The organism is Pseudomonas sp. LBUM1668 (genome assembly GCF_059695715.1).
Map to the genome: position 1 here is coordinate 5,985,619 of NZ_CP166787.1, position 47,351 is coordinate 6,032,969.

A 47,351-nucleotide genomic window follows, 5' to 3' on the forward strand; every position below is an offset into this window, starting at 1 on the left:
CCGTGGTCATGATGATCGTGAGTGTGCGACTGGCTCAATGGGCGACTCCTGGTTGAGCGGTAGAACGTGCGGGCGTCGGATCGGCCGGCAGCGTGAACGTACGCAGATCGATAGTCGGCGCGTTATTGCTACCGCCCAGTCGATGGTCGAGTACCAGCAATTTGGCTTTGCTCAGGCCTTGGCTGAGCTGACTGAGGTATTGCTCAAGGACGAACGCCTGACCCGCGCTGGCGTAGGCTTTTTGTTCAGCACTGAATTTCAGATCCGCTGCCTGCGCGGCGGCGCTGATTTCACGCGCGTTGGCGCTGGCCTGATCGCGAGCGAGGCTGGCCTGCAATTGCGCCTGATTACTCGCTTGCGCTGCGGCACCACGTTCGCGGGAGATCAACGCCTGCGCCCCGATCTGCGCCGCTTGCACGCCGTGATAGGCATTGGCTGCTCCGGCCGGCGGATGAATCGCCTCAACGACCGTGGCGAGAATTTCCACGCCGCTGTCGAGTCGTTGCAGATCGCTTTGCACCGCTCGGCCGATTTCTTCACCCAGCCCTACCCTGTCCGCACCGAGCAAGCCGTCAAGGGTGCGCGAAGCAAAATCGTGGACCAGAATCCGGCTGGCGGTGCTGCGGATCAGCGTCGGCACATCGGCGCTGTTGTAGGTAGCCGCCAGCGCTGCCTGGTCGGTGAGGCCGATGCGATAGACGAAACGCACATCCATGTTGACGATCTGAAAGCTCTGCTGCGCATCACGGCTGCTGGCGATGACTTGAGATTTATCATTCACATGGCTGGCGTCCCACAAGCGGTTGGCCGTGGACGGCGCCGGGCCTTCAGCGGGAACAGCTTGAACCGGCGCCGGATTTTCGCCAACGCTGGTCGCGAGTTCATGCACCACGCCGTTTTCAACGCTCAACACCCGGCCCAGTGGCCAAGGCAATCCTGCGTGCAAACCAGGGCCGAACACCTGCACCGGTTTGCCGAAACGTTCGTAGATGCCTCGACCCTGCAAGGGGATTTCATGCAGACCGGTCAGCAACCAGCCGACTGCCACGACCAACGCCAACACCGGCAAAAACGCCCGGCGCATGTAGCTGAACGCCCAGATCTGGCGTAGATCAATGCCAAAGCGATTGTGTAATTCGTGCTGTAGCGCCAGCAAAGGCTGGGGCGGCCAGCGCAGCATGTCAGCGACAAAACTGCGCGCGAGCAGCGTCGGTTCAAGCTGTTCGCGTTGAGGGCTGAATACCGACAGAACGGCGCGCAATAGCAGCTCGATCGCAACCAAACCCGGCAAGATTCCGATAAGTACCGCCAGACGAACCGGCCAAACGGAAGTTTCTGCGGCGAACAACAAACACAGAGCGCCCAATACCAGACTGATGATCGCTACACGCGTCAGTTGGGCCAGCGAACTCGCTTCAGGCCATTGCGCAGGGTTTTCCTGAGCCAGTTGCCGCTCCAGCACCAACAAGCCGAACGCCAATAACAACGCCAAAGCGGCGCCGACTGTGGCCGGGACACCGACAGCCGCGGACGGTAACGTCAGGTTCCACACCTGCTCGATGCTGAGCACAATCAGCAACGCCCAACCGCCCAGCCACAACGTCGCTGCGCCGATTAGTCCAAGCAGATGCACGCTACGTCGGCTCAAGCGATCGAGCAGGCGTTCATACCAGCCATCCGCCGCGGTCTGCTCATCAACAGTCAATGGCATGGCTGACAGTGGATTCATCACCCGTGCACGCCACTGCGTCACCCACCAGGCCGATTGCAGCCCGGCAACCACCACCAGCAATGCCGCGCTCTGGTTGATCAGCAGCGGCAGCCACAACGACTGCGGCGCAAATAACCCGACAAAAAACGCCAGCACCCATCCCGCCCCGGCCAATGCACCAAGGCCGATCGCCAAACGACGCAACCTTCGGCCCTGCGCGGCCGCCTGCTGAAAGCGCGGCAGTCCGGCAACTTGCGTGCCTTCAACCTCCAGATCGACTTGCATATCACCCCAAAGCCATCGGCTCACTGCTCATATTGTTACGATATAACGAAAGTCGTGAAATATTTGTGCACAAATTGCGCTTATCTAAAGATGCCTGACCTGTCGCCTGCCTGAAGCCTTGACCGAAATATCTGCAAGCGCACATATTACGCTTGTAATTTTGTGCGATGACTACTTTTAACGATCTGCATCCATCCATCAGGAGCAAGCGCATGAGCAACTATGACGTGGTGATTCTGGGCGGCGGCCCCGGTGGCTATAACGCGGCGATCCGCGCCGGCCAGTTGGGTCTCAAGGCTGTCTGCGTCGAAGGCCGGGCAACCCTCGGTGGCACCTGCCTGAACGTCGGTTGCATGCCCTCGAAAGCCTTGCTGCATGCTTCGGAGCTGTACGAGGCGGCCATGGGTGCGGAATTCGCCAACCTCGGCATCGAGGTCAAACCGACCCTCAATCTCACGCAGATGATGAAGCAGAAAGACGAGAGCGTGACCGGCCTGACCAAGGGTATCGAGTTCCTGTTTCGCAAGAACAAGGTCGACTGGATCAAGGGCTGGGGCCACATCGACGGCCCGGGTAGAGTCACCGTCACCGACGATAAGGGCAGCAAGACCGAACTGACCGCCAAGGACATCATCATCGCCACAGGTTCCGAGCCCACTCCCCTGCCCGGTGTCGAGATCGACAACCAGCGCATCCTCGACTCCACCGGCGCGTTGTCGCTGAGCGAAGTGCCCAAACATCTGGTGGTGATTGGTGCTGGCGTGATCGGCCTCGAACTGGGATCGGTGTGGCGGCGTCTCGGCGCGCAGGTCACCGTAGTCGAATACCTCGACCGCATCTGCCCCGGTGTCGATGGCGAGGCCGGCAAAACCCTGCAGCGCTCGCTGAGCAAGCAAGGCATTGCCTTCAAATTGAGTTCGAAAGTCACCAGCGCCACCACTTCGGCAAACGGCGTGCAGCTCAGCGTCGAGCCTGCGGCGGGCGGCAGCGCCGAATTGCTGGAAGCCGATTACGTTCTGGTCGCCATCGGCCGCCGCCCATACACCCAAGGCCTGGGCCTGGAAAACGTCGGGTTGAGCACCGACAAGCGCGGCATGCTCGCCAACCAGCAGCATCGCACCGAAGCCGCGGGGGTCTGGGTGATCGGCGACGTGACGTCCGGGCCGATGCTCGCGCACAAGGCTGAAGACGAAGCCATGGCCTGCGTCGAGCAGATCCACGGCAAGGCAGGTGAGGTCAATTACGACTTGATCCCCAACGTGATCTACACCAGGCCGGAGCTGGCCAGCGTTGGCAAGACCGAAGAGCAGCTCAAGGCCGAGGGACGCGCCTATAAGGTCGGCAAGTTTCCGTTCACCGCCAACAGTCGGGCGAAGATCAATCACGAGACCGAAGGGTTTGCCAAAGTCCTCGCCGATGAGCGCACGGACGAAGTGCTTGGCGTGCACCTGGTCGGGCCGAGCGTGAGTGAGATGATTGGCGAGTTTTGCGTGGCGATGGAGTTCAGCGCTTCGGCCGAGGACATTGCCCTGACGTGCCATCCGCATCCGACGCGCTCCGAGGCATTGCGCCAGGCGGCGATGAATGTGGAGGGGATGGCGACGCAAATGTAGAAGATCAAAAGATCGTCCGAACGCAGCCCGAGCTTCGGCAGCTCCTACCTGAAATGCGTACCCTGTAGGAGTTGCCGAAGGCTGCGATCTTTTCGGTTTTCAGGACGGAAGATGCCCCAACGGCAACGCCCCCGGGGTCTTTACCGTATGAATCGCAAAGTTGCTGCGAATATCACTCACCCCAGGCAGTTTGAGCAGGCAACCGCTGAGAAAACGGTCGTACGCACGAAGGTCTGGCACCACCACTTGCAGCAAGAAATCTGACTCCCCCGATACCAGAAACGCTGAAATCACCTCCGGCAATGCAGTGACCGCTTTGTAAAAGGCTTCAGCCTGTTCATCGTTGTGCCGCTCGACCTTGACCCCGACAAACACCGTCAATCCCAGCCCCACTTCATCGCGATCCAGATTGGCCTGGTATCCACGAATCACCCCGGCCTCCTCCAGCATTCGCACGCGCCGCAAGCACGGCGACGCCGACAGGCCGATCTCGTCCGCCAGCTCGACATTGCTCAGGCGTCCGTCCCGTTGCAGCGCGGCGAGAATCTTGCGATCAAAGGCGTCGAGTTTCATGGTTGGCAGATCCCGATTGTGTCAGCAGAAAAAACAAGCAGGTTATGCCAATCACGTGGAATTTTGAAGCGGACTACGCAAGCACCTGCCCCGCCCTTCGGCCCTAGACTGACTTCACCAAATCGACAACGAAAGGGGTGTGGCATGGCGAGTCTCTGGCTGTTTTTCCTGGCATTGGCCGTGGTTTTTCTTTTGCCTGGGCCGGACATGATCCTGTTGCTGCAAACCGGCGCCCGTGAGGGTCGCGGTGCGGCGCTGGCCACCGCAATCGGTCTTGGGATTGCCCGGGGTTGTCATGTCGCGTTGGCGGCGTTGGGGCTGGCAGCGTTGTTCAAGGCTGCGCCGTGGACGTTCGAAGTGGTGCGGCTGGCCGGGGCGGCGTATCTGCTGTGGATCGGCATTCAATGCCTGCGTAGCACGCTGGTGCCGAACCTGAATGGCGGGGATGTTGCCCAGACTCAGGGCCAATGGCGTGAAGCGGTCCGGCGCGGCTTGCTGACCAATCTGCTTAATCCCAAGGCGCTGCTGTTCTGCTCGGTGCTGTTGCCACAATTCATCGTCGCCGACGGTGCGCCCGTGCTGACCCAGTTCGCCATGCTCGGCGTGCTACTGGTCGGTGTCGGCTTGCTGTTCGACAGCGCCTACGCCTTGACCGGCGCCGCGCTGGGCCGTTGGCTGCAACACAGTCCAACGGCCCAACGGGTTCAACAATGGCTGTTCGGCAGCCTGTTGATCGGCTTTGCGCTGCGCCTGACGTTCATCCAGCAGGCTTAGCTTTTGCGTGCCTTGCGCTGCCGGCGAGTGATCAGCAACAAAGCCGTGCCAACCACCAGCAGGATCGCAGCAATCTGCACCGGCCATTTGTACGGCCGCAGCGTGGCGCGCACCGAATCGGTCACTTGGGTGACATAACGCTTGTCAGCGTTTTCGAAATCCGGATATGGGCATTGATTGCCAAAATCCACCGCCCACGGCACGTAAGGCCCTTCCTTCACGTAGCGTTGATACAGCGCGCTTTGTTCTTCCAGGCTGCTGTTGAAACCAACGGCATTGCACAACACGGCGGCGAATGCCTGACTGGTGTGCGGCAAATTATCGGCAGCGCGACCGGCCAGAGCGGTGGCGACAAACCGATAGTGAAAACGCTGATCCGGCTGAGCCTCACTGGTTTTCTGGCGTTGCAACTCGGCTTCGCTCACCAGCGGTCCGACTTTCAACTCAGTGTTTTCCAGGCTGAAACCGCCACCAAACACCGCGTAATCCGGCGCCATTTCATAACCGAGAATGTCCATGCCCCATTCGCGGGCGGTCCACGCCGCGTTATACAACGCACTGGCGCGTCTGGTTGGCCACCACGCGGCATCAGCCTTGAGCCGCTGCTCGGCATAAAGACGAGCCTTGTGTTGCAGATCGGGGTTGTCGAAATAGCTGATCGCCGCCTCGTAATGCCCTTCGCGCAACAAACGTCGGCCCAACAAATTGCGTAGCTTCGCTGCCACTGAAAGGGGGACGTAGTTGTCACGCTCCTCTTGAGTCAACACCGCAGGAGCCGGAACCGTTTCGTCGACATACTGCTTGAGTTCGGCGACCGTCAGCACCCGCTCGGCGACTGCTGCAGCATCGAACCAGTAGACGTCGTTGCTGCGATACAACTGCACGAAGGCCTGCAGGTATTCACCGCGTTGCAGTGCAAGAATTGCGCTTTCACCCTCGACCCGACATTTCGGCTGGACCGTTTCATAGGCCCAGTCTGTCGTACGTCGGTAACCCCAATCCTCGGTCTGTGGGAAGGCCTGCGCGGCTTTGGCGTAGGCTGCCGCGGCGGCATTTTTATCACCGTCGCGCAGCGCCAGTTTCGCCCGCAACCACCAGGCGAGTCCGCCGTCGCCGGCATTTTCGAGGAAGGCTTTGGCGCTGGCGTAGTCACCCTGTTGATAATTCACAGCGGCCAGCCGATCGGCGTTTTCGAGGCTGCCGCGAGTGCTGTTTTGCAGGAGCTTGACCAGTTTTTTCTCGTTCGGCGGTTCATCGCCGAACGACCAGCCCTGACGACTGAGCAACGATGCGGTGACAAGTTGCTGCACCGGTTTGTGTTCCAGCAACCGTGCCAGCTCAACCTCAGGCAGTTGCGCCAGTTCATTCATCAACTGCTTCAGCGAGGTGTTGCCTACCGCAGAACCGTGCAGGTTCTGCGCCTCATACAGTTCGATCGCGCCGGCCCAGTCGCCAGTGGTGCGCAATATCCGCGCCTCTTCCCCGAGACTGGCGACGCCGAGCTCCAGCGGATCGCTGAAACCGTCGATGCTCAGTTGGCGAGTCTGACGAAATGCTGCGCGAGAGTGCTCCAGCGCCTCGACCGCGTCGGGTGCCTCGGTGCTCATGGCAAACCAGGTGCGCCCCAGGGAGTACGCGGCCCACGTGCTGCGCAAAGAACGCTGATCCGCTGGCAGCGCCAGCAGCTTGTCGAAATATGCCACCGCCAGTTGATGTTCGCCCGTCGCAAACGCTACCGCGCCTGCCACATAAAGACGAATCTCCGCTGGCAGACTGGCACCCTGCACCTCGACCTGACGCGCATCCGTCAAACCGCGCAGCTGTTTTAACAGCGCCTGTTGTTCAGGCGTGAGTCCGGCCTGCTCGGCCTTGTCACGCTGTTCGACCGTTTCAGTCGACTGCGCATAGGATTCGTTCGGGTTATAGGTCGCGGCGGTGACGTTCTTCAGCCCGGCGATGGTTTTACCCAGGCGACTCAGCTCAAAGTTGAAGTTGCCCTCCGGCAGCTCCGCCATCGTCTGCCCGCGATTATCGAGCAGGCGCATCGGGAAGTCCGGGCCGCAGGCCAGCGCCGAACCCAGCGGCAGGCTGAGGCTCAGGCAGAGCAGATGGCGGGGCCAGTTACGGGTCAACATGCGAACCTCCTTGATCAATATTTGCGCAACGCGCCCAACCAATGGCGCGCTGCCCGTTCGCCGGCAATCGGCCGTCGCGAAGGCGGGTGAAGGTAAGCAGATCCGGGCTTTGTTGCAACGAGTAACCGGCGAGCGCGTCAGCGCCTTCGCAATCACGTGCCTTCAGGGTGATCCGCGCGGGCCAGGCGCTGTCGAGGTTGCCGGTGTTGATGAGCTTGATATCGTAGAGGCCGCTCTGCTCGCTGAACGTCACGTCGAGTTGGCTGTGCAGCGTATCGCCCCGCGCTACGGCGCGCAGCGTGGTCAAACTCCAGGCGCGACGGTCGTTGACCAGCGGCAGACGAAACCAGATCAGGCCGGCCAGGTGTTTTGGCGGATCGTCACGCAGCGTTTTACCCAGTCGGCTCAGTTGCAGCGGATCGGCCAGCAATTCGCGGCGCTCACCGCCACGTTCAAGCTGAACCTCGCTTTCCACAACGGGGGCGCCGGCGACATCCGGCAACAGCGCCACGCCATAGGCCGGTAGCGCCAGGTAGAACGGTTTGTCGGTGAGCCGCGCCCAAGCCTTGGCCCACTTCAACGCTTGATCAGGATCAAACAAGCCTCGCCGTGGATCGCTGACCGCATGCACTTGCAGCACGCTGCTGTCGACCGTGGCCAGCAACGCAGGCAGCTGCGAACTGTCGAGCCACGCGGGCAGCGCGGTGATGCTCAACGGCAACGTCGTCGGCAACGCGGAGCGCAGATGAGTAAGGAATTGTGCGTAGGCCGGCAGCCGCGCATTGCCGGCGTCGTGGTCGATCTCCACGCCACTCAGAGTCAGACCTTGCGCCTGCCAATCTGCAACGACCTGAAGAATCTGCGCCGTGACCTGTTGCTGATCCAGCGCCTGGAGTTGGCCGTCGAGGCGAATCACCGCGATCAACGGACGACCATCGTTTTTCAGCAACGGCGCATCGATGCGCGCCCGGCTCCATCCTTCATGGGGGAAGGCCTGCAACGCCAACACGCGCAGAGTGGAAAAATCACTTCGGCTGTCGCGCAATGCCGCCTCATGGGCAGGCGTCCATTGGCGTTGCCAGACGTAGAGCTGCTGATCGAGTGGCGGTGCGGTCTGCTGATCGCAAGCAGACAGCATGATCAAAGCCAATAGACCCAGGAAAAACCGCATACCTTCCAATCCCTGAAAACCACAAGGCTGCAAGGTTACACAAAACCTGTAGGAGTGAGCCTGCTCGCGATGGCGCAATGTCAGTCTATAGAGATGTCAACCGACACACCGCTATCGCGAGCAGGCTCACTCCTACATTAGCTGCAGGCTCAAGGCTTGCGGGCGATGATCACCTGACTCTTCGCCACCACCGTTTCCAGCGCATCTTTGATCTGTGCACCGCGGGGTGACGAGAGCAAGGCTTGCCAGGTATTGGCCCAGTGGTTGAGCAACGGGTGATCGGGATTGCTCAGGTCGACCTTCGCCTCCCAGAACAGCAGCATCCACATCGACCAGTAAAAGCCGTACTGACTGTGGCTGATGACCTCAAGGCCGGCATCACTGACCATGGTCTTGAACTGTTCTTCGCTGATGATGCGAATGTGATTGGGTTTCTCGTAATACGCCGGTGCAGCAATGTCTTTTTGCAGGTCTTCGGAGCTCGGGTGCGGCACGCTCAACAGATACAACGCCCCCGACTGGCCGACGCGCACCAGTTCAGCGAGGAACTGCGCCGGATCGTCGACATGCTCGAGGACTTCGGTGGAGACCACGCGGGTGGCGCTGGCATCGGCAATCGGCAGTGGATTGCCGTCGGTGACGTGGCACTCGACACTGCGCGCCGGGGTCTCGCTCAAGCGCTGGCGGGCCTGTTCGATCTTGTCGCCGTCAATGTCGGCGACAATCAGCCGGGCCCCACGCCTGCCGCAAAACTGCATGTTGCCGCCGTCACCGCAGCCGACATCGATCACGATGTCATCCGCCGATACCGGGAAGCCTTTATATAGCTCTCCCGTCTCCTCGTTGAACCAGCCGCTGAGCTGGGCATCGTGCAGACCGAGCATGAACGGATCGACCTTCTCGGCGACCGGCGTGACCGCAGCGACGGGCGCAGCAACCGGGGCGGGGGTCGCCGCTGTGAGTTTTCTCAAAAAGCTCAGCATGAGGTGGCTCCAAAATTGATATTCATGATCAGTTCGCCGCTCATGGCGTCTGTCCCGCGTCCAGCGGCTTGCGGGCGATGATCACCTGGCTCTTGGGCATGAAACGGTCAAGCGTCTGCTTGATGGCGAGACCTTCGGGTTGATCGAGCAAGTCTTGCCAGGTTCTGGCCCAGCTCTCCATCAATGGCATGAACGGCTCCTGGATTCGATCTCGTACCGCACCGGCAGGATCCCGACCGGCCGCACGCTCGCCGGCCCAGAAAAAGATCATGCCCATCACCCAGAAAAAGCCGTTGGCCTGACGATGCTCGATCACCAGACCTGCGTCCTCTACCAACGCGGCGAAGCGCTCCGCGGTATAAATCTGCACATGATTGGGTGATTGGTAGTAACTGGCCGGAGCAATGCCTTTTTGCAGATGTTCGCCAACCGGCGCCGGCACGCTGAGCAGGTATTGCGCGCCGGGACGGCCCATTCGCACCAGTTCGGCCATGAACGGCTCAGGCTGGTCGATATGCTCCAGCACTTCCATGCACACCACTTTGCTCGCGCAACCATCGGCCAGCGGCAGCGGCAAACTGTTGCTGACCAGTCCGAGATTCAGCTGGCGGCTTTGCGCTTCGACCTGACGAGCGAGTTCGCGCACCTTGTCCAGCTCACTGTCGGTGAAGATCACCGAGGCGCCTTGGCGGACCGCAAACAGTGTCGCGACACCTTCGCCGCAACCCACATCGAGCAACGTATCGTCAGCCGTGATTGCAAAGCCTTTGAGCAGCTCACCGCTGTCACCCAAAAACCAGCCGTCGAGAACGGCGTCACGCAAACCGACGTCGCGCGGCGAAACCGTATCGCGTGGAACAGGCGTCGGCTCTGGTACAGAGGCCGGTACAGGTGCCGGGCGAAAGCGGGCGAGCAGACGCCGGATCATGCGCCCGAGGCTTCCACGGATACCGCCTCGGCGGTGGCTGAGCGCGGGGCAAAAAATGCCCGCAAACGCTGTTCCGCAGTGGCCTGGCTACAAAACCGTTGCAGGCTGCGCACGGCTTCGGTCGACATCGCGGCGTAACGCGGCTGATCGGTTTTCGCCACCTCATAACTGGCGCGATAGGCCACACACAGCGAATCCCAATTGGTCATGTAACGCATCGTGCGGTAGGCGGCGCGTGGGTCATGCGGCCAGGCCGTCAGCTCTTCGGTGAAGTCGACGATGAACGCGTTGTCGCTGTTCACGTAGTCGGCCATCGCCGTGTTCAATGGCGCGATGGCCGGTTTGCCGCAAGACATGAATTCCATCAGCGGCAGGCACTGGCCTTCACCATAGGAACTGTTGACCACGTAGCTGGTGGCTTGCACCAGCCGTTCGTAATCACCGTCCGCCAGATAGCCGTGAATCAGCACGATCCGGCATTGGTAGGACTGGTTCTTGTACAAGTGGTGGAGCATGTCGGTAAGCGCATTGGCGATGTCGTGGTGCGTGAGTTTCAGCACCAGCGTCGCATCGGGAGTGTCGCGGAACGTGGTGCAGAACGCGCTGATCATGTCCTGCCAGTTCTTGCGCCCGTCGTAAGGATTGAACACTGAGGTGTAGACCACGCCTTCGAGCTGCAACGGACAATCCTGCGCCGGCGCGGCAAAGGACATCGGCGTGCCTTCGCAGTGTCCGGGTGGCCCATAAGGCCGCAAGTCGACGGTGCGACTGTCGATCAGCAGCCCACGCAGGTTCAGCGTGACCGGCTCGACCACAGGGCGTCGTTCCAGATGCTCACCGCGTGCGGCGAAGCGATCCCACACCGGCGCGGGGATCGCGCAGACCGGATAGTCGTCGCCCATCACATCGCGCACGGTGTTGACCGTGAATGTCGAATGGGTAATCGCCCGGCCACAGGCTTCAAGCACCACACGCCAGTCGTGGCGCGGTTCGCCCTGCCAGCTCTCGGTGGGAATGGTGCTGAACTCCCAGGCAAACACCGGGATGGTCGGGCAGGCGTAATGAATCGGCGTGCGGTGCGGCGGCGAGAACGACAGGTAGACGCACTCTTCACCCCGGCTCAGACAGTCGAAATACAGGCGATCCACCAGTTCGTCGGGGTTGCTGACTTCGATGACCTGACCAATGCGCTCCAGCACCGGGCGAAACTCCTTGAGCACAAAGTAGTAGCTGTACTCGGGCCGTCCGAGGTTCTGCTGGATGTTGCTCTTGTTGGTTTCCGAATGAATGATGATCAACATGAGGCGGCCCTCGACTCAACCGTCAGCGGCGTGGTTTCGCCCTGCGCCTTGAGCTCGAAAAACTGCATCACGCGCTGCTGAACCGGGGCAAAGCCGCAGTAATCGCGCATGCGTTCATTGGCTGCCGCGGCCATCGCCTGATACCCGTCAGGATGGTTTTTGGCCATGGCGTAACTGTCCTCATAGGCGGCTTTCAGCGAGCCCCAGTCCGGGCGATGGCGCAAGGTGCGGTAGAGGATGCGCACATCCTCCGGCCAGATCGTCGGCTCATGGCTGGACTTGACGACGAATCCGACCTGCTCATCGATATAGTCGCGCATCGCCGTGTGGTTCGGGGCAATCACCGGTTTGGCGCAGGCCATGAATTCCATCAGCGGCAGGCACAAACCTTCGCAGCGCGAAGCGTTGACGTAGAAACTCGCGGCACCGTAAAGCCTGGCGAACTCCTCGTCATCCAGATAGCCATGCATGACCACCACCCGACAGGCAAACGGCGAGAGTTGCGAGAGCAAGGTGATCAAGTGAACGTAGTAGCTCGACAAGTCGTTCTGGGTGATTTTCAACACCAGCGTGGCGTCTTCGTTGTCACGCATGGCCCAGCAGAAGGCGGTGATCAGGTGATGCCAGTTCTTGCGACCGTCCGCGGGATTGAACACGCTGACATAGACCACGCCACTGACGTCGATCTGTACCTGCTCGCTGGTGTCGGGCAACGCCGCTTGCGGATGCGCGTCAGGCTTCATCGCCTCGCTCACGGTGGTGGGCACCGGCAAGGGTGCTGCTGGCGGGGGCGGCGTGCGCAATTTGGTCAGTTGCTGACGGACAGCGTCCGGCACCACATCGCACACGGCTTCGCGATACCACATCAGCAGGTTGTGCTTGAGTAAAAACAACGGCGGGTGTTCGGCAGGCGCCGTCAGCGCCCGGAAGCTTTCGCGCAAGTAGTGTTTGGAAATGAATACGCGTCGGCGCAAGGTCAGTGGCACAGGTGCTTCGGGTTCTGACTCAGGTACAGGTTCGGGTTCGGGCTCGGGTTCCGCCAGGCCGCGAGTTTCCAGCTCCTGCTCATTGAATATCGGCGCGATCAAGCCATCGGCGGACAGCCCCAGCACGCGGCTGTCGATGATGCAGCCCTTGATCTGCAGCGTGCTGCCCGGGTTTACCGGGACACTTGGATAGTCGCTGCGCACGTGCGCAAAGCGCTCCCACAACGGTGTGGGCAGCACCAGCACGGGGAAGTCTTCACCCAGAGTCCGGCGGATCGCCTGCGCGGTATGGGTGGACAAGGTAATCACCCGGCCATGACGTGCCAGGGTCTGGCTCCAGTCCTGACGAGGATCGTCGTCGCAGCACTCGGACGGGATCGAGTCATACTCCCAGGCAATCACGCAGACCATCGGGCACTGCAAATCGATCGGGGTTTTGTGCGGTGGCGAAAACGAAAGGAACAGGCATGCCTGACCGGCTTCACTCAGCTGCCGGTACAGCGGATCGACCTCGTCGACCGACGCCACCACATGCACGCGGCCAAGGCTTTCCAGCACCGGCCGATAAGCCTTGAGCACGAAGTAGTAACTGTATTCGGGACGCCCGAGACTCTGGCTGATGGAGCTGTCGTTGACGTCCGAGTAAAGAATGAAATTCATGGCATCCCACGATGAAGCAGCCATTCCGACCGCTTCATGCTATGACGGCCGGACGTCGGATCAAGTCGGCATCACCGGAGCTTGAACTTCATCTACAGGCACGTCTTCGTTCTTGTTTTAGTGGTTGGTTTCACCCTGTTGCGCAACGCCCAAGGTGAACTTTGGGGAATCGCGACGAGGGGCATTCTAAACACATCCGTCGAGCATTCGTGAACCGCGCGACGAGAAAAATCTGACTACGCTAACGAGAACTGACCAGTCACGGTTTGCCTGTTGAAATTGCCGCGCAATTGGCACAGATTGGCACCAAACAACTACAACAACTGACTTCGCCTGCCGTCCTGCCGATTTTTTCTATCGGTCTGACAGACTTCCTCTCAAAGCATGTGGGAAAGTGGCGCAAGTTCAAGACCAAGGGGTCGCGGTTTGAAAAAGCGTCTGTTCATTACGGGCCTCAGTGGCTTCGTGGGACAACATATTCAGTCACGATTGGCGCTACCCGATTCGTCGTGGGAGCTTCTGCCTGCCGCAACGCCCTACGACCTTACGGACGCGGGCAGTCTCGTCGATCTCTGGCCTCAACTGCCCGACGCGGTCATCCATCTGGCCGGGCAGACGTTCGTCCCCGAAGCCTTTCGCGATCCGGCGCGCACACTCGACATCAATCTCTTCGGCACCCTCAACCTGTTGCAGGCCCTCAAGGCCCGCGGCTTCGCTGGCACCTTCCTGTATGTCAGCTCCGGCGACGTCTACGGCCAAGTGGCCGAAAGCGCTCTGCCGATCACCGAACTGCAACCGCCCTGCCCGCGCAACCCTTATGCGGTGAGCAAACTCTCGGCGGAGTTCCTCAGCCTGCAATGGGGCCTGAGCGAACAGTGGCCGGTGCTGGTAGCGCGGCCGTTCAATCACATCGGCACCGGGCAGAAAGACAGCTTCGTCATCGCCAGTGCCGCCCGCCAGATCAGTCGCATCAAACAAGGCCTGCAAGCGCCCCAACTGGAAGTCGGCGACATCGACGTGACTCGCGACTTCCTTGATGTCGGCGACGTTATTTCGGCCTACTTCGCGCTGCTTGAGAAAGGCCAACCGGGGCAGGTCTACAACATCTGCTCGGGGCGCGAGCAAAGTATCCGCAGCCTGATCGAGCAGTTGGCAGATCTGGCCGAAGTCGAGATGCAACTGGTTCAGGATGCAGCGCGCATGCGGCGTGCCGATCAACGCCGTGTTTGCGGCAGCCATGCAAAACTGTCCACAGCCACCGGATGGTCGCCAGACATCACCACACAACAATCCCTGCGGGCGATCCTGTCCGACTGGGAGAAGCGAGTACGACAAGAATGACAAAAAGTGCACTGATCACAGGGATCACCGGCCAGGACGGCGCGTATCTGGCCAAACTGCTGCTCGACAAGGGCTACAAGGTTTACGGCTTCGTGGCACGGCGCAGCAGCGATTCACGCTGGCGCCTGCGCGAGATGGGCGTCGAGGCCGACATCGTCTACCTGGACGGTGACATGGCCGACGCCTGCTCGGTACAGCGCGCCGTGATCAAGTCGACCCCGGACGAGGTGTACAACCTGGCGGCACAAAGCTTCGTTGCCGCCTCCTGGGATCAACCGGTGACCACTGGCATCGTCGATGGCCTGGGCGTTACTCACTTGCTCGAAGCGATCCGCCAGTTCAGCCCGCACACCCGTTTCTATCAGGCCTCGACCAGCGAAATGTTCGGTCTGATCCAGGCTGAGCAGCAGGACGAGAACACGCCGTTCTACCCGCGCAGCCCGTACGGCGTGGCCAAGTTGTACGGCCACTGGATCACCGTCAACTACCGCGAAAGCTTCAACCTGCACGCCAGCAGCGGCATCCTGTTCAACCATGAATCGCCGCTGCGCGGCATCGAGTTCGTCACGCGCAAGGTGACCGACGCCGCCGCCCGTATCAAGCAAGGCAAACAGCAGGAGCTGAGCCTGGGCAACATCGACGCCAAACGCGACTGGGGTTTTGCCGGCGATTACGTCGAAGCCATGTGGCTGATGCTGCAACAGGACAAGCCCGACGATTTCGTGGTCGCCACCGGCGTCACCACCACGGTGCGCGAAATGTGCCGCATCGCCTTCGATCACGTCGGCCTCAACTACCGTGATTACGTGAAGATCGACCCGGCGTTTTTCCGCCCGGCCGAAGTCGAAGTGCTGCTCGGCAATCCGGCCAAGGCTCAGCGCGTGCTGGGCTGGAAGCCGAAAACCGACCTGGATACCTTGATCCGCATGATGATGGATGCGGACATGAAACGCGTCGCCAAGGAGTAGGCCATGCTGATCCCCGTGATTCTGTCCGGCGGTGCCGGCACCCGTTTGTGGCCGGTGTCCCGCGAGGGCCATCCCAAGCCGTTCATGACCCTGCCCGACGGTGAGTCGCTGCTGGGCAAGACTTACCAGCGTGCGGCAGCGTTGCTCGACGGTTGGGGCGACATCGTCACGGTGACCAACCGCGAGTACTACTTCCAGAGCAAGGATCACTACTGCGCCGCCCACGTGTCGCGCCATCGCGGGCACTTCCTGCTGGAGCCGACCGGGCGTAACACGGCTCCGGCCATCGCTGCGGCGGCGTTGTCGCTGCAAGCCTTGCATGGCGATGACGCGATCATGGTGGTGATGCCGGCCGACCATTTGATCGTCAATCAGGACGCGCTGAAAAGTGCGGTCGAGCACGCCGTCAATCTGGCGAAAGACGGGTATCTGGTGACCTTCGGCGTGATCCCGACAGCCCCGGAAACCGGCTTCGGCTACATCGAAACCGGTGCGCCACTGGACGCCAGAGGCGCGGCCAAAGTGCAGCGCTTCGTGGAAAAACCTGACCTGCAAACGGCCACGCATTATCTGGAGAGCGGCAACTTCCTGTGGAATTCGGGCATGTTCTGCTTCACCACCGCGACGGTGATTGCCGAACTGCAACTGCACGCACCGCAACTGCTGGAGCAGACCCGCGCCTGCATGGCTGCCAGTGCCCCGGTGGAAACCGTTGGCTGCCTGCAGCAGGAATTGTCGCCGGCGCTGTTCGCTGAAATTACCGACATCTCCATCGACTACGCGCTGATGGAGCGCTCGGAAAAAGTCGTGGTGGTGCCCGCCGGTTTCGACTGGAGTGATATCGGTTCGTGGAACGCCGTGGCTGCACTGGTGCCGGCCGATGCCGACAACAACCGCGCCAGCGGCGAAGCGATTTTCATCGACAGCCACAACAACTTCGTCCAGAGCGAAGGTCGGCTGGTGGCCGCCGTGGGTGTGGATAACCTGATCGTGGTCGACACCGCCGATGCCGTGCTGATTGCCCACGCTGACCGCGCGCAGGATGTACGGCGCGTTGCCAAGCAGCTCAAGGACAAATCCCACGAAGCCTATCGCCTGCATCGTACGGTCAGCCGCCCCTGGGGCACCTACACCGTGCTCGAGGAAGGCCCGCGCTTCAAGATCAAGCGCATCGTGGTCAAACCCGGCGCCAAGCTGTCCCTGCAAATGCACCATCACCGCAACGAACACTGGGTGGTGGTCGAAGGCATGGCCAAGGTCACCAACAACGGCAGCGGCACGACGCTGGTGGCCAAGAACGAATCAACCTTCATTGCCGCCGGCCACAAGCATCGCCTGGAAAACCCCGGCGTGATCGACCTGGTGATCATCGAAGTGCAAAGCGGCGAATACTTGGGAGAGGACGACATCGTCCGCTTCGAAGACCAATACGGCAGGACGGTTTGAATGCTGCTTTCCCTGTACCGCTCGCTGCGCAGCTACCGTGGATTCATCCTCGGTAGCGTCAAGCGAGAGTTTCAAGCGCGGTATCGCAACTCGCTGTTTGGTGCGCTGTGGACCGTACTCAATCCGCTGTCGATGATCATCGTCTACACGGTGATCTTTTCCCAGATCATGCGCGCCCGCCTGCCCGGGGTGGACGATGGCCTGGCTTACAGCGTCTACCTCTGCGCCGGCCTGCTGACCTGGGGCCTGTTCGCCGAAATCACTACGCGCAGCCAGAGCATGTTTCTGGAAAACGCCAACCTGCTGAAGAAAATCAGCTTCCCGCGCATTTGCCTGCCAGTCATTGCGCTACTCAATGCCGGCATTAACTTCGCGATTATTCTGGGGCTGTTTTTCGGCTTTCTGCTGATCAGCGGACGCCTGCCCGGCATGGCCTTGCTGGCGCTGATACCGCTGTTGATTCTGCAAGTGGTCTTCGCCGCCGGACTCGGCATGCTGCTGGGCATTCTCAATGTGTTTTTTCGCGATGTCGGGCAAATGTTCGGCATCTGCCTGCAATTCTGGTTCTGGCTGACACCGATCGTGTATCCGCTGTCGATCCTGCCGCCGGGCATCCAGCACGTGATCAGCCTCAACCCGATGACGGCGTTGATGACCAGTTACCAGAATGTATTCCTCTACAACCAATGGCCGGACTGGTCCTCCCTGACGCCGTTGCTGATCATCGGACTCGTGCTCTGCGCCATGGCGCTGCATCTGTTCCGCCAACGGGTTGGTGAAATGGTGGATGAACTCTGATGGGGCACATACGCGTCAGTGGCCTGGCCAAGGCCTACAAACAGTACCCCAATCGCTGGAGCCGGTTGTTTGAATGGCTGGTACCGTTTTCCCGGCCCCGGCATCACTTGCACTGGGTCTTGCAGGACGTTGATTTCGAGATTCAGCCCGGAGAAGCCGTGGGCATTGTCGGCGTCAACGGCGCGGGCAAAAGTACCCTGCTGAAAATGATCACCGGCACCACTCAACCGACCCGCGGACAGATCCAGTTGCAAGGTCGGGTCGCCGCGCTGCTGGAACTGGGCATGGGTTTCCACCCCGACTTTACCGGTCGCCAGAACGCTTTCATGGCCGGCCAGTTGCTGGGGATGCAGGTTGAAGAGATCGACGCGTTAATGCCGCACATCGAAAGTTTTGCCGAAATCGGCGAAGCCATCGATCAGCCGGTGCGCACCTACTCCAGCGGCATGCAGATGCGTCTGGCGTTCAGTGTCGCCACTGCGCGGCGCCCGGACATCCTTATCGTCGACGAAGCGCTGTCGGTCGGCGATGCCTATTTCCAGCACAAAAGCTTCGAGCGCATCCGCAGCTTCCGCAAGGCCGGCACCACGCTGCTGATTGTTTCCCACGACCGCTCGGCCATCCAGTCGATCTGCGATACCGCGATCCTTCTGGAAAACGGGCGCCTTGCCATGCGCGGCAAGCCCGAAGAAGTCATGGACTACTACAACGCCATGCTCGCCCAGCGCGAAGGCCAGATCGTCCGTCAGGAGATGCTCGCCAACGGCCAGGTACAAACCATTTCCGGCACTGGCGAAGCCGCAATCATCAGCGTGCGCCTGCTCGATGCGCAGGGGCGCAGCCTCGAAGTGGCGGAAGTCGGCCAACCCGTGGTGCTGGAAGTTCAGACAGAAGTACGTGAAGACATCGAACGGCTGATTCTCGGCTTCATGATCAAGGATCGCCTGGGCCAGGCGATTTACGGGATCAATACCCATCGCCTCGACAAACCGGTCGTCGAGCTCAGTGCAGGTGATCGCGTAACGTTCCGCTTCGCCTTTGACATGCGCCTGGGCAAGGGCAGTTATTCGGTGGCGCTGAGCCTGTCGCGGCTGGATTCGCACCTGGATCGCAACTTCGAGTGGCGCGACTACGGCTTGATCTTCCATGTGATCAACAACCGTCAGGAAGACTTCGTCGGCTGCGCCTGGCTGCAAGCGCACACCGAAATCACTCGCATCAGTAAAAACCTCACGCCAACGCCTGATACGGAGAGCTCGCGATGACGCGATTGTTGGTGGAATGCACTTACGTCTTCGAACACCCAAACGCCAACTCGGGTATTCAGCGCGTGGTCCGCAACGTCATCCAGCAATTGCCGGCCGCCGACGAGAACGTTGAATGCATTCCGGTGGTGATGATCGGTGGTGGTCTGTATCAGGTTAAGAGCCTGGCGCCACTTAAATCGCCAAAGCTGGATCTGATCGGCCTGCGGGTGAAACTCGAGCAATGGGCCAATGGTTTCTGGTTGCGCCACCGTGCATTGGAGCGCCGCCACCCGTTCAACCAATCGCATTTCGCTCGCCGCGTGTTGTACGTCGGTTGCCGGCTGAGCGCTTTCGCCTGTTTCAGCCTGCCGATGCGCCTGCTGGAGCGAGCCCTCAAGGGCAAGCAAATCCCCGAGCGCTGCGTGCCGTTACAGCATCGGGCCGGCGATCAACTGGTACTGCTCGACTCGTCCTGGCACGCCAATTTTTTCCCTCTGGCCGAGCAACTCAAGCGTGACGGGGTCGGTATCGTTTCGGTGATCTATGACCTGATCCCGCTGACCCATCCGCAGTTCTGCGATGCCGGGCTGGTCAAAGTGTTCAATGACTGGTTCGACTGGATCGCCCGCACAGCGGACGGCTATGTGGCAATTTCGACGACCATCCGCGATCAGGTGCGCGAGGAAATGCTGCGGCGCATCGGTTCGCAACAGGTCGCACAGCGCTGGTTCGATTATTTCCACCTCGGCTCGGAACTGGACTTGAGCGACGCCGATACCAAGGTCGATCAAGGCTTGTTGCACATGTTCAAAACAGCGGAGCCGGTGTTCCTCATGGTCAGCACCATCGAGCCGCGCAAAAACCACGCTTACCTGCTCGATGCCTTCGAGCGCGCCTGGACCACGGGGTCCAAAGCGCGGTTATGCATCGTCGGCAAGATCGGCTGGAAGTGCGAAGCGTTGATCGAACGCATCCGCCGGCATCCCGAGTTGAACCGCCGCCTGTTCATGTACAACACACTCTCGGACAAGAGCCTCGAACACGCCTACTCCCATGCGACGGCGCTGGTTTTCCCGTCCTACGTCGAAGGGTTCGGTCTGCCACTGGTGGAAGCGATGCAACGCGGGTTACCGGCGATGGCCAGTGATATCCCGGTGTTTCGCGAGATCGGCGGCGATTACATGGCGTATTTCGACTTGGCCAACCCGCAGAGCCTGACCCACCTGATCACCGATATGGAACGCAGCCAGGTCTTTCCCGCACCGCTGAGCCTGGAACAGTGGCGCTGGCTGAGCTGGCGCGAAGCGAGTGCGCAACTGGTTGAACGCATCGAGCGCAATTTGCATCCTTCGCCGGCAACCCCGGAGAGCCAGCATGCGCATTGCTCTTAACGCCCGGATTCTGCAGGCACCGCGCACCGGCATCGGCCACTACGTCGCCGAACTGGTCAACGCCTTGCGCAGCGAACCCGACGTTGAAGTGACGCTGTTTCATGGCTGGGGCTGGAGTTCGGCGCTACCGGAAGCGGCAATGCCCGGTTATTCGCGTTTGACGCCACTGCTGCGGCAAATTCCCGGAGCCTATCAGGCACGACGCTGGATGGAGCAAAAGCGCTTCGATCAGGGCCGCGCGCAAGGCATCGACCTGTATCACGAGCCCAGTCTGTGGCCGCTGGCTTTCGACGGCCCGACGGTGATCACCCTGCACGATCTGACGCATCTGCATTTTCCCGAGACTCAGCCGTCGGCACGGCTCAAGGAAATCGAGCGACGGCTGGCCCTTGGCGTCGAGCAAGCGCAGGTGATTCTGACTGACTCACAGGCAATTGCCGACGAGGCGCAAGACTATTTCGGACTGCCCGCCGAGCGTTTTGTGGTGGCGCCACTGGGCGTCGCCGAGCGGTTTCATCCACGCGAAGCCAACGCGATCAGCCCGGTACTCAAGGCTCATGCCGTGCAGGCACGCGAGTATTTCCTGTGTGTCGGCACGCTGGAGCCACGCAAGAACCTGAGCCTGGCGTTGCGCGCCCATGCCCTGCTGCCGGAAGCAGTGCGCGAACGCTTTCCGCTGTTCATCGTCGGCATGGCCGGTTGGCAGCGTGAGCAGTTCAGTGACGAGCTGCGCCTGGCGTTGGCCAGTGGAAATGTTTGCCTGCTCGGCTACCTGCCTGATGAGCAAGTGGCGCAACTACTGGCCGGCGCTCGGGCACTGATTTTTCCTTCGCTGTATGAAGGCTTCGGCCTGCCGGTACTGGAGGCGATGGCCAGCGGCACGCCGGTGGTGATCACTCGCTCTTCGGCAATGCCGGAAGTGGCGGGGGCTGCCGGCAACTATATCGACGCCGACGATGCAGACGGCTTGCGCGATGCGATGAGCCGACTGATCGACGATCAAACACATTGGCAGGCATGCCGGGAAGCCGGCTTGCAGCAGGCCCGGCTTTTTTCCTGGCAGCGTTGCGCACAGGCCACGGCCGGTGCCTACCGCCAGGCCATGGGAGGTTGAATGCGCGTTCTTCATTTCTTCAAGACGTACCTGCCTGATTCGGTCGGCGGCATCGAACAAGTAATCTTCCAACTGTGCGAAAGCGGCGCCCAGCATGGCATCGATGGGCAAGTGTTGACCCTCAGCGCTGACCCGAGTCCCCCCGTGGTGAAGCTGGGTCAACACGAAGTGCATCGGGCAAAACTCGACATTCAGTTCGCCTCCACGGGATTTTCCTGGAGCGTGTTCAAACAGTTTCGCGAGATGGCGGCCGAGGCCGACGTGGTCAACTACCATTTCCCGTGGCCATTCATGGACCTGGTGCATTTTGCCAGCGGCATGAACAAACCGAGCGTGATCACCTACCACTCGGACATCATCCGCCAGAAGCATCTGCTTAAACTCTATCGGCCGCTGATGAACCGCTTTCTCGCCAGCGCCGACCGGATTGTCGCGGCCTCGCCGAACTACCTGCACACCAGTGATGTATTGCAACAGTTTCAAGACAAGACCCGGGTAATTCCCTATGGCTTGAACAAGGCAGGTTATCCACAGCCTGATAACGAACGAATCAACCGCTGGCGCCAGCAGCTTGGGGATAAGTTTTTCCTCTTCGTCGGGGTCATGCGCTATTACAAAGGACTGCACATCCTGCTGGATGCCATGAAGGACGTGGATTATCCGGTGGTCATCGTCGGCGCTGGTCCGCTGGAGCAAGCGCTGCACGCCCAGGCCGCCGCGTTGGGCCTGCGCAACATTCACTTCCTTGGGCGTCTGGGAGATGAAGACAAAGTCGCCCTGCTGCAACTGAGCTACGCCATTGTTTTCCCATCGCATCTGCGCTCGGAAGCGTTCGGCATCTCGCTGCTCGAGGGCGCGATGTACGGCAAACCGATGATCTCCAGCGAAATCGGCACCGGCACCAGCTACATCAATATCCACAACGAGACCGGACTGGTGGTACCGCCAAGTAATCCACAGGCGTTCCGCGAAGCCATGCGCACCTTGTGGGAGAACCCCGATCGCGCAGCAGCAATGGGCGTCAAGGCCGAAGCCCGTTACCGGCAGTTGTTCACAGCCGATGAAATGGGCCGCAAATGGACCGAGTTGTACCAAGAGCTGCTGGAAGAAAAATCTCTGTCCTATGCCTGATCCCTATCGGCCACCAATCCCCTGTAGGAGCTGCCGAAGGCTGCGATCTTTTGATCTTCCATTTATAAAATCTAAACAAGATCAAAAGATCGCAGCCTTCGGCAGCTCCTACACGGGCGCTAGCATTACAAATCCAGCACCAACGGCTGCTGACTTTGTGCCGGCACCGCACAACAAATCAGCACATGCCCCGCCTCCGGCACTTCAGCCGGGGGCTGTGGATAATTCACCGCGCCGCTGACCAGCCGTGTCTTGCAGGTGCCGCACGAACCACCGCGGCAACTGAACTCGGGGCGCAATCCGCGACTTTCCGCCAGCTCCAGCAAACTGCTGCCGTCCGGTTGCCAGCGCGCCTCCTTGGCCGAACGTTCGAACACCACCGGCACGGATGTGGTGGCTGCGGGCGGTTGTTCAATGACAATTGCATCCGGATCGGCGCGACGCTTGAGTGTAGAAGGGCCGAACGTTTCGGCGTGAATCTGCGCGTCGCGCACATCCAGCTCACGCAAGCCGTCGTACAGTCCTTGGGTAAAACCGCCGGGCCCACAGACCACGAAATCGATTTGATCGTAGTCCTCGACCTCCAACAGATCCCTCAATACCGAGCCGTCGATCCGCCCGCGCAGGTCGAAATCCTCGCCCTCGTGTGCGTCCGCTTCCGGCTGGCTGAGCAACCGCAGGACCCGCACTGCATCGCCAGCGCTTTCCAACAAGCGATCCAGTTCCTTGCGAAAAGGTTGATCTGCCAGGCTGCGTGAACTTTGCAGCAACCACGTCGGACGAATCCGCCGCGTGCGCAAGCCTTGATAAACCACCTCGCGCAGCATCGACAGCAGCGGCGTAATGCCGACCCCGGCGGCCAACAACACCAGTGGCCGTCGCTCCAGCGGCGCCACGGTGAAATGCCCCTGAGGCGCCCGCGCCTCCACTACATCACCCACCTGGATCTGCTCGTGCAGATGGGTCGACACGCGACCTTCGCGCTTCACACTGATCCGATAAAAACCATCCGATGGCGCACTCGACAGGCTATACGTGCGGATGTGCACCTCGCCGTCGAGGGTAAATCGAACAGGCAAATGCTGGCCCGCAAGAAACACCGGCAAACCGGCGCCATCGTCTGGCTCCAGATAAATCGAGCGGATGCTGTGGCTTTCCATTTCGATCTTCGCCACGCGCAACGGCCGCCATTGGTTACTCAGGGCTTGCGCCTGCAAACGCGCATCGGCTTGCGCCCAGTTTCCGGTCAACAGACTGGTGGGCGACATGCCGTCGAAGCGCCAGCGCAAGGCCAGCGCCGCCGGACGTCGCACCAGTTTCTCCACCTCGAATGTCCACAACCGTTCGGCGCCCTGAAACGCCTCGATCTGCGGCCCTTCCAGGATAATTTCGGTACGCCCGCTAAGTTGCAGCAGATCGCCTGTGGAAAAGTCGATGAACAGCAAGCCCGCCTGGGGGTTGAGCAGTAGATTGCCGAGGGTGTTGAAGTGCAGATTGCCGGCAAAATCCGGGATGGTCAGACGATTGCCTTCCACCCGGACGAACCCGGGCTGACCGCCGCGATGGGAAACGTCCACCGAACGTCCGCCTTCGGTATCGACATAACTGGCGACAAAGAATGTATCGGCGCCTTCGATCAGGGCCGTGGCGGCATCATCGAGACTGTCGAGATGCTGAGGTGGGCGCGTCTGCGGATCACTCAGTGGCACACGCTGGAACTGGCGCAGTTGAATATATTGCGGACAGTTGCCGAAGGCTTGATCGACGCTCACATCGAAACCGTTAACGCCTAGATCACCGACATGGCCGTTGAGGCGATTGCGCCGCCGCGTATGCAGTTCAATTCCGAGCAAACCGATGGGCTCGCCGTTGCGCAACTGCGCCGGATCATCTCCAGCGGGCAACGTCGTAAAACGCAGATGCTCAGCATCGGGCGAATGGGCAAACCCCGGCGCGCCTTCGAGCACGCTGGCCCACGGACGACCCTCGGCATCGACCGCGCCGTACAGCATGAAGGGAAGTTGCTGATAGAACTCACGGTGCTGGTCCGGCATCCAGGTGCGAATCACCTTACGCCCGAAAGCCTCCATGCGTTCGGCAACGCCGACATGGGCCTGTAACTGTTGCTCGCCAGCGTGCCACGGTGAACGTTCCATCACGACCTCTCCCCTGCGCCCTCGGCGCAACGTGGATTGCGGGAATCAGACTGCGGTTTGCAGACCGGCGACAGTGCGCGGCATGCCGACGAAACCGGGCAGCGCTTCGACCCGGGCCAGCCAGGCGCGAACATTGCCGTAGTCGTCCAGCGAGACATTGCCTTCCGGAGCGTGGGCGATATAGCTGTAGGCCGAAATGTCGGCGATGGTCGGTTCATCACCTGCCAGATACGCGTTTTTCTCCAGCTCAGTGTCCATGACCGTGAGCAGGTTGTGGGCGCGCGTGATCAGTTCCTCAGCGTTGAGTTTGGCCCCGAATACCGTGATCAGTCGCGCTGCCGCCGGGCCAAATGCAATCGGCCCGGCCGCGACCGACAACCAGCGCTGTACCCGCGCAGCACCCACCGGATCGCTCGGCAACCAACGACCGTTGCCGTACTTCTGCGCCAGATACACCAGAATCGCGTTGGAATCCGCCAGTATCACGCCGTTGTCATCAATGGCCGGGACCTGGCCAAAACTGTTGATTGCCAGATACGCAGGCTGCTTGTGCTCGCCCTTCGCCAGATCGACCAGAATGGTCTCGGTCGGCAATTGCAGCAGCGACAGCATCAGTTCCACCCGATGGGCGTGGCCGGAACGCGGGAAGTTGTAAAACTTGATCGGTTGCATGGTCGACTCCACTGGATGATCGCACCACCTGAGGGTTGGCAGCGCTGATGGGAGCCATCTTCCACCTATCTGCAAAGCAACAGAATCACCAGTATTCGCAATCGATTATTTCATCTCATGCAATAACGCTGCGTTCTTCAGCGACGGATGCTCACGCAGCGCGTTCACCGTGAAATCAACAAAGCTGCGCACCCGCGTCGGCGCTTTGCGCCCGCCCTGATACACCACATGAATCGGCAGCGGCGGCAGTTCGAAGTCGGCAAGGACGATCTCAAGTTCACCTGCCGCCACTTTGTTCGCCACCTGATAGGAAAGCACCCGCGTCAGCCCCAGGCCGAGACACGCGGCACTGATCGCCGCCTGATTGGCGGTGACCACCAACCGCGGCTCTGGGCGCACGATCAGCGGTTGACCACCCTCAAGGAATGGCCAGTTGCGCATCTGGCCGGTGGCTGCTGTGGCCACGACGGACAATCCATTCAACGCTTGAGGATGCTGCGGTCGACCATGCTCGGTCAGATATTGCGGCGAACCGCAGACAACGCGTCTGACCTCACCCACCCGAATCGCATGCTGATTACTGTCCGGCAGCTCACAGATGCGCACCGCCACATCGACCCCCTCCTCGACCATGCTCACTACCCGATCGACCAACAACGCGTTGATCGAAACGTCCGGATACTGCGTGAGATAACCGGCCATCACCGGTGTGACAAACAACTCGCCGAACAACACCGGCGCCGTCACCGTCAGTTGCCCACGAGGCTCGGCGTGACTGCCTGCAGCCGAATCCTCGGCTTCCTGCACCTCGGCAAGAATTCTCCGACAGTCCTCCAGGTACCGCTGACCCGCTTCGCTAAGGTGCACGCTGCGCGTGGTACGGATCAGCAACTGCGTGCCGATTCGCTGCTCCAATGCAGCAACGGCACGAGTGACGCTGGCAGCCGACAAACCCAAGCGTCGCGCGGCTGCGGAGAAGCCTTGGTCTTGAGCGACAGCGGCGAAGACCTGCATTTCCTGGAAGCGATCCATGGCGAAGACCTCGATTCAAAAGCAAAAGATCGCAGCCTCCGGCAGCTCCTACAGGTGAAACATGATTCCCCATGTAGGAGCTGCCGAAGGCTGCGATCTTTCCGGCTGCATCAGTTGTGGATAACTTATTCCACCGTCACCGACTTCGCCAGATTACGCGGCTGGTCAACGTCCGTACCCTTCAGCACAGCGACGTAGTAAGAAAGCAACTGCAGCGGAATGGTGTAGAGGATCGGAGAAAGAATGTCGTGGATGTGCGGCATCTGTACCACGTGGGTGCCTTCGCCGTTGGTCATCCCGGCTTTCTCGTCGGCGAAAACGACCAGTTCGCCGCCGCGTGCGCGGACTTCCTGCAGGTTGGACTTGAGCTTTTCCAGCAGTTCGTTGTTCGGCGCGACGGTGACCACGGGCATGTCGTTATCCACAAGCGCGAGCGGGCCGTGTTTGAGTTCGCCGGCCGGGTAGGCTTCAGCGTGGATGTAGGAGATTTCCTTGAGCTTCAAGGCACCTTCCATTGCTACCGGGAATTGCGCGCCGCGACCGAGGAACAGTGTGTGGTTCTTCTCGGCGAACAGCTCGGCGACTTTTTCCACGGTGCTGTCCATCGCCAGCGCTTCGCCTAAACGAGTCGGCAGGCGACGCAATTCTGCCACCAGCGTGGCTTCAACGCCCGGCGCCAGAGTACCGCGCACTTGGCCCAGTGACAGAGTCAGCAATAGCAGACCGACCAGTTGCGTAGTAAACGCTTTGGTCGAGGCGACGCCGATTTCGCGACCGGCCTGGGTCAGCAAAGTCATGTCGGATTCGCGCACCAGCGAGCTGATACCAACGTTGCAGATCGCCAGACTGGCGAGGAAGCCAAGCTCCTTGGCGTTGCGCAATGCGGCCAAGGTGTCGGCAGTTTCGCCGGACTGCGAGATGGTGACGAACAATGTATCCGGCTGCACCACCACTTTGCGGTAGCGGAATTCGCTGGCAACTTCGACCTGGCACGGGATCCCGGCCAGCTCTTCGAGCCAGTAACGGGCAACCATGCCGGCGTGATAACTGGTGCCGCAGGCAACGATCTGTACGTTACGCACCTTGGCAAACAGCTCGGCCGCTTGTGGGCCGAAAGCTTGCACCAGCACTTGGTCGTTGCTCAGCCGACCTTCCAGCGTGCGCTGCACCACGGTCGGTTGCTCGTGGATTTCCTTGAGCATGTAGTGGCGGAATTCGCCCTTGTCGGCCGCTTCGGCGCCGTCGGTGTACTGCACGGTCTGGCGCTCGACGGGTTTACCGTCAACATCCCAGATCTGCACGTTATCGCGCTGAATTTCAGCGATATCGCCTTCTTCCAGATACATGAAGCGATCAGTGACCTGGCGCAAAGCCAGTTGATCGGAGGCGAGGAAGTTCTCACCCAGACCCAAACCAATCACCAATGGACTGCCACTGCGCGCGGCAACCAGACGATCCGGTTGTTTGCCATTGATCACGGCCAGACCGTATGCACCGTGCAGTTCCTTGACGGTAGCCTTGAGGGCGACAGTCAGATCCGGCTGATCCTTGAGTTTGTGATTCAGCAGGTGGGCGATGACTTCGGTATCAGTATCCGAAGTAAACACGTAGCCCAGCGCTTTCAGCTGTTCACGCAACGCTTCGTGGTTTTCGATGATGCCGTTGTGCACCACCGCGATGTCGCCGGAGAAATGCGGGTGAGCATTACGCTCGCACGGGGCACCGTGGGTTGCCCAACGGGTGTGCGCAATGCCGAGACGGCCAACCAGCGGGTGTTCAGCCAGCGCGACTTCCAGTTCGCTGACTTTGCCCGGACGGCGCATGCGCTCGAGGGTTTGCTCATTGGTGTACACCGCCACGCCGGCGCTGTCATAGCCGCGGTATTCGAGGCGTTTGAGACCTTCGAGCAGGATGGCGGTGATATTACGTTCAGCAACTGCGCCGACAATTCCACACATGCTTATTTCTCCTGACTGACAGCCGCGCAAATCACGGTGATACCGCGGGCCTGAATCTGATCGCGTGCATCAACAGGCAGGCGATCATCGGTAATGAGGGTATGGACGCTGCTCCAGGGCAGCTCCAGGTTGGGAATCTTGCGCCCGATCTTGTCGGCCTCGACCATCACGATCACTTCACGCGTCACTTCAGCCATGACCCGGCTCAGGCCGAGCAGCTCGTTGAACGTGGTAGTACCGCGCGCCAGATCGATGCCATCGGCGCCGATAAACAATTGGTCAAAGTCGTAAGAGCGTAGTACTTGCTCGGCCACCTGGCCCTGAAAGGACTCCGAGTGCGGATCCCAGGTGCCGCCGGTCATCAACAACACCGGTTCGTGCTCAAGTTCACTCAAAGCGTTGGCGACGTGCAGGGAGTTGGTCATCACCACCAGACCCGGCTGCTGACCCAGTTCGGGGATCATCGCGGCGGTAGTGCTGCCACTGTCGATGATGATGCGCGCGTGCTCGCGGATGCGTTTCACTGCGGCACGGGCGATTGCCTGTTTGTATTTGGAAACGCTCTGCGCGGTTTCCGCGACGAGTTCCTGAGGCATGGTGATCGCTCCACCGTAGCGGCGCAGCAATAAACCGTGGCTCTCAAGCGCAGCCAAGTCCTTACGAATCGTAACTTCAGAGGTTTCGAAGCGCTTGGCCAATTCGTCCACACTCACCTCACCCTGCTCGTCGAGCAAGGCGAGAATGTTATGGCGGCGTTGGGGTGTATTGCGTTTCGACATGGCGGCGGCTTAAGTTTCGGTTCGAAAGATAACGTAAGCAATCAAAACCTATTGACCACAAATCGTCAACCCGGCAAACAAAAAAAATCGCAGACCTCAGCAGCCTTTTGTAGGAGCTGCCAAAGACTGCGATGTCATGATCTAAAAATGACTGTGGATAACTCAGTCTTTTTTGATCTTCTCCGGCCGCTTCCAGCCATCAATGTTCTTCTGCCGCGCCCGGCCTACTGCCAACTGCGCGTTATCCACATTCTGCGTAATCGTCGAACCCGCCGCAGTGGTCGCGCCATCGGAGATATCCACAGGCGCCACCAATGAGTTGTTGGAGCCGATGAACACGTCCGCGCCCAATACGGTTTTCCACTTGTTGGCGCCGTCATAGTTGCAGGTGATGGTGCCAGCTCCGATGTTGGTGCGTGCGCCGATCTCGGCATCGCCCAGGTATGTCAGATGACCTGCCTTGGCGCCCTCGCCCATGTGGGCGTTTTTCAGTTCGACGAAGTTACCCACATGCGCACGCGCTTCAAGCACAGTGCCCGGGCGCAGACGAGCAAACGGACCGGCATCACTGCCTTCGCCAAGAATTGCGCCCTCGATGTGGCTGTTGGCTTTGATCACCACGCCTTTACGCAGGGTACTGTCCTTGATCACACAGTTGGGACCGATGACCACGTCGTCTTCGATAACCACATTGCCTTCGAGGATCACGTTGATGTCGATCAGCACATCGCGACCAACCGTGACTTCTCCACGTACGTCGAACCGGGCCGGATCACGCAGGGTCACGCCTTGAGCCATCAGACGACGACCGGCGCGCAGCTGGTAATGACGCTCAAGTTCGGCGAGTTGCTTACGGTCGTTGGCGCCCTGCACTTCCATCGGATCCAGCGGTTGCTCAGTGGCGACCACAAGACCATCGCTGACAGCCATTTCGATCACGTCGGTCAGGTAATACTCGCCCTGTGCGTTGTTGTTCGACAGTCGGCTCATCCAGTCAGCCAACCGATTGGCCGGCACTGCAAGAATGCCAGTGTTGCCTTCGGTGATTGCGCGCTGCGCTTCGCTGGCATCTTTGTGCTCGACGATGGCGGCAACTTTGCCGTCAGCGTTGCGAACAATGCGGCCATAGCCCGTAGGGTCGTCGAGCTCGACGGTCAGCAAACCCATCTGTCCGGGAACGACATGCTTGAGCAGGCGTTGCAGGGTTTCGACTTCGATCAACGGCACGTCACCGTAAAGAATCAGCACAGTGTCGGCAGTAATGAATGGCACGGCTTGGGCAGTCGCGTGACCGGTGCCCAGTTGCTTGTCCTGCAACACGAAGTTCAGATCGTCGGCCGCCAGACGCTCGCGCACCACGTCGGCACCATGGCCAATCACCACGTGGATGCGCTGCGGGTCGAGTTGCCGCGCGCTGTGGATAACATGGCCCAACATGGAATTGCCGGCAATCGGGTGCAGCACTTTCGGCAAAGCCGAGCGCATGCGAGTGCCTTGACCGGCCGCGAGGATGACGATTTCGAGAGACATGACTGGCTACCAATCCTGGAGGTCAGCAACTGCGACCGGGGTTCTGGAATTCGGAAAAGAAAAAAGGGTAGCCGAAGCTACCCTTTTTTATCAATCGCACAACAAGCGGATGACGGATTAACCGCCAAACTTCTTGCGGATCTGCTGGACGGTGCGCAGCTGAGCTGCAGCCTCGGCCAGACGTACGGACGCAGCGCCGTAATCGAACTCTGCGCCACGCTCATGCAAGGCAGCCTCGGCAGCCTTGAGAGCTGCTTGAGCCTGAGCTTCATCCAGGTCGGCGGCACGTTGCACGGTATCGGCAAGCACCTTGACCATGTTCGGCTGAACCTCGAGGAAACCACCGGAGATGTAGAACACCTCGGCTTCCCCGCCTTGCTTGATCAGGCGGATCGGACCTGGCTTCAGATTAGTGATCAGCGGCGCGTGACCCAGAGCGATACCAAGATCACCCAGTGCACCGTGCGCAATCACCATCTCGACCAGGCCGGAAAAGATTTCTCCTTCCGCGCTGACGATATCGCAATGGACTGTCATAGCCATCTGATTGCCTCAACCTAAATTAGCGCCCGTTGCCGGGCGCCGGGATTACAGTTTCTTGGCTTTCTCGATCGCTTCTTCGATGCCGCCAACCATGTAGAACGCTTGTTCTGGCAGGTGGTCGTAGTCACCGTTGAGGATGCCTTTGAAGCCAGCAATGGTGTCTTTCAGGGAAACGTATTTACCCGAAGCACCGGTGAAGACTTCAGCCACGAAGAACGGCTGGGACAAGAAGCGCTGGATCTTACGAGCACGGTTAACCAACTGTTTGTCGGCTTCCGAGAGTTCGTCCATACCCAGGATCGCGATGATGTCTTTCAGCTCTTTGTAACGTTGCAGAACGTACTGAACGCCGCGAGCGGTGTCGTAGTGGTCCTGGCCGATTACGTTCGGGTCCAGCTGGCGCGAAGTCGAATCCAGTGGATCTACCGCTGGGTAGATACCCAGGGAGGCGATGTCACGGGACAGAACGACGGTGGCGTCCAAGTGGGCGAAGGTGGTCGCTGGCGATGGGTCGGTCAAGTCATCCGCAGGTACGTATACCGCTTGGATCGAAGTGATCGAACCTTCCTTGGTCGAAGTGATACGTTCTTGCAGAACGCCCATCTCTTCAGCCAGGGTCGGCTGGTAACCTACTGCCGAAGGCATACGGCCCAGCAGTGCGGATACTTCAGTACCGGCCAGGGTGTAACGATAGATGTTGTCGACGAACAGCAGAACGTCGTTACCTTCGTCACGGAACTTCTCGGCCATGGTCAGGCCGGTCAGTGCTACGCGCAGACGGTTACCCGGCGGCTCGTTCATCTGACCGTAAACCAGTGCCACTTTGTCCAGAACGTTGGAATCCTTCATCTCGTGGTAGAAGTCGTTACCCTCACGAGTACGCTCACCCACACCGGCGAACACGGAATAACCGCTGTGCTCGATGGCGATGTTACGGATCAGTTCCATCATGTTTACGGTTTTGCCTACACCGGCACCACCGAACAGACCGACTTTACCGCCTTTGGCAAACGGGCAAACCAGGTCGATAACCTTGATGCCGGTTTCCAGCAGGTCGTTGCCGCCTGCCTGTTCAGCGAACGAAGGTGCTGGACGGTGAATGCCCCAGCGCTCTTCGGTGTCGATTGGACCGGCTTCGTCGATCGGGTTGCCGAGGACGTCCATGATCCGGCCCAGGGTCGCTTTACCGACCGGTACGGAGATGGCTGCGCCAGAGTCGGTAACTTCCAGACCGCGCTTCAAGCCCTCGGTGGAACCCATCGCAATGGTACGAACCACGCCGTCGCCCAGCTGCTGCTGAACTTCCAGAGTGGTGCCGGCATCGCTTTGTACTTTCAAAGCGTTGTAGATGCTCGGTACGCTGTCGCGTGGAAATTCCACGTCGATAACGGCGCCGATGATTTGAACGATACGTCCGCTACTCATAGCTGGATCCTCTGAATATTTGAACCGTTAAACCGCGGCAGCGCCGCCGACGATTTCCGAGATCTCTTGGGTGATCGCAGCCTGACGCGCCTTGTTGTAGATCAGCTGCAAATCGCTGATCAAATCACCGGCGTTGTCGGTAGCGTTCTTCATCGCGATCATCCGCGCAGCTTGCTCAGCCGCGTTGTTCTCGACCACCGCCTGGTAGACCTGCGACTCGACGTAACGGACCATCAAGCCATCAAGCAGCTCTTTGGCGTCCGGTTCGTAGAGATAGTCCCAGTGGTGCTTGAGACCCTGATCCGGGGTTGCCACCAGTGGAATCAACTGCTCCACGGTAGGCTGCTGCGTCATGGTGTTGATGAACTTGTTGGACACCACGGACAGGCGATCAATACGGCCATCCAGGTAGGCATCCAGCATCACCTTGACGCTGCCGATCAGATCATTGATCGACGGCTCTTCACCCAGGTGGCTGATAGCTGCAACGACGTTACCGCCGAAGTTACGGAAAAAGGCCGCACCCTTGCTACCAACGACACACAGATCAATCTCGACGCCGTTTTCGCGGTTTACCGCCATGTCCTTGACCAGGGCCTTGAACAGGTTGGTGTTCAAGCCGCCGCACAAACCACGGTCACTGCTCACCACAACATAACCAACACGCTTGATTTCGCGGTCGATCATGAACGGGTGGCGGTATTCCGGGTTGGCGTTGGCCAGATGCCCAATTACCTGGCGGATACGCTCCGCATAAGGACGGCTAGCAGCCATGCGCATTTGTGCCTTGCGCATTTTGCTGACCGCCACTTTTTCCATGGCGCTGGTAATCTTTTGCGTGCTTTTGATGCTCGCAATCTTACTGCGAATCTCTTTTGCGCCTGCCATGTAACACCTATCAGGTTAGCAAGCGGGAGCCTCGCGGCTCCCGCTGCGGCTTACCAGGTTTGGGTGGCCTTGAACTTCTCGATACCGGCTTTCATGCCAGCGTCGATTTCGTCATTGAAGTCACCTTTAACGTTGATCTTGGCCATCAAATCGGCGTGATCGCGGTTGAAGTAAGCAATCAGCGCTTGTTCGAAGCTGCCGATCTTGGCGATTTCAATGTCAGTCAGGAACCCACGCTCAGCGGCATACAGCGACAGCGCCATGTCAGCGATCGACATTGGTGCGTATTGCTTCTGCTTCATCAGCTCGGTAACGCGCTGACCATGCTCAAGTTGCTTACGGGTCGCTTCGTCCAGGTCAGAAGCGAACTGGGCGAATGCCGCCAGTTCACGGTACTGAGCCAGAGCGGTACGGATACCACCGGAGAGCTTCTTGATGATCTTGGTCTGAGCGGCACCACCCACACGGGATACCGAAACACCGGCGTTCACTGCAGGGCGGATGCCCGAGTTGAACATGGCCGATTCCAGGAAGATCTGACCGTCGGTGATCGAGATCACGTTGGTCGGAACGAACGCGGAAACGTCGCCAGCCTGGGTTTCGATGATCGGCAGTGCGGTCAGGGAACCGGTTTTGCCGGTCACTGCGCCGTTGGTGAACTTCTCTACGTATTCTTCCGAAACGCGGGATGCGCGCTCCAGCAGACGGGAGTGGAGATAGAACACGTCGCCTGGGTAAGCTTCACGGCCTGGTGGACGGCGCAGCAGCAGGGAAATCTGGCGGTAAGCCACTGCTTGCTTGGACAGATCGTCATAAACGATCAGCGCGTCTTCACCGCGGTCGCGGAAGAATTCACCCATGGTGCAACCGGAGTACGGTGCCAGGAACTGCAGCGCAGGAGATTCCGAAGCACTGGCAGCCACGATGATCGTGTTGGCCAGGGCGCCGTTCTCTTCCAGCTTGCGAACCACGTTGGCGATGGTCGATTGTTTCTGACCGATCGCTACGTAGACGCAGAAAATGCCGCTGTCTTTCTGATTGATGATCGCGTCAATCGCCAGAGCGGTTTTACCGATCTGACGGTCACCGATGATCAGCTCACGCTGGCCACGGCCGACAGGAATCATGGCATCGACAGCCTTGTAGCCAGTCTGTACAGGCTGGTCTACCGACTTACGCCAGATCACGCCTGGAGCAACTTTCTCGACCGCGTCGGTCTGAGTGTTGCCCAGTGGACCCTTGCCATCAACAGGGTTACCCAGTGCGTCGACTACGCGACCCAGCAGTTCCTTACCAACAGGAACCTCGAGGATGCGGCCGGTGCACTTGGCGCTCATGCCTTCGGCAAGAGACTGGTAAGCGCCCAATACAACGGCACCTACGGAGTCTTGCTCCAGGTTGAGGGCCATACCGTAGACGCCGCCCGGAAACTCGATCATCTCGCCGTACATTACGTCGGCCAGACCGTGAATCCGCACGATGCCGTCAGATACGCTGACGACAGTGCCTTCGTTACGGGCTTGGGAGGTCACATCGAGCTTGTCGATGCGGCCCTTGATAATTTCACTTATTTCGGAAGGATTGAGTTGCTGCATTGCTCTGCTGCCCCTTCAAACTCAAGATTTCAATGCTTCGGCAAGTTTCGCGATTTTGCCGCGAATCGAGCCATCGATAACCAGGTCGCCGGCGCGGATGACAACACCCCCAATAAGGGCTTTATCTTCCTCGACTTGCAGGCGCACTTCCCGGTTGAGTCGTGCACTGAGAACCTTGGCGAGTTTGTCTTGCTGTTCTTGGTTCAATGCAAAAGCACTGGTCACTTCAACGTCTACCGACTTCTCTTGCTCGGCCTTGTACAGGTCGAAAAGAGCGGCTATCTCCGGCAGAAGCGGGAGACGGTCGTTTTCGGCAACGACATTGATGAAGTTCTGTGCCTTTGCATCAAACTTGTCGCCGCACACGTCAATAAACGTGGCGGCCTTTTCTGCGCTCGTCAGTCGCGGGGCCTTGAGCACGCGCTGCATGGTGTCGTCTTGCGACACCGCTGCAGCCAGGCCGAGCATGGCTGACCAATTGGCCAGTTGCTGGTGGGCCTGAGCGTGCTCGAAGGCCGCCTTAGCGTAAGGTCGGGCCAACGTGGTCAGTTCTGCCATGATCGCCCTCGCTTAGATTTCAGCAGCCAGTTGGTTAACCAGCTCTGCGTGCGCGTTTTGATCGATTGTGGCACCCAGGATCTTCTCGGCGCCGCCGACAGCCAGCAAACCCACTTGGGCGCGCAGCTTGTCTTTGACACTGTTCAGTTCCTGTTCGATCTCGGCTTGAGCCTGAACCTTCACACGGTCAGCGTCGACACGGGCCTTTTCAACGGCCTCTTCGACAATCTGGTTACCGCGTTTCTTGGCTTGCTCGATGATTTCAGCTGCCTGAGCTTTCGCTTCGCGCAGTTGCTGACCCGCTTTTTCTTGGGCCAACTCCAGGTCGCGAGCTGCACGGCTGGCAGCGTCCAGACCATCAGCGATCTTCTTTTGACGTTCGTGCAGAGCAGCAATGACCGGAGGCCAAACATACTTCATGCAGAACAGTACAAAAATCAGGAACGCAACGGACTGGCCAATCAGGGTCGCATTAATGTTCACGCCAACACCTCGCAGTTACGTTGTCCATCACATCAAATTACTCGGAAGAATCCGGGTAATTAGCCAGCGATCTGACCAACGAACGGGTTCGCAAAGGTGAAGAACAGAGCGATACCAACACCGATCATGGTTACGGCGTCGAGCAGACCGGCAACGATGAACATTTTAACTTGCAGCATTGGAACCATTTCTGGCTGACGCGCTGCGCCTTCCAGGAACTTGCCGCCCAGCAGGCCGAAACCAATTGCGGTACCCAGTGCGCCCAGGCCGATCAACAGTGCAACAGCGATAGCGGTTAGACCAACTACAGTTTCCATCTTTCCTCCCGACTTTTACGTCGTATGGTTTAGGTTTTTTAGATTAAAGCGGTAAAACAAATCGTTTCAGGTGCCCTGTGAAGAGCCCCTTCCCGTTTGACCGGGAAGGACATCAGACTAGTCGAGACTGGCCTTAATGGTTTTCTTCGTGCGCCATCGACAGGTAGACGATGGTCAGCATCATGAAGATGAACGCCTGCAGCGTGATGATCAGGATGTGGAACACAGCCCACGCCCACTGCAGAACAACGCCCAGGCCGCTCAGCCAGAGCAGACCGCTGCCGAACATCACAGCGATCAGAATGAACACCAGCTCGCCGGCATACATGTTGCCGAAAAGACGCAGAGCCAGAGAGATCGGTTTAGCGATCAGGGTCACGAATTCCAGCAGGAAGTTCACCGGGATCAGCAGGGCTTGAACGAAGATGTTCTTGCTGCCGAACGGGTGCAGGGTCAGTTCGCCGATGAAGCCGCCGATGCCCTTGACCTTGATGCTATAGAAAATGATCAGTGCGAAAACCGACAACGCCATGCCCAGAGTCGCGTTCGGGTCGGTAGTCGACACGGCGCGGAACGGAATGTGAGGGTCACCGGAGATCAGGATGGCCAACTGAGGAATCCAGTCGACCGGTATCAGGTCGACGGCGTTCATCAGGAACACCCAGACGAAGATGGTCAGTGCCAGCGGTGCAATCACCGGGCTACGGCCATGGAAGCTGTCTTTCACGCTGCCATCGACGAATTCGACCAATACTTCAACGAAGTTCTGCAAAGCACCTGGCTGACCCGAAGTCGCCTTCTTTGCCGCCATGCGGAAAAGAAGAACGAAGATCAGACCCAACGCGACCGACCAGCCGAGAGTATCGACGTGGAAAGCCCAGAAGCCCATTTCTTTGGCTTCTGCTGCGGTGTGGGCAAAGCCCCAGCCGCCGTTAGGTAGCTGACCGAAGGTCAGATTCTGCAAGTGGTGCTGGATATAGCCCGAAGCGGTTGTTTCTGCCATGGTTGCCTCAAACGCCCTAAGGTCTCGAAAGTCTTGTTCTCATCAGCAGGGGAGCGAACCAGCTGACCGACTGAGTCAGCACGAACACGCCGAATACTGCTATCGGCGCCAGTGGCTTCACACCTGCAAACACCAGTGCAAAAAGCACTGCTGTCAAAATCAGTTTGCCTGCCTCGCCGGCATAAAATGACCGGACGATGGACTGGGCTGCTCGGGCGCCGGAAAACCGAAATGCCTTATGAGCGAAATATACATTGGGCAGCAAGGCTATCAGGCCTCCGCAAAGTCCCGAGTATCCGGCAACGACTCCGTGCCATTGCCAGAGCGCCAAAGCGGCAATGAGCAAAATGACAAATTGAGCCATTAACACCGGAAAAACCGCCAGGCGATGGAACGGCAGGCGGTTTGGCTTGCGGGTTTCCATCACGTTTGCTCTCCAATGGTCGGCTGCCAGAATTCAATAACTTGGCATAATTTGTGCCGACAAAATGCGCGCAGAGTATAGGGGCGGTTCTGCCCCTATTCAACTGTCAGGTAGTGATTTCCGACTGCCCGCTACATGAGGAAATGTTTCAGCGGATGTGAGCGAGCACACCTTGAAGCTCATCGAGGGAGTTGTAACCGATCACCAACTGCCCCTTTCCCTTCTTCCCGTGGCGAATCTGCACCGCAGAGCCTAGGCGCTCGGCCAGACGCTGTTCGAGACGGGCGATATCCGGGTCGGGTTTGGTCGCTTCCACAGGCTCCGGTTTGCCACTCAACCACTGACGAACCAGTGCTTCAGTCTGGCGCACGGTGAGACCTCGTGCGACAACATGTCGCGCCCCCTCAACCTGTTGATTTTCCGGCAGACCGAGCAAAGCACGGGCATGACCCATTTCCAGGTCGCCGTGAGACAGCATGGTCTTGATGACTTCCGGCAGCGCAATAAGCCGCAACAAGTTAGCCACAGTCACGCGGGACTTACCCACAGCCTCGGCAACTTGTTGCTGAGTCAGCTGGAATTCCTGCTGCAAGCGTTGCAGGGCGACCGCTTCCTCGATCGGGTTGAGGTCTTCGCGCTGAATGTTCTCGATCAGTGCGATAGCGATCGCCGTTTCATCCGGCACATCGCGGACCATCGCCGGGATGGTTTCCTGTCCGGCCTGCTGGCTGGCGCGCCAGCGGCGTTCACCGGCGATGATTTCGAAGCGGCCTTCACCAATCGGGCGAACCACAATCGGTTGCATCACGCCTTGTGCCTTGATCGACTGCGCCAGCTCTTCCAGCGCCTGCGGGTCCATGTCCCGACGAGGCTGGTATTTGCCGCGCTGGAGCAAGTCCAGCGGCAGGTGTTGCAGCTCACGCGTGTCAGCTTGCGCGGCTTGTTCTTCCAGCGAGCTGACAGTCGGACCACTCAGCAGTGCATCCAGTCCACGTCCGAGACCTCGTTTCTTGACGGCCATGGGGATTCCTTAAGTTGCCTGAGCGGCGGCAATGCGTGAATTTTTGCGCTGACGACGAACCATCTCGCCTGCCAGCGCCAGGTAGGCCAGCGCGCCGCGCGATTGCTTGTCGTACGCCAGAGCCGGCATGCCGTAGCTCGGCGCTTCGGCGAGGCGGATATTGCGCGGAATGACCGTATCGTACAGTTGCTCGCCAAAGTGTTCCTTGAGCTGCGCCGAGACATCGTTCATCAGGCTCAGGCGCGGGTCGTACATGGTGCGCAACAAACCTTCGACTTTCAGATTCGGGTTGAGCAGTTCGGCGATACGCTTGATGTTATCCACAAGGTCGCTCAAACCTTCGAGTGCAAAGTACTCGCACTGCATGGGGATAATCACCCCGTCAGCGGCAACCAGTGCGTTCAGCGTGAGCATCGACAGCGATGGTGGGCAGTCGATCAGAATGTAATCGTAATTTTCGCGGATCGGCGCCAGCGCGCTGCGCAGGCGGCTCTCCTTCATCTGCATTTCCAGCAGAACCACTTCAGCGGCTGTCAGGTCGCGGTTGGCCGGCAGCAGTTGATAACCGCCATGCTCGGAATAGTGCATGGCCTGAGCCAGATCGCATTCGCCGATCAGCAGGTCATAGACCGAGTTTTCCAGGCCGTGTTTATCCACACCGCTACCCATGGTGGCGTTGCCCTGTGGATCGAGATCGATCAACAGCACCCGGCGCTTGGTCGCGACCAGGGATGCTGCGAGGTTGATGCAGGTGGTGGTCTTGCCCACACCACCCTTTTGGTTCGCTATCGCGAATACCTTAGCCATTCTTGCTTGTGTTCCCAATCATGCCGTGCGGCGCAGTATCAGCAGATGGCGTTGGCCTTGGCAACCGGGTACGGCCAGGGCGTGTTCGCTATCGAGTTTGAAGTCTGCCGGCAATGCTACCAGCTCATCGGCCGGATGAACGCCCTTCATTGCCAGCCAGCGTGTATCGGCATCGCCGAGGTGGCGAGTCCAGTTGCTGAAGTTTTCCATGCTGCTGAACGCCCGGGAAATGATCCCGTTGAACGGCTCAGCAGGCTGGAAGGCTTCGACACGACTGTGGATAACTTGCAGGTTATCCAGTTTCAGTTCGAGTTTGACCTGAGTCAGGAAGCGGGTTTTTTTGCCGTTACTGTCCAGACAGGTCACTTGCGAGTCCGGATACAGGATCGCCAACGGGATCCCCGGCATACCGCCGCCACTGCCGACGTCGAGCCAGCGGCCGTTTTCGATGAACGACATCACGCTCAGACTATCGAGCAAGTGACGCGACACCATTTCGTCCGGATCGCGCACAGCCGTGAGGTTGTAGGCCTGGTTCCATTTGATCAACAAGGCCAGATAACCCAACAGCAATTCGTGCTGGGTTTCAGTGAGATTGATCCCGAGCTCACGGGCTCCTGTGGATAACTCTTCGGCGTGTTGCGAAGTGACCTTAGAACTCAAGCGCTTTGCTCCAACTGACGGCCCGCGCCGCGTTTTTTCAAATGAATCATCAACAGCGAAATCGCTGCCGGGGTCACGCCCGGGATCCGTGAAGCCTGACCCAGCGTCTCTGGACGAGTGGCGCCGAGCTTGCTCTGGATCTCCTTGGAGAGACCGGAAATGTTGGTGTAATCGATATCCACAGGCAGTTTCGTGTCTTCGCTGGCGCGCAGACGAGCGATTTCGTCCTGTTGACGGTCAATGTAACCGGCGTATTTGGTCTTGATCTCGACCTGTTCGGCGACCTGTGGATCTTCGGCGCCGTGCCCGGTCACTTCGACCAGACCAGCGTAGTCGATTTCCGGGCGACTCAAGAGGTTGAGCAAGTTGTATTCGTGGGTCAGCGGCGTACCGAATTTTTCTGCGATGGCATCGCCCTGTTGCGTGCCCGGGCGGACCCAGGTGCTTTTCAGGCGCTGCTCTTCGAGTTCGATGCTTTCACGTTTCTTGCAGAAGGCCGCCCAACGCGCGTCATCGACCAGACCCAGCTCGCGACCTTTTTCGGTCAGGCGCAGGTCGGCGTTGTCCTCGCGCAGGATCAGGCGGTACTCGGCACGGGAAGTGAACATGCGGTACGGCTCTTGGGTACCCAGGGTGATCAGGTCATCGACCAGAACCCCGATGTACGCCTCATCGCGGCGCGGGCACCAGGCTTCTTTGCCCTTCGCACGCAGTGCGGCGTTGGCCCCGGCCAGCAAACCCTGAGCACCAGCTTCTTCGTAACCGGTGGTGCCATTGATCTGCCCGGCGAAGAACAGACCGCCGATGACTTTGGTTTCCAGGCTGTACTTCAAGTCACGCGGATCGAAGTAGTCGTACTCGATCGCATAACCGGGACGCACGATGTGCGCGTTTTCCATACCGCGGATCGATTGCACGATTTGCAATTGCACGTCGAACGGCAAGCTTGTGGATATCCCGTTCGGGTACAGCTCATGGGTGGTCAAACCTTCCGGTTCGATAAACACCTGATGGCTTTCCTTGTCGGCAAAGCGGTGAATCTTGTCTTCGATCGACGGGCAATAACGCGGGCCTATGCCTTCGATCTCGCCGGCAGCGGAATACATCGGCGAACGGTCGAGGTTCGCGGCAATGATTTCGTGGGTACGGGCGTTGGTGTGGGTGATCCAGCAGCTGACTTGCCGCGGATGCTGTTCCTTGTTGCCCATGAACGACATCACCGGGATCGGCGTATCGCCCGGTTGCTCGGCCATCATCGAGAAATCCACAGACCGGCCATCGATACGCGGCGGTGTGCCGGTTTTCAATCGACCCACACGCAGCGGCATTTCACGCAGACGGTGTGCCAGAGCAATCGACGGCGGATCACCGGCACGACCGCCGGAGAAATTCTGCAAACCGATGTGGATAAGTCCACCGAGGAAGGTGCCAGTGGTCAACACCACGGAATCGGCAAAGAAACGCAGACCCATCTGGGTGACAACACCGCGTACCTGTTCCTGTTCTACGATCAGGTCATCGGCAGCTTGTTGAAATATCCACAGGTTCGGCTGATTTTCCAGAATTTCGCGGACAGCCGCTTTGTACAAAACCCGGTCGGCTTGCGCACGAGTTGCCCGTACGGCTGGGCCTTTGCGGCTGTTCAATACGCGAAACTGGATGCCGCCCTTATCGGTAGCCATGGCCATCGCGCCGCCTAGGGCGTCGATTTCCTTGACCAGATGGCTTTTGCCAATGCCACCGATAGCGGGGTTGCAGCTCATGGCGCCGAGGGTTTCCACGTTATGCGTCAGCAACAGGGTTTTTGCCCCCATACGTGCTGACGCCAGTGCTGCCTCGGTACCGGCATGACCGCCGCCGATGACGATCACTTCAAAACGGGAAGGGAAATCCACCACGCACCTCGTGCCTGCTTAAGTAGGTAATTCAGGAATAGTTTGAGATCAGGTTCTGGACCTGGTCGACAAGTATAGGGACTTCGCCCTGCCTAAAGAACCCTCTGAACAAAAATTAACCAGCTGTGGAGAACTCGAGCTTAAAAGAATAAAAAAGAAAGAAATTTATAAAACCTTTGTTTTAATGCTTATTCTTACTGAGCACGTTTTCTGTGGATAGATCTCTACAGGCCTTATTATTCAATGTGTACAGAGATTTAAAACCCTGTGACCATGTGGCCATGAGCGGCTTGGATAACCGGTTTAAGCCTGTGGATGAAAGGGGTGGTTATCCACAGAGCGAGTTATATCCAGTTTTCAGGCCCTGTTATCAACTGACCTCAGTGGCAGTTATTCACAGGGCTTAATCCACAGAAATCTGATGAATGAGCAAATTGCGCGCAGGGGAAATTCGCTCAGGGAGCATCAATCTGCCCGGCACTTCTGGAATCAATTCAATGATGAGGGAAGCAGACGGGCCGCGAATGGGCCCGCCTGTAAACAGCAGGAAGGTTATTTACCGATGCAGAAGCTGGAAAAGATTCGTCCGAGCAGATCATCGGAGCTGAATGCACCAGTAATTTCACCCAGGGAGTGCTGGGCCTGACGCAAATCTTCAGCCAGCAATTCACCAGCCCCGGCCAGCGTCAATTGCGCGCGACCGTGTTCCAGCGCCGCACTCGCGTGGCGCAAGGCTTCAAGATGACGGCGACGGGCGCTGAAGCTACTTTCTGAGGTTTGCTCGTAGCCCATGCAGGCCTTGAGATGTTCACGCAGCAATTCCAGGCCTTCGCCTGCAGATTTGGCGCTCAGGCTGATGGTCACATGGCCGTCGTCGCTTGTTTCCAGAGCAATTGCTTCGCCTGTCAGATCAGCTTTATTGCGGATCAACGTGACTTTCGCCGGATCTGGGCGGATCTCGAGAAATTCCGGCCACAAGGCAAACGGGTCCAACGCTTCAGGCGCCGACGCATCTACGACCAACAGCACCCGATCCGCTTCAGAAATGGCTTTCAATGCGCGTTCGACGCCGATCTTTTCCACCTGATCGTCGGTATCGCGCAGACCTGCGGTATCCACAACGTGCAGAGGCATACCGTCGATGTGGATATGTTCGCGCAGAATATCCCGTGTGGTACCGGCAATCTCGGTCACGATCGCTGCCTCACGGCCCGCCAAGGCATTCAGCAGGCTGGACTTGCCGGCATTGGGACGGCCGGCAATCACCACGGTCATACCATCGCGAAGCAAGGCACCCTGGCCGGCTTCGCGCAGTACTGTGGATAATTCCTCACGCACTTTGTCGAGCATGCTCAGTACGTGGCCATCGGCGAGGAAGTCGATTTCTTCTTCCGGGAAGTCGATGGCGGCCTCGACGTAGATACGCAGGCCTATCAGCTGTTCGGTAAGGTTATGCACACGCTGGGAGAATGCGCCTTGCAATGAACGAAGGGCATTGCGCGCGGCCTGTGCAGAACTGGCCTCGATCAGGTCGGCAATCGCCTCGGCCTGGGCCAGGTCGAGTTTGTCATTGAGAAACGCGCGTTCGCTGAATTCACCCGGGCGAGCCAAACGACAGCCCAGCTCCAGGCAACGCTTAAGCAACATGTCCAGAACGATCGGGCCGCCGTGGCCCTGCAATTCCAGCACGTCTTCCCCGGTAAATGAGTTCGGCCCGGGAAAATACAGCGCAAGACCTTCGTCGAGCACTTGCTGGTCATCACTGAAAAACGGGCCGTAATGGGCATAACGCGGTTTCAGTTCGCGGCCGGCGATAGCATTGGCCGCAACACTGGCCAGCGGACCGGAAATTCGGACGATGCCCACACCGCCGCGACCTTGAGCGGTGGCGACAGCTGCAATGGTTTCACGAGGTGCGCTCATAAACCGTAATCCAGACAAAAGTGGCAGATAGCAAAACGCCCCACTAGGGGGCGTTTTGAGTGGTGTTATCCACAGAACAAGTTACGCCTCGGCTTTTTTCGCAGCCGCTTCGATCTTACGCGTGATGTACCACTGTTGTGCAATCGACAGGCAGTTGTTCACTACCCAGTACAGCACCAGACCAGCCGGGAACCACAGGAAGAAGAAGGTGAAGATGATTGGCATCATTTTCATGACCTTCGCCTGCATCGGATCCGGAGGAGTCGGGTTCAGCTGCTGCTGGATGAACATGGTTGCGCCCATGATGATCGGCAGAATGAAGAACGGATCCTTGATCGACAGGTCAGTGATCCACAGCATGAACGGCGCTTGGCGCATTTCCACGCTTTCCAGCAGAACCCAGTACAGCGAAAGGAAAACCGGCATCTGCACGAGGATCGGCAAGCAGCCGCCCAGCGGATTGATCTTCTCTTTCTTGTACAGCTCCATCATGGCTTGCGACATTTTCTGCCGGTCATCGCCATGTTGCTCTTTCAGTGCAGCCAGTTTCGGCGCAACGGCACGCATGCGCGCCATCGATTTGTAGCTGGCAGCCGACAGAGGGAAGAAAATACCCTTGATCAGCATGGTCAGGAAGATGATCGACCAGCCCCAGTTACCCACGATCGCGTGGATGTGTTGCAGCAGCCAGAAAATCGGCTGGGCAATGAACCACAGGATGCCGTAGTCGACAGTCAGTTCCAGACCTGGGGACAACTCTTTCAGCACGGCCTGGCTTTTCGGACCGGCGTACAGAACAGCACTGGTTTCAACTTTGGCACCTGGTGCAGCGGTCATTGTTGGACCGGTGTAACCGATGATGTAGTTGCCTTTGCTGTCTTTACGGGTCTGGACGATGTTGTTTTCGCCCTTCGCCGGAATCCATGCGGTCACGAAGTAGTGTTGCAGCCAGGCTACCCAACCACCGGTGACGGTTTCCTTGAGTTGCGCCTTGTCCATGTCCTTCATGGACACTTTCTTGTACGGCTCCGAACTTGTCCACAGGGCAGCGCCCAGGTAAGTCGCGGTGCCGGTAGCAGTTGTGGACGAAGGATCGCCACTGTCGTCGCGCTTCAACTGAGCGAACATCGCGCCATTCCAGGGCTGAGCGCTCTGGTTATCCACAATGTAGGAAACGGTTACGTCATACAGGCCGCGTTTCACAGTGAAACGCTTGATGTAATTGACGCCGTCCTTGCTGAACTTCAGATCAACGACCATTTGGTCCTGACCGTCAGCCAGTTGATAAGTCTTCTTCTCGGCGGAGTAGACAGGGCGACCAGCCGGATTTGCGTCCGGGCCATTGGTACCGATCAGACCGCTTTGCGCCAGATAAATACGTTCGCCGCCGTTGTCGAACAGCTGGAACGGAACGTCTGGACGATCCTGACGACGCGGATACAGAGGCAAGGTCAGTTGAGCAACGTCACCACCTTGTGGATCGATCGCGAGATCGAGCACGTCGGTTTTGATCTGGATCAGATCCTTGCTGGCAGCCACCGGAGTTTCAGCTGGTGCGCTGGTATCGCTAGCGGAGCGCGGAATATCGTCACTGGCGGCAGCATTATTGCCAGTGGCGGTGTCCGGCAAACCGGATGTAGTCGTACTGGAAGCAACATTCTGAGTCGGCAGGGCAGCCTGGCCATAGTCCTGGTTCCATTTAAGAACCATAACGTAGGACACGATTGCCAGGGCGACGATCAGGATCGTGCGTTTGATATCCATGATTACTCGGCCATCGAAGAAGAACGGGAGGTAGGGATAGGTGGAACCGGGTCATAACCACCGGGATTCCACGGATGACAGCGACCTAAACGACGAAAGGTCAGCCAGCCACCGCGTAGAAGGCCATGATTTTCAATGGCTTCATACGCGTAGCAGGAACAACTGGGGTAGAAACGACAGTGGCTGGCCATCAAAGGACTAATGGCATAGCGATAAAACTGGATCGGAACGAGGGCCAGTTTACGCATCTGGACTGTCTACCCCTACAGTTTCGGTTTTGACTGCTGGAACTGGATTGTTACGGGCCAGACGCTTCCAGAGTTTGCCGAAATGCTGAATCAATTCGGGGTTTTCTACATCACCCAAACCTTTGCGCGCGACGATAACGATGTCCCAGCCGACCAGTGAATCCTGGTGCAGACGGAACGATTCGCGCATCAGACGTTTGAGGCGATTGCGCTCAACGGAGAGCTTTACGCTCTTTTTCCCGATAACCAACCCGAGACGGGGGTGATCAAGATCGTTGTTGCGCGCAAGGAGCAGGAGATTTTTCCCCGGAACCTTGCCGGTAGGGGAGTCAAAGACTGCCTTGAAATGCCGGGGGGTAAGCAGACGCTTTTCCCGACTGAAGTCCTGACTCACCTCCAGTACCGGATTATCAAACTGCCAGACGCGCACGACCTTTGGCGCGGCGACGCGACAGGACTGCGCGACCGTTCTTGGTAGCCATGCGAGCACGGAAACCGTGAGTACGAGCGCGTTTGATGGTGCTTGGTTGGAAAGTACGTTTCATGTCGTGTTACCTGGTTCGTCCACAACGGGCCGGAATGGCCCCCGTTTTAAGAGACCGGGGATTCTAGAGAAAGCAAGCCTTCAGGTCAATTTCCAACCAACGTTTCCTTATAAATAGATCTCAGGACCTTCTTTGGCTGAAAGCCTGTTCGCCTTAAATAAAATTAAAGAAGGGAATTATTTAAAGCTTTTCTGTAAAGCTTATAAAAGCTAGGGACGCGATCTGCTGTGGATAACTACATCTAGGCCATGTCTAACCTGATGTACAGAGGATGACAACTACAGTGGAAAACCGTGTTCAGCCTGTGCTGCACTGTCGGATAACCTGTGTGTGGAATGGGCTGTTATACACAGGCAGGTTATCCACTGAGTTTAGCCCCTACTTGTCCAATGCCCTTAGAGGCGGTTATCCACAGAGCTTATTCACACACCGTTGGTCGCCTTTTTTCCGGTTAGCGCAGCGATAAATCATGGATTCGGGGCAACCTGCATGTGGATAAGTGGACGGCCCGCCGCTACAATGGCCGCTTGTTTTTGCCTCACCGGCTTTCAACTTAGGGGATATCC

At 58.8% G+C, this 47,351-nt stretch carries 43 protein-coding genes (1 of these 43 running past the window's edge); 10 read left to right on the plus strand and 33 right to left on the minus strand.

All coding sequences use genetic code 11. The annotated features are described in order from the left end of the window. A protein-coding gene (hflC, locus tag ACA061_RS27060) for a protease modulator HflC (protein ID WP_497300326.1) crosses the window boundary here: on the minus strand, nucleotides 1-38 show its start. It extends 1,009 nt beyond the left edge of the window; only the first 38 of its 1,047 coding nucleotides appear in the window; the start codon lies at nucleotides 36-38; the stop codon falls past the left edge of the window. After that, a complete protein-coding gene (hflK, locus tag ACA061_RS27065; protein WP_497300327.1) occupies nucleotides 35-1,996 on the minus strand; it encodes a protease modulator HflK in 1,962 nt (653 codons plus the stop codon). Before hflK ends, hflC begins: the two co-directional genes overlap by 4 nt. 212 nt (nucleotides 1,997-2,208) lie before the next feature. Between hflK and lpdA the strand changes: the two genes are divergently transcribed. Beyond that, nucleotides 2,209-3,609 (plus strand): dihydrolipoyl dehydrogenase, encoded by a 1,401-nt coding sequence (gene lpdA / locus ACA061_RS27070; protein ID WP_497300328.1) that lies wholly within the window; start codon nucleotides 2,209-2,211, stop codon nucleotides 3,607-3,609. Between the two features lie 99 nt (nucleotides 3,610-3,708). On the opposite strand, the gene ACA061_RS27075 is transcribed toward lpdA, so the two are convergent. Then, nucleotides 3,709-4,182 carry an Lrp/AsnC family transcriptional regulator gene (locus ACA061_RS27075; RefSeq protein ID WP_210553289.1) on the minus strand — a complete coding sequence of 158 codons (474 nt, stop codon included), beginning with the start codon at nucleotides 4,180-4,182 and terminating at the stop codon, nucleotides 3,709-3,711. A 144-nt stretch (nucleotides 4,183-4,326) separates the two neighbouring features. Between ACA061_RS27075 and ACA061_RS27080 the strand changes: the two genes are divergently transcribed. Beyond that, nucleotides 4,327-4,956, plus strand: coding sequence for a LysE family translocator (locus ACA061_RS27080; RefSeq protein ID WP_150616947.1), 630 nt, complete (start codon nucleotides 4,327-4,329; stop codon nucleotides 4,954-4,956). Here the strand turns inward: ACA061_RS27080 and ACA061_RS27085 are convergent. From ACA061_RS27085 to ACA061_RS27110, 6 genes are all read right to left on the minus strand, one after another. Next, nucleotides 4,953-7,091, minus strand: coding sequence for a hypothetical protein (locus ACA061_RS27085; protein ID WP_497300329.1), 2,139 nt, complete (start codon nucleotides 7,089-7,091; stop codon nucleotides 4,953-4,955). The two genes, ACA061_RS27080 and ACA061_RS27085, sit on opposite strands and share 4 nt — an antisense overlap. Continuing rightward, on the minus strand, nucleotides 7,078-8,262 hold the full coding sequence (locus ACA061_RS27090; RefSeq protein WP_497300330.1) for a DUF3142 domain-containing protein: 1,185 nt from the start codon (nucleotides 8,260-8,262) through the stop codon (nucleotides 7,078-7,080). The genes ACA061_RS27085 and ACA061_RS27090 overlap by 14 nt, the downstream gene beginning before the upstream one ends. Nucleotides 8,263-8,411: 149 nt before the next feature. Continuing rightward, on the minus strand, nucleotides 8,412-9,245 hold the full coding sequence (locus tag ACA061_RS27095; RefSeq protein ID WP_497300331.1) for a class I SAM-dependent methyltransferase: 834 nt from the start codon (nucleotides 9,243-9,245) through the stop codon (nucleotides 8,412-8,414). 40 nt (nucleotides 9,246-9,285) lie between these two features. Further along, on the minus strand, nucleotides 9,286-10,173 hold the full coding sequence (locus tag ACA061_RS27100) for a class I SAM-dependent methyltransferase (protein ID WP_497300332.1): 888 nt from the start codon (nucleotides 10,171-10,173) through the stop codon (nucleotides 9,286-9,288). Next, nucleotides 10,170-11,474, minus strand: a complete 1,305-nt coding sequence (locus ACA061_RS27105) for a glycosyltransferase (RefSeq protein WP_497300333.1) — start codon at nucleotides 11,472-11,474, stop codon at nucleotides 10,170-10,172. The genes ACA061_RS27100 and ACA061_RS27105 overlap by 4 nt, the downstream gene beginning before the upstream one ends. Further along, nucleotides 11,468-13,120 (minus strand): glycosyltransferase, encoded by a 1,653-nt coding sequence (locus ACA061_RS27110; protein WP_497300334.1) that lies wholly within the window; start codon nucleotides 13,118-13,120, stop codon nucleotides 11,468-11,470. The genes ACA061_RS27105 and ACA061_RS27110 overlap by 7 nt, the downstream gene beginning before the upstream one ends. A gap of 426 nt (nucleotides 13,121-13,546) precedes the next feature. Between ACA061_RS27110 and ACA061_RS27115 the strand changes: the two genes are divergently transcribed. Genes ACA061_RS27115 through ACA061_RS27150 form a run of 8 tightly spaced genes read left to right on the plus strand, consistent with a single transcriptional unit; the run spans nucleotide 13,547 to nucleotide 22,556 of the window. After that, complete coding sequence (locus ACA061_RS27115; protein ID WP_210553281.1) at nucleotides 13,547-14,461, plus strand: GDP-mannose 4,6-dehydratase; 915 nt, start codon at nucleotides 13,547-13,549, stop codon at nucleotides 14,459-14,461. Continuing rightward, complete coding sequence (gene gmd / locus ACA061_RS27120) at nucleotides 14,458-15,429, plus strand: GDP-mannose 4,6-dehydratase (RefSeq protein WP_150593353.1); 972 nt, start codon at nucleotides 14,458-14,460, stop codon at nucleotides 15,427-15,429. The genes ACA061_RS27115 and gmd overlap by 4 nt, the downstream gene beginning before the upstream one ends. A 3-nt stretch (nucleotides 15,430-15,432) precedes the next feature. Further along, complete coding sequence (locus ACA061_RS27125; RefSeq protein ID WP_150616954.1) at nucleotides 15,433-16,875, plus strand: mannose-1-phosphate guanylyltransferase/mannose-6-phosphate isomerase; 1,443 nt, start codon at nucleotides 15,433-15,435, stop codon at nucleotides 16,873-16,875. Next, the gene (locus ACA061_RS27130; RefSeq protein ID WP_150603644.1) at nucleotides 16,876-17,673 is read left to right on the plus strand and encodes an ABC transporter permease; all 798 of its coding nucleotides are present in this window, start codon (nucleotides 16,876-16,878) and stop codon (nucleotides 17,671-17,673) included. Next, nucleotides 17,673-18,938, plus strand: a complete 1,266-nt coding sequence (locus ACA061_RS27135; protein WP_497300335.1) for an ABC transporter ATP-binding protein — start codon at nucleotides 17,673-17,675, stop codon at nucleotides 18,936-18,938. Before ACA061_RS27130 ends, ACA061_RS27135 begins: the two co-directional genes overlap by 1 nt. Continuing rightward, a complete protein-coding gene (locus tag ACA061_RS27140) occupies nucleotides 18,935-20,311 on the plus strand; it encodes a glycosyltransferase family 4 protein (protein ID WP_497300336.1) in 1,377 nt (458 codons plus the stop codon). Before ACA061_RS27135 ends, ACA061_RS27140 begins: the two co-directional genes overlap by 4 nt. Continuing rightward, on the plus strand, nucleotides 20,295-21,425 hold the full coding sequence (locus ACA061_RS27145) for a glycosyltransferase family 4 protein (protein ID WP_497300337.1): 1,131 nt from the start codon (nucleotides 20,295-20,297) through the stop codon (nucleotides 21,423-21,425). The genes ACA061_RS27140 and ACA061_RS27145 overlap by 17 nt, the downstream gene beginning before the upstream one ends. Continuing rightward, a complete protein-coding gene (locus ACA061_RS27150) occupies nucleotides 21,426-22,556 on the plus strand; it encodes a glycosyltransferase family 4 protein (protein WP_497300338.1) in 1,131 nt (376 codons plus the stop codon). It begins immediately after the preceding gene. A gap of 125 nt (nucleotides 22,557-22,681) precedes the next feature. Here ACA061_RS27150 and ACA061_RS27155 read toward each other — a convergent pair whose 3' ends face one another. The 24 genes from ACA061_RS27155 to rpmH form a co-directional block, all read right to left on the minus strand. Beyond that, entirely contained in the window at nucleotides 22,682-24,712 is a 2,031-nt protein-coding gene (locus ACA061_RS27155; RefSeq protein WP_497300339.1) for a pyridoxamine 5'-phosphate oxidase family protein, read from the minus strand. Nucleotides 24,713-24,757: 45 nt separating this feature from the next. Next, nucleotides 24,758-25,384: a glutathione S-transferase family protein gene (locus ACA061_RS27160; protein ID WP_497300340.1), complete on the minus strand. Its 627-nt coding sequence runs from the start codon at nucleotides 25,382-25,384 to the stop codon at nucleotides 24,758-24,760. Between the two features lie 105 nt (nucleotides 25,385-25,489). Continuing rightward, on the minus strand, nucleotides 25,490-26,416 hold the full coding sequence (locus ACA061_RS27165) for a LysR family transcriptional regulator (protein ID WP_497300341.1): 927 nt from the start codon (nucleotides 26,414-26,416) through the stop codon (nucleotides 25,490-25,492). Between the two features lie 125 nt (nucleotides 26,417-26,541). Next, complete coding sequence (gene glmS, locus ACA061_RS27170; RefSeq protein WP_497300342.1) at nucleotides 26,542-28,374, minus strand: glutamine--fructose-6-phosphate transaminase (isomerizing); 1,833 nt, start codon at nucleotides 28,372-28,374, stop codon at nucleotides 26,542-26,544. A gap of 2 nt (nucleotides 28,375-28,376) precedes the next feature. Next, nucleotides 28,377-29,153 carry a DeoR/GlpR family DNA-binding transcription regulator gene (locus ACA061_RS27175; protein ID WP_210553267.1) on the minus strand — a complete coding sequence of 259 codons (777 nt, stop codon included), beginning with the start codon at nucleotides 29,151-29,153 and terminating at the stop codon, nucleotides 28,377-28,379. 162 nt (nucleotides 29,154-29,315) lie between these two features. Beyond that, on the minus strand, nucleotides 29,316-30,683 hold the full coding sequence (glmU, locus tag ACA061_RS27180) for a bifunctional UDP-N-acetylglucosamine diphosphorylase/glucosamine-1-phosphate N-acetyltransferase GlmU (RefSeq protein ID WP_497300343.1): 1,368 nt from the start codon (nucleotides 30,681-30,683) through the stop codon (nucleotides 29,316-29,318). 117 nt (nucleotides 30,684-30,800) lie between these two features. Next, nucleotides 30,801-31,226, minus strand: coding sequence for a F0F1 ATP synthase subunit epsilon (locus tag ACA061_RS27185; protein WP_042556889.1), 426 nt, complete (start codon nucleotides 31,224-31,226; stop codon nucleotides 30,801-30,803). Nucleotides 31,227-31,271: 45 nt separating this feature from the next. Beyond that, a complete protein-coding gene (gene atpD, locus ACA061_RS27190) occupies nucleotides 31,272-32,651 on the minus strand; it encodes a F0F1 ATP synthase subunit beta (RefSeq protein WP_042556890.1) in 1,380 nt (459 codons plus the stop codon). A 27-nt stretch (nucleotides 32,652-32,678) separates the two neighbouring features. After that, on the minus strand, nucleotides 32,679-33,539 hold the full coding sequence (gene atpG, locus ACA061_RS27195) for a F0F1 ATP synthase subunit gamma (RefSeq protein WP_042556891.1): 861 nt from the start codon (nucleotides 33,537-33,539) through the stop codon (nucleotides 32,679-32,681). Between the two features lie 50 nt (nucleotides 33,540-33,589). After that, the gene (gene atpA, locus ACA061_RS27200; protein WP_042556892.1) at nucleotides 33,590-35,134 is read right to left on the minus strand and encodes a F0F1 ATP synthase subunit alpha; all 1,545 of its coding nucleotides are present in this window, start codon (nucleotides 35,132-35,134) and stop codon (nucleotides 33,590-33,592) included. 21 nt (nucleotides 35,135-35,155) lie between these two features. Continuing rightward, nucleotides 35,156-35,692: a F0F1 ATP synthase subunit delta gene (locus ACA061_RS27205; protein WP_053125286.1), complete on the minus strand. Its 537-nt coding sequence runs from the start codon at nucleotides 35,690-35,692 to the stop codon at nucleotides 35,156-35,158. A 12-nt stretch (nucleotides 35,693-35,704) separates the two neighbouring features. Further along, on the minus strand, nucleotides 35,705-36,175 hold the full coding sequence (locus ACA061_RS27210; RefSeq protein ID WP_003229781.1) for a F0F1 ATP synthase subunit B: 471 nt from the start codon (nucleotides 36,173-36,175) through the stop codon (nucleotides 35,705-35,707). Nucleotides 36,176-36,234: 59 nt separating this feature from the next. After that, complete coding sequence (gene atpE / locus ACA061_RS27215) at nucleotides 36,235-36,492, minus strand: F0F1 ATP synthase subunit C (protein ID WP_003097235.1); 258 nt, start codon at nucleotides 36,490-36,492, stop codon at nucleotides 36,235-36,237. 133 nt (nucleotides 36,493-36,625) lie between these two features. After that, nucleotides 36,626-37,495, minus strand: a complete 870-nt coding sequence (gene atpB / locus ACA061_RS27220) for a F0F1 ATP synthase subunit A (RefSeq protein WP_042556894.1) — start codon at nucleotides 37,493-37,495, stop codon at nucleotides 36,626-36,628. A 16-nt stretch (nucleotides 37,496-37,511) separates the two neighbouring features. Next, nucleotides 37,512-37,919, minus strand: coding sequence for a F0F1 ATP synthase subunit I (locus tag ACA061_RS27225; RefSeq protein ID WP_008084411.1), 408 nt, complete (start codon nucleotides 37,917-37,919; stop codon nucleotides 37,512-37,514). A gap of 148 nt (nucleotides 37,920-38,067) precedes the next feature. After that, nucleotides 38,068-38,940 (minus strand): ParB/RepB/Spo0J family partition protein, encoded by an 873-nt coding sequence (locus tag ACA061_RS27230; RefSeq protein ID WP_150603654.1) that lies wholly within the window; start codon nucleotides 38,938-38,940, stop codon nucleotides 38,068-38,070. A gap of 9 nt (nucleotides 38,941-38,949) precedes the next feature. Continuing rightward, the gene (locus ACA061_RS27235; RefSeq protein WP_007911909.1) at nucleotides 38,950-39,747 is read right to left on the minus strand and encodes a ParA family protein; all 798 of its coding nucleotides are present in this window, start codon (nucleotides 39,745-39,747) and stop codon (nucleotides 38,950-38,952) included. Nucleotides 39,748-39,765: 18 nt separating this feature from the next. Further along, on the minus strand, nucleotides 39,766-40,410 hold the full coding sequence (gene rsmG, locus ACA061_RS27240) for a 16S rRNA (guanine(527)-N(7))-methyltransferase RsmG (protein ID WP_150616966.1): 645 nt from the start codon (nucleotides 40,408-40,410) through the stop codon (nucleotides 39,766-39,768). After that, entirely contained in the window at nucleotides 40,407-42,305 is a 1,899-nt protein-coding gene (mnmG, locus tag ACA061_RS27245; protein WP_150603655.1) for a tRNA uridine-5-carboxymethylaminomethyl(34) synthesis enzyme MnmG, read from the minus strand. Before mnmG ends, rsmG begins: the two co-directional genes overlap by 4 nt. A gap of 552 nt (nucleotides 42,306-42,857) precedes the next feature. After that, nucleotides 42,858-44,228 carry a tRNA uridine-5-carboxymethylaminomethyl(34) synthesis GTPase MnmE gene (mnmE, locus tag ACA061_RS27250; RefSeq protein ID WP_150616968.1) on the minus strand — a complete coding sequence of 457 codons (1,371 nt, stop codon included), beginning with the start codon at nucleotides 44,226-44,228 and terminating at the stop codon, nucleotides 42,858-42,860. An 81-nt stretch (nucleotides 44,229-44,309) separates the two neighbouring features. After that, nucleotides 44,310-45,992 carry a membrane protein insertase YidC gene (gene yidC, locus ACA061_RS27255; RefSeq protein ID WP_497300344.1) on the minus strand — a complete coding sequence of 561 codons (1,683 nt, stop codon included), beginning with the start codon at nucleotides 45,990-45,992 and terminating at the stop codon, nucleotides 44,310-44,312. Nucleotides 45,993-45,994: 2 nt separating this feature from the next. Beyond that, nucleotides 45,995-46,240, minus strand: a complete 246-nt coding sequence (gene yidD / locus ACA061_RS27260; protein ID WP_010465488.1) for a membrane protein insertion efficiency factor YidD — start codon at nucleotides 46,238-46,240, stop codon at nucleotides 45,995-45,997. Further along, nucleotides 46,233-46,634: a ribonuclease P protein component gene (gene rnpA, locus ACA061_RS27265; protein ID WP_042556900.1), complete on the minus strand. Its 402-nt coding sequence runs from the start codon at nucleotides 46,632-46,634 to the stop codon at nucleotides 46,233-46,235. The genes yidD and rnpA overlap by 8 nt, the downstream gene beginning before the upstream one ends. Nucleotides 46,635-46,650: 16 nt before the next feature. Continuing rightward, nucleotides 46,651-46,785 carry a 50S ribosomal protein L34 gene (gene rpmH, locus ACA061_RS27270; protein WP_003213577.1) on the minus strand — a complete coding sequence of 45 codons (135 nt, stop codon included), beginning with the start codon at nucleotides 46,783-46,785 and terminating at the stop codon, nucleotides 46,651-46,653. Nucleotides 46,786-47,351 lie beyond the last annotated feature (566 nt).

What these genes read in the sequence shown, in the direction of transcription:
- atpB (WP_042556894.1), bottom strand. Translation starts at nt 37,495, where the DNA reads ATGGCAGAAACAACCGCTTCGGGCTATATCCAGCACCACTTGCAGAAT.
- ACA061_RS27185 (WP_042556889.1), bottom strand. Translation starts at nt 31,226, where the DNA reads ATGGCTATGACAGTCCATTGCGATATCGTCAGCGCGGAAGGAGAAATC.
- hflK (WP_497300327.1), bottom strand. Translation starts at nt 1,996, where the DNA reads ATGCAAGTCGATCTGGAGGTTGAAGGCACGCAAGTTGCCGGACTGCCG.
- ACA061_RS27090 (WP_497300330.1), bottom strand. Translation starts at nt 8,262, where the DNA reads ATGCGGTTTTTCCTGGGTCTATTGGCTTTGATCATGCTGTCTGCTTGC.
- ACA061_RS27145 (WP_497300337.1), top strand. Translation starts at nt 20,295, where the DNA reads ATGCGCATTGCTCTTAACGCCCGGATTCTGCAGGCACCGCGCACCGGC.
- ACA061_RS27155 (WP_497300339.1), bottom strand. Translation starts at nt 24,712, where the DNA reads ATGGAACGTTCACCGTGGCACGCTGGCGAGCAACAGTTACAGGCCCAT.
- ACA061_RS27135 (WP_497300335.1), top strand. Translation starts at nt 17,673, where the DNA reads ATGGGGCACATACGCGTCAGTGGCCTGGCCAAGGCCTACAAACAGTAC.
- ACA061_RS27175 (WP_210553267.1), bottom strand. Translation starts at nt 29,153, where the DNA reads ATGTCGAAACGCAATACACCCCAACGCCGCCATAACATTCTCGCCTTG.
- atpG (WP_042556891.1), bottom strand. Translation starts at nt 33,539, where the DNA reads ATGGCAGGCGCAAAAGAGATTCGCAGTAAGATTGCGAGCATCAAAAGC.
- yidD (WP_010465488.1), bottom strand. Translation starts at nt 46,240, where the DNA reads ATGCGTAAACTGGCCCTCGTTCCGATCCAGTTTTATCGCTATGCCATT.
- ACA061_RS27105 (WP_497300333.1), bottom strand. Translation starts at nt 11,474, where the DNA reads ATGTTGATCATCATTCATTCGGAAACCAACAAGAGCAACATCCAGCAG.
- atpE (WP_003097235.1), bottom strand. Translation starts at nt 36,492, where the DNA reads ATGGAAACTGTAGTTGGTCTAACCGCTATCGCTGTTGCACTGTTGATC.
- ACA061_RS27140 (WP_497300336.1), top strand. Translation starts at nt 18,935, where the DNA reads ATGACGCGATTGTTGGTGGAATGCACTTACGTCTTCGAACACCCAAAC.
- ACA061_RS27080 (WP_150616947.1), top strand. Translation starts at nt 4,327, where the DNA reads ATGGCGAGTCTCTGGCTGTTTTTCCTGGCATTGGCCGTGGTTTTTCTT.
- yidC (WP_497300344.1), bottom strand. Translation starts at nt 45,992, where the DNA reads ATGGATATCAAACGCACGATCCTGATCGTCGCCCTGGCAATCGTGTCC.
- mnmE (WP_150616968.1), bottom strand. Translation starts at nt 44,228, where the DNA reads ATGAGCGCACCTCGTGAAACCATTGCAGCTGTCGCCACCGCTCAAGGT.
- ACA061_RS27100 (WP_497300332.1), bottom strand. Translation starts at nt 10,173, where the DNA reads ATGATCCGGCGTCTGCTCGCCCGCTTTCGCCCGGCACCTGTACCGGCC.
- ACA061_RS27235 (WP_007911909.1), bottom strand. Translation starts at nt 39,747, where the DNA reads ATGGCTAAGGTATTCGCGATAGCGAACCAAAAGGGTGGTGTGGGCAAG.
- lpdA (WP_497300328.1), top strand. Translation starts at nt 2,209, where the DNA reads ATGAGCAACTATGACGTGGTGATTCTGGGCGGCGGCCCCGGTGGCTAT.
- ACA061_RS27160 (WP_497300340.1), bottom strand. Translation starts at nt 25,384, where the DNA reads ATGCAACCGATCAAGTTTTACAACTTCCCGCGTTCCGGCCACGCCCAT.
- atpD (WP_042556890.1), bottom strand. Translation starts at nt 32,651, where the DNA reads ATGAGTAGCGGACGTATCGTTCAAATCATCGGCGCCGTTATCGACGTG.
- ACA061_RS27125 (WP_150616954.1), top strand. Translation starts at nt 15,433, where the DNA reads ATGCTGATCCCCGTGATTCTGTCCGGCGGTGCCGGCACCCGTTTGTGG.
- ACA061_RS27130 (WP_150603644.1), top strand. Translation starts at nt 16,876, where the DNA reads ATGCTGCTTTCCCTGTACCGCTCGCTGCGCAGCTACCGTGGATTCATC.
- ACA061_RS27150 (WP_497300338.1), top strand. Translation starts at nt 21,426, where the DNA reads ATGCGCGTTCTTCATTTCTTCAAGACGTACCTGCCTGATTCGGTCGGC.
- atpA (WP_042556892.1), bottom strand. Translation starts at nt 35,134, where the DNA reads ATGCAGCAACTCAATCCTTCCGAAATAAGTGAAATTATCAAGGGCCGC.
- ACA061_RS27205 (WP_053125286.1), bottom strand. Translation starts at nt 35,692, where the DNA reads ATGGCAGAACTGACCACGTTGGCCCGACCTTACGCTAAGGCGGCCTTC.
- gmd (WP_150593353.1), top strand. Translation starts at nt 14,458, where the DNA reads ATGACAAAAAGTGCACTGATCACAGGGATCACCGGCCAGGACGGCGCG.
- glmS (WP_497300342.1), bottom strand. Translation starts at nt 28,374, where the DNA reads ATGTGTGGAATTGTCGGCGCAGTTGCTGAACGTAATATCACCGCCATC.
- ACA061_RS27110 (WP_497300334.1), bottom strand. Translation starts at nt 13,120, where the DNA reads ATGAATTTCATTCTTTACTCGGACGTCAACGACAGCTCCATCAGCCAG.
- ACA061_RS27230 (WP_150603654.1), bottom strand. Translation starts at nt 38,940, where the DNA reads ATGGCCGTCAAGAAACGAGGTCTCGGACGTGGACTGGATGCACTGCTG.
- ACA061_RS27095 (WP_497300331.1), bottom strand. Translation starts at nt 9,245, where the DNA reads ATGCTGAGCTTTTTGAGAAAACTCACAGCGGCGACCCCCGCCCCGGTT.
- rpmH (WP_003213577.1), bottom strand. Translation starts at nt 46,785, where the DNA reads ATGAAACGTACTTTCCAACCAAGCACCATCAAACGCGCTCGTACTCAC.
- ACA061_RS27165 (WP_497300341.1), bottom strand. Translation starts at nt 26,416, where the DNA reads ATGGATCGCTTCCAGGAAATGCAGGTCTTCGCCGCTGTCGCTCAAGAC.
- glmU (WP_497300343.1), bottom strand. Translation starts at nt 30,683, where the DNA reads ATGTCTCTCGAAATCGTCATCCTCGCGGCCGGTCAAGGCACTCGCATG.
- ACA061_RS27225 (WP_008084411.1), bottom strand. Translation starts at nt 37,919, where the DNA reads ATGGAAACCCGCAAGCCAAACCGCCTGCCGTTCCATCGCCTGGCGGTT.
- ACA061_RS27075 (WP_210553289.1), bottom strand. Translation starts at nt 4,182, where the DNA reads ATGAAACTCGACGCCTTTGATCGCAAGATTCTCGCCGCGCTGCAACGG.
- ACA061_RS27085 (WP_497300329.1), bottom strand. Translation starts at nt 7,091, where the DNA reads ATGTTGACCCGTAACTGGCCCCGCCATCTGCTCTGCCTGAGCCTCAGC.